Raw genomic sequence first — 53,027 nt, 5'->3', positions numbered from 1 at the left:
GCTAACGCTCCTGAAACTGCACCTACTAAGCATGATTTTGCCAGCTCAACACCATCAATTTCTCCTCCACTAGTAAGCACATAAGAAAATCCACTAACTGCAGCTCCAACAACAGCGCCGACAATACATGGAATTGGAAACTCTCCTGCATAGTCTTCTCTTGCTACTGGATTATTATCGCAGTATGCGTACAGATTTTTGCTTCCCAACTCCTGTGGCTTCGCAAAGATCACACCAGAATCATCCGCCCCCCCAGACTTTATGCTTTCTGACCCTCACCTGTCTTGAAGTCATAAAGTTTTTGCATTACTTCTTCCTCTTCTTTACTTCTGAATTTATAGATAATACATGTACCATTTTTCACCATATCGAATATTACTTGGCGACCTTTTTTTACGGGAAGCAATATTTCATCCTGTATACCTTTCTCTAAATATTCTTCTAATTCTTTTTCTTCATACAATTCATACTCTATGAGTTCTGTTTGATGATAATTATCATCCCAATCCTTGATTTTCGATAGCACGGTAATTCTCCCATAAACATCTGCTTCAAAATATTGTGGAAATAATTTCGCATTACTATTATCCAAAAAATAATAATAATTAAAATAATATACTTTTCCATAAGAAGACCTTTGAAGATATACACCACACCGTATTCCATCGTCGCTATCTTTGTAGTACATCGTTTTTTTCTTTTTAAATCCATATTTTTTAAGCAGTCTATCACAGAGGTCCTTGAAATTTTTAGTATCCATAAACGTCTCCTTCACATCTTTTTTTCATAAGGGGAAAAAGCTTTTTCCCCTATTTTATTTTTTAATACAGTTCTAGTATCATTTCAAATTCATCTCCCAATTCCTCCCGATATCGCATTAATTGTTTTATTCCCTTTTTTACATTTCTTTTATTCATAGGCTTTAATTCATAAATTATTTTTTCTGGTCTTATCCACATAATCCGGGCGTAATTTAGAAATAAGCCTCACTTCCTTTTCTTTTTTTATTGATTTGATAGACGCAAAACCTTTTATAAGTCCTCACAAATGTTTATAAACCAATGTGAAAATGGCTTAAAATCAAGGTTTTCCGCATATCTTCATTTTTCTTGTCATATCTCCGCATAAGGTGTTTTTGTAAGACCGGGCACCATTTTAGCACCACAGAATATAAGGAGGACGACATGAAAAACGAACTTTTGACTAAGGGTATTATACTTCCGTCCGGCGAAATCGGCAAGAATAAGATAAACCTTGTCGCCGGGGCAATCACGCAGCCGTTCGCGGAAATGGTATGGGTAACGACAGGCGGCGACATGGAAACAATCAACCGCCTTACCAACGTACTTGTAACCATGAACAACCCCACCGACCGGGGCAAGCTGTTCAAAATCATCAAACTGCTTTATGGGCTAATGGGCTTGCCTTTTTCAGAGGAAGCCGAGCCTATGGACGCAGACCCCGACGTTTTGGAATACTTCATCTTTTCTTTCATGGCAGACTTTGGAGAAGTCATGCAAGAACTGATAGCAGAAGAAATGAAATAGCGACCCGCACAGCGGCGTTTCTCACTCTCTCACTGGGAGAACAGGAACGCCGCTATTTTTATGCCCTCATGTTACGCAGTAGGGGCAAAAAAAGCCTTGATTTATCGGGCTTACAGAACGCAAAACAGAGGAAGCAAGGAAAAGATACCTTACCCCTCAAAATCCGCGTTCTACTGCGCAACAAATCTAAAGCAAAGGAGTGATGAAGCTATGGCAGTTTTCCGTGTGGAACGCAACACAGGCTACACCGTAATGAGCAACCACCACTTACGCAACAAGGAGCTTTCCTTAAAGGCAAAGGGGCTGTTATCTCAAATGCTGTCCCTGCCGGAGGATTGGGACTATACCCTTGCAGGGCTGTCCTACATCAACCGGGAAAGTATCGACGCTATCCGTACCGCCGTTTGGGAGCTTGAAAAAGCCGGATATATCACAAGGCGGCAGGGACGCGACGAGAAAGGCAAAATGACCGCAATCGAGTACACCATTTACGAACAGCCGCAGCCGCCGGAATTGGATTGCCCGGTATTGGAAAATCCAACAGCGGATAACCCGACAACGGAAAATCCGACGTCGGAAAATCCAATGCAATTAAATAAAGATATATCAAGAACTAACTTACAAAAAAAAGAAAAATCAAATACGGATTTATCAAGTACCCATTCCATTCCTATCCATTCCCTAAATCCCTTGCCTTATGGCGAGGACGAAGCGGCACAGCCGCCGGAACGGAAAGGAACGGAAAGGAACGACGCTTACAGAGTGTATGAGGAAATCATCAAGGACAATATCGAGTATAACATTCTCTTGCAGGATATGAAGTTTGACCATGACCGTCTGAATGAGATTGTTGACATTATCCTTGAAACGGTCTGTACGTCAAGAAAGAAAATCCGTATTGCAGGGGACGATTACCCCGCCGAGCTTGTGAAGTCAAAGTTTATGAAGCTGGACAGCGAACATATCCGCTTTGTCCTTGACTGTATGCAGGAGAACACCACGAAAATCCGCAATATCAAGCAGTACCTAAAGGCGGTTCTTTTCAATGCCCCGTCTACCATTGACAGCTATTATACTTCCCTTGTCGCTCACGACATGGCAAGCGGCGCATTATCCGGCAAGCCTAAATACGGCGACCCGGACTACTACACCTACAACGAGGGCGAAAGCCTGTAAACGAAAAAAGGAGGATTTACCACATGGCACAGAAAACAGGAGCTTTAATTTTTGACGAAACCGCTGACCGCTACGATATTCGCTTTGATATTGCCGACTATTACGGCGGCTTGCATTGCGGCGAGTGCATGGACGTATTCACAGGCGGCAAATGGAAGCCGACCCGGATTGAGTACGGGGACAACTGGTATCTTGTAGGTATCCGCGCCGAGGACTTGAACGGGCTGCGGGTGCGGATTTAACGGGGCGGCGTGAAGAACGGACGCCCTTTTTTCACGCCCAAAAGCGGCGTACCACCTTAACACTATCACTACTACCGGGAAAGGAGGACGGTAAACATTGCAAGATGAAATCAACGAAAAAGTGGTTGCGCTCTCTGTCAAGGGAGCGAAGCTGACCGCTGAAACGCTGCAAAAGGCAATCAAAGCCATGCTTGCACAGGCAAAAAAGCAGCAGGAAAAACAGCCCCACGGGAAGCAGACCCTAAAGCAGCTTGCGAAGCAGAACGCGGGGCTATCCAACATTGAGATAACCGAGGGCAATATCAAAGCCTTTGAGCAGACGGCAAAAAAATACGGTATCGACTTTGCCCTAAAGAAAGACAGCACCGAAACGCCGCCCCGTTATCTCGTCTTTTTCAAGGGGCGGGACGCGGACGCTCTGACCGCAGCCTTTAAGGAGTTTTCCGCAAAGAAGCTGACACAGGAGCAAAAGCCCTCTATCCGAAAGGCACTTGCCACATTCCGGGAAGCAGCAAAGCAGCTTAACGCGAACCGTCAAAAGACAAAATACAAGGACAGGGAGGTATCGCTATGAAGCCGAATATCAAGAAGCTGCTTATCCTAAACGCCCCCTATCTGCTCTTTGTGTATCTCTTTGATAAAGTCGGACAGGCGGTGCGGCTCTCGCCGGGGGCTGACCTCTCCGGCAAGCTGGTTTCCATTGGCAGCGGCTTTTCCGCTGCCTTTTCAAATGCCCTGCCGAGTTTTAACCCTATGGATTTGCTTATCGGCATTGTCGGGGCTGTCGTTATCCGGCTTGCGGTCTATGTGAAAGGCAAGAACGCAAAGAAATACCGTAAGGGCATGGAGTACGGCTCTGCACGTTGGAGTGCATAATTTTAAGTGTAAATGACACATACATGGACGCACAGGAGGTTATGCACATGACTGATTATAGCAAAATTACAGCCCTTTACTCCCGCCTTTCCGTAGGCGACGAGGACAGGGACGGCGGCGAGAGCAACAGCATACAGAACCAAAAAATATTTTTGGAGAACTATGCCAGAGGGCAGCACCTAACCAATATCCGGCACTACATCGACGATGACGAAAGCGGCAGGTTTTTTGACCGTTCCGCCTACTCCCGCATGATGGACGATGTGGAAAACGGGAAAATCGGTGTCTGCATTATGAAAGACCTTACCCGCTGGGGGCGTGACTATCTCCAAGTCGGCAACGCGATGGAGATATTCAGACGGAACAATGTGCGCTTTATCGCGGTCAACAACGGCATTGACAGCGAGAAGCCCGACACATTGGAGTTTGCGCCCTTTATCAACATCATGTCGGAGTGGTACGCAAAGGACATCAGCAAGAAAGTAAAAACAGGCATTAAGACCAAAGGCATGAGTGGAAAGCCGATTGTCACCGAAGCCCCTTACGGCTATGTCAAAGACCCGGACAACAAGGATTTTTGGATAATCGACGAAGAAGCCGCCGAGGTTGTCCGTTTGATTTTCCGTCTGTTTATCGGCGGGAAAAACCGAAACCAAATCGCCGTATATCTGACACAGGAGCAAATCCCAACCCCCACTTTCTACATGAAAGACCGAGGGCGGGGAACCTGTAAAAATAAGACGCTCAACGAGGATAACCGCTGCAAGTGGAACAAAGCCACCTTGACCAATATCCTCACACGGCAGGAGTATTGCGGCGATGTAGTCAACTTCAAGACTACAAAGCATTTCCGGGATAAACATAACCACTATGTAGACCGGAGCCAGTGGCACATCACAGAAAATGTGCATGAGCCGATTATCAGCCGCAGCGATTTTGAAACCGTACAGCGGATTTTGGAAAACGCACCCGTCAAACGCCCCAACGGGGACGGGGAAATCCACCCTCTGTCCGGCTTGCTTTTCTGTAAGGACTGCGGCGCAAAAATGCACATTCGTATAGATTACCGGAACGGCGGCAAGCGGCACGTTGCTTTTTGCAGCGAGTACCACAAGGGAAAAGCCAAGAACCCCAAATGCCATTCTCCGCACATCATGGACGCGGACTTGCTCATGCAGACCATCGCGGAAGTGCTGAAGAAAATCGAGGACTATTCTATCAGCAACCGGGCGGAGTTTGAAGCCTTAGTGAAAAAGAACCTTGCCATGCAGCAGACCGACCAGACCAAAAAGCAGCAGAAGCGTATTCCGCAAATCACGACGCGCCTTGAACAGATTGACAAGGTGCTGAATAAGCTCTATGAGGACAACGCCCTCGGCACGATCCAGCAAGACCGTTATGAGCAAATGTCGCAGAAGTATTCGGAAGAATACTACGCGCTGAAAACGGAGCTTTCCACACTCCAAGAGCAGCTATCCGCTTATGAGAACGCTGGAGGACGGGCGCAGAGGTTTTTGAAGCTGACAGAACGCCATGCCGCCTTTACCGAGCTTACCCCCGCCATTCTCAACGAGTTTATCAGCCGGATTGAAGTGCATGAGCGCGACCAGAAAAGGGCGAGATACGCAATCCAGCACATCAGCATATATTTCAATTATATCGGCAAGTTTGAGAATGAAGTGACACAGCTTGCAGAACCGACCGAGCAGGAAATCCGGCAAATGCGGGAGGAAATCGAAGAAGCCAAAAAGGAAAAGAGCCGCGCCTACCACCGGCAGTATTCAAGGGAGTACCGGGCGAGAAACCTTGAAAAGCAGCGGGAGTATGACCGCATGAAAGCGCGGGAATACCGGGCAAGGCGAAAGGCGCAGGCAGCCGCCGCACAGTCCACACAGTAAAACAGAATAACCGACAACCAAGAGGGATTTTCCGGCTACGGGAAGTCCCTCTTTTGCGCCCGGAGAAAGGAGCCGCCTATGGCAGAACAGACCCCCGACAGTATCATCACGACCCAGAGGAACGGGCAGACCATTGTTGCGGAGTTATTTTTCAATCAAAGCAGCACAGAAACATTCCGCGACAAGCTGCTCAAACTGGCACTTGCCGACAGCTCGCGTTTATCCGCGTCTGACGGTCAAGAGCCGGAAAAAACAGAAATCTTGCGATAACAGCCGCCCTGGCGAACCATTCCCCGTCCGGGCGGTTTCTATTTGAAAATCCTCATTTTCCTCAAGTCAAGAGCCGGGAAAAACACCCGAAAAATGCCCCTATTGCGTAACAGGGGCGCAGAAAGGAGAGCTTATGAGAACAGGGCTTACTAAGCAGGATAAGACTACCGACATTTGGTTTGACGAGAAAGAACCGCTTATCCATATCCGCACTCACAACACCGCCTTGAAAAAGCGTCTGCTTGCATACAGCCGCCGTTATCCGGCGATCTGCCAGCAGACCGACGCAGACGAGGAAACGGGCTGCATGGAGTTTGAAATCCGCAAGGGGCGTTTCTCTTTCCGTCTGACCGCCCCATACAGCGAAGAACGGAGGAACGCCGCCAGCAAAGCGGCAAAGAAACATTCCGGCAACTTGACACACCCTATTCAAAAAGATGTGCTATAATTTTTTTGAAAAAGTTTCGGATTAGATGTAGTATTTGCCGCTGAAACCGTAGTACATAGGTGAAGCCCGAAAGGAGGCGGTGAGATGATAGACGACGAAAAAATCATAGAAATGTTTTTTGGACGTTCAGAACAAGGCATACGAGAGCTGGATATAAAATACGGAAAGGTCTGCCACAATCTTTCCTACCATATCGTAGGCAGCAGACAAGACGCGGAGGAATGTGTAAACGACGCTTATTTAGGCGCATGGAACGCCATTCCCCCGGCACGACCTAACCCGCTGCTATCTTATCTTGTTAAAATCGTTCGGAACATTTCACTCAAAATCTATTGGAGAAAGGAAGCAGCCAAACGGAGCAGCCATTACACGATTGCTTTGGAAGAAATTGAAGCCTGTATAGCAGCCCCGAATACAGTAGAAGCAGAAATCGAAGCCAAAGAGTTAGCCCGTATCATTGAAGCATTTTTAGACACGCTGACTACCGAAAACCGCGTTATTTTCATGCGCCGCTATTGGTTTTCCGACAGCTATAAGGACATAGCCGAGTTTATGGGGCTTTCAGAAAAAAACATTTCTGTCCGGCTGACCCGTATCCGCGAGAAGATGAAGCAATATTTGATTGAAAGAGAGGTATTCGTATGAACGCAAAGAAGTTTTCCGACGCTATGAGCGAGCTTGACACAAAATATGTCGATGAAGCCCTTAACTACAAAAAGAAAGCAAAGAAACCCGGTTGGGTTAAGTGGGGAGCTATGGCGGCTTGCTTTGCAGTAATTGCTGTTTTAGGCGTAGGCGTATTTCAAAATGGATTGTTCGGGAACAAAACTGACATTGCCACTTTGGACAACGGAAATGAAATCATCTTTGTAAAATCGGAAACTGCTGGCTCAAGCATTGACATTGACGGGACTATAACAACAAGGCAACTTACGGAAACGGAAGCTGCATCTCTTTTTCCAAACTTGACCGTTACAGCTCATGCAGTTTTTCGTGTTGATGATACTGTTTCCGACAGCAACAAAGAATTGATTGGTTTTGAGGGAAAAATCGAAAATGCCAAAGTGGTAATATCTACAACGGATATAGCACTACTTGATACGAAGATTGTAGGAAGTGAAGAAAGTAGCGAAGTAAATGGTACAAGCGTGACGGCAGGATATTTTGTAACAGACCGGAACAGCGTGGGAGAACAGAATGTAATTTACTATGCGACTTTTAAGTTGGGAGATAGCACCGTATATGTTGAAAATGCGGGTGCAAAAACTGAAAGCGAAAGTGTGAAAAACGATTTGGCTACCATTATCCAAGAGCTGATAAATAATGGTGCGCTTGACCTAAGTTCTTTCAACGGATAACCCCATGAAAATTTAATACTACCATCAGGACAGCCGAGAAAATCGACTGTCCTTTTTCTATGCCTATGGGCAGAAAGGAGCGACCAACCATGACAAAGCCAAGAGAGAAAAACCGTGAAGAACTGCAAGCCGAGATTGAGGACGGAAAGAAGAAAATCCGGCAGTTTGAAAACCGGGAAAAGATGTTGCGGAAGCTATCCAAAGAGGAACGCAGAACGCGCAGCCACCGCCTTATTGTCCGGGGCGCGGTCTTTGAAAGCATTGTGCCGGAAGCAAAGAACATGACCGACGAGGAAGCCACAGCACTTCTCCGGCTTGCCTTGACGAGTGAACCAGCGCGGGAATATCTGAAAAAACGAGCCGAGGGAACGACAAGCTGAAAATCCCTTAGGAACTAAGGGCGCACTTATACACCCTTGCGGGCGTGTGCGCTCTGCCGAGGGCTTGTCGGCACAGAGAGAAAGCAGCTTGCTTCCCTGTCTGACCGACATTGGCGGCTTTGCCGCAACAAGGGGCTGCACCCCTTGCGCCGCTTCGCGGCTATCCCTGCACACCCGCAAAAACAGTACACCCGCCGTTGGCGTCTGTACCATTTTTGCGGGTTTTATTATCCTATCCGGGAGGTGATACCCATAGCCATTTACCATTGGAACATCGGCATTGTGAGCCGAGGAAAAGGCAAATCAGCCGTTGCCGCAGCCGCCTACCGAAGCGGCGAAAAGCTGACAAACGAATGGGACGGAATGACCCATGACTACACCCGCAAAGGCGGCGTTGCCCATACCGAAATCATGCTGCCGCCCCATGCCCCGCCCTCTTTCTCTGACCGTTCAACCTTGTGGAACAGCGTGGAGCTTTACGAGAAAGCCGGGAACGCCCAGCTTGCCAGAGAGATTGACGCGGCGCTCCCCATAGAATTATCCAGAGAGGAACAGATCCGGCTTGTCCGGGAATACTGTTCCTCTCAATTTGTTTCCAGAGGAATGTGTGTGGATTTTGCCATTCACGACACCAACAGCGGCAACCCCCATTGTCATATTATGCTTACCATGCGCCCCCTTGACGAGCGCGGCGCGTGGGCGGCGAAATCCAAAAAGGAATATGACCTTGACGAAAACGGTGAGCGTATCCGCTTGCCAAGCGGCAGATACAAAACCCACAAAGTTGACCTTACAGGCTGGAACGACAAGGACAACACCCTCTTGTGGCGCAAGGCATGGGCTGACTTTACCAACGACTTTTTGGAGAGGAACGGAAGCCCGGAGCGCATCGACCACCGCAGCAACGCCGAGAGAGGAATTGACGAGATACCCACCGTCCACATGGGCGTGGCTGCTTGCCAGATGGAAAAGAAAGGTATCGCCACCGAGAAAGGCGAACTGAACCGAAATATCCAAAAGGCAAACCGCCTTATCCGGGAAATCCGGGCGCAGATTGGGAAGCTCAAAGAATGGATTGCCGACCTGTTCAAGGCGCGGGAAACCGCCCCGGAACAGCCGCCGCAATCTCCCAACCTTGCAAATCTGCTGATGAAGTATTTGAGCGTTCAGAGGGAAAAGAGCCGGAAGTATTCGCAAAGTTGGCAGCACCAACACGCAGCCGATGAACTGAAAACCATAGCGGCAGCGGTCAACTATCTTTCCGAGCATGGTATCTCTAATCTTGACGAGCTGGACGCTTCTCTTTCCTCTGTCAGTGATAAAGCCTATTCAATCCGGGAGGGAATGAAAACCGCCGAGGAACGCATGAAGAAGCTGCAAAAGCTAATTGAATACGGGAAGAACTATACAGAGTACAAGCCCATTCACGATGAGCTGAAAAAGCTGCAAAACGGCTGGACAAACAAGCGCGACAAGTACGAGGAAGCCCACCGCGCCGAGCTGACCCTATGGAACGCAGCAAGCCGCTATCTCCATGCAAATCTGCCGAAAGGAACAAAGACCTTGCCTATTGCGGAATGGGAACAGGAATATGCTGACCTCAAAACACAGAGGGACAGCGATTATACCAAACTGAAAGAGACCCGCGCCGAGGTTGCCGAGCTTCAAAAAATCCGCAGGTGCGTGGATATTGCACTCCGCGCCGACCAACCGGAGCAGACGCAGAGCCGCACCAAGCGGCATGATATAGACCGCTGAAAGGAGTTGAACTTTTATGTATTACACCCAAGAACAGATAGACCGGGCGAACCAAGCTGACCTTGTTTTGTTCCTGCAATCGCAGGGAGAACCGCTGGAACGCGCCGGACAGGAATACCGATGGAAACGGCACGACAGCTTGACTATCCGGGGAAACAAATGGTACAGGCACAGCCAGAGCAAGGGCGGCGGCCCCGTTGATTTTGTCATGGAGTTTTTCGGCAAGAGCTTTACCGAAGCCGTTGAATTGCTGATAGGAGAAAAAGGCGCAGCACCGGGCAGAAATCGCGGACGGGAAGTATATCCGTGAAGCGATTTACGGCTTGAAAGAGCCGCCGCAGGAAGAAACCGTTGAGATTATCCGCATGAGCGAGGTTGACACACAGACCGTTGAATGGCTATGGGAGCCGTATATTCCCTTTGGGAAAGTAACCATTGTGCAAGGCAATCCCGGCGAGGGCAAGACCACCTTTGCCCTGCGCCTTGCCGCCGCCTGTACCACCGGGGGAACGCTGCCGGGAATGAAGCCCTTGCCGCCATTCCAAGTGATTTACCAGACCGCCGAGGACGGGCTGGGCGATACCGTCAAGCCTCGCTTGATAGAAGCCGCCGCAGACCTTGACCGGGTGCTTGTGATTGATGAAGCCAAGCGGGAGCTTACCCTGTCCGACGAGCGCATAGAGAAAGCAATCACGCAGAACGGGGCGCGACTGATTATCCTTGACCCCATACAAGCGTATATGGGCGACAAAGCCGACATGAACAAGGCTAACGAAGTGCGCCCTATCTTCCGCCGTCTTGCCGAAGTCGCGGAGCGTACCGGGTGCGCCGTTATCCTTATCGGACACCTGAACAAAGCCGCCGGAGGACAGAGCGCGTACCGGGGATTAGGTTCTATCGACTTCCGAGCCGCCGCGCGGAGCGTGCTTTTAATCGGGCGCGTAAAGCGTGAGCCGAATGTGCGCGTTATCGTCCATGACAAATCTTCCCTTGCGCCGGAGGGGAAGCCTATCGCCTTTTGCCTTGACCCGGAAACGGGCTTTTCATGGATAGGCGAATACGACATAACCGCCGACGAGCTGCTATCCGGCGCGGGCGGCAACACCGCCACCAAGACCGAGCAAGCCGAGAAGCTGATACTTGATTTACTGGCAGACGGGAAAGAGCTTGCCAGCGAGGACATTGTAAAAGCCGCAGCCAAAGCCGGAATATCCGAAAGGACAGTACAGAACGCCAAGCGCAACATGAGCGGCATTTTAGGCGCAAGGCGTGTCGGCGGTCAATGGTACAACTTCATCAAGAAGAAGCAGCCACCCGAACCCGCAAGCTGAAAGTGCAAAACGCAGACCCTTTGCACTTTGCACTTTCGCACTTTCACGATAATTTGCGTCAATAACTCAAAAAAGCACTTGACAAAACGCTTCATGGGGCAATGCCGAGGATATAAAGCCATATATCGACCCCATGTTTGAAAATAACGTGCTGCTGACGCAGACCGAAAGGCTGATGATGAGCAGCCGCCCGAAGCACCCGAAGTATGCAAGAAACAAAAACGTGCTTGTCATCGGCGGCTCCGGCAGCGGCAAAACAAGGTTTTTTGTAAAGCCCAACTTAATGCAAATGCACAGCAGCTATGTTGTCACAGACCCGAAAGGAACGGTTTTAATCGAGTGTGGAAAGCTCTTGCAGCGGGGCGGGTACAAAATCAAGGTGCTAAACACCATCAATTTCAAGAAATCCATGCGGTACAATCCCTTCGCCTATCTGCGCAGCGAAAAGGATATTTTGAAACTGGTAAATACCATTATCGCCAACACCAAAGGCGACGGGGAAAAATCCGGCGAGGATTTTTGGGTGAAATCGGAACGGCTTTTTTACTGCGCCCTTATCGGCTACATCTGGTACGAAGCCCCGGAGAATGAGAAAAACTTTACGACGCTGCTTGAAATGATAAATGCGTCGGAAGCCCGCGAGGACGACCCGGAATTTCAATCCCCCGTTGACCTCATGTTTGAACGCTTGGAGGAAAAAGACCCGGAACATTTTGCGGTGCGCCAGTACAAGAAGTTTTTGCTGTCTGCCGGAAAAACAAGAAGCTCTATCCTCATTTCCTGCGGTGCGCGTCTTGCCCCCTTTGACATTCGGGAACTGCGCGAGCTGATGGAAACCGACGAAATGGAGCTTGACACCTTAGGCGACCGAAAGACCGCGCTTTTTGTTATTATCTCCGACACCGACGACACCTTTAACTTTGTTGTATCAATCCTTTACACACAGCTTTTCAATCTGCTTTGTGACAAGGCAGATGATGTGTACGGCGGGCGGCTACCTGTTCATGTGCGCTGTCTGCTTGACGAGTTTGCAAATATCGGGCAGATACCGAAGTTTGAAAAACTCATTGCCACGATAAGGAGCCGCGAAATCTCCGCGTCCATCATCTTGCAGAGCCAGTCGCAGCTAAAGGCTATCTACAAGGACAACGCCGATACCATTGTCGGCAACTGCGATACGACCCTGTTCTTGGGCGGCAAGGAGAAAACGACCCTTAAAGAAATGTCGGAAATCTTGGGGAAAGAAACCATTGACAGCTTCAACACTTCCGAAACAAGAGGACGGGAGCTTTCCCACGGGCTGAACTATCAGAAGTTAGGCAAGCAGCTTATGAGCGAAGATGAAATTGCGGTCATGGACGGCGGGAAATGTATCTTGCAACTACGCGGGGTGCGTCCGTTCTTCTCCGAAAAATACGATATTACCAAACACCCGAAGTACAAGTACCTTTCCGACTTTGACAAGAAAAATGCCTTTGACATGGAAAAGCACTTGCGCCGCCGTCCTGCAATCGTAAAGCCGGACGAGGTATTTGACTATTACGAAGTTGACGAAGCAGATTTGCAGAAGGACACAGAAAATGAATAAGCGTATCAGAAAGAAAAAGGCAAAACAGCAGCTAATCCGGGCTATCAGCGGGCTTGTGGAAGCTGCCGAGGAAATGCAGCGGGAACAGGAACGCAGGACAAGACAGGCAGGTATTTCCTATATCAAGTATATCGAAGCTGTCCGGGAACGGCAGTACGGCATTATGCCTGTCTACACACCACTTTTTGAAAAGGAGGGAGCTTAAAGTAAAAATAATAAACACGGGCTACATGGTACGCGCCCCTACTCCTTGCGCGTATCGCGGCAGGAAGCCGCACCCTTACAACTGAATACCGCCGCGCCGCAGCAACAAACGCAGCGCGGGGACTTATGACCGCGGCAGTTATCGAAAACTGACCGCCGTTTTTTATGCCCTTTTTCGGGCAGCCGCACAGCGGCAGAAAGGAGTTATATTATGGCATTTTTCAACAGCGCAGTAGGCGTTTTACAGACACTCGTTATCGCTCTCGGAGCAGGTCTTGGCATTTGGGGCGTTATCAACCTCTTGGAGGGCTACGGAAATGACAACCCAGGTGCAAAAAGCCAGGGCATGAAGCAGTTTATGGCTAATTAAAGGGAACAAAAAGAAAGGAAAAGCACAATCCAGACGGTATCAGCGGCAGGCTACAAGAATAAATTGTGATTTCACAAGATTGGTGCTATAATAAGAGAAAAGTTCCTGCCGGGGCAGCCGCCCCGGTGGTATGGATAGAAAGGCAGGAAAGCAATATGCACATCAGCTATAAACCACTCTGGCATACACTGTTAGAGCGTGATATGAGAAAAGAAGATTTAAGGCTTGCCGCCGGTATGACAACGAATATGATTGCCAACATGAGCAAAGAGGGAAAGCACATCAGCATGGACACATTAGCCCGTATCTGCGAAACGCTGAATTGTGAGATTACCGATGTGATTGAGTTAGTACCAGACGAGCCTGCTTCCACAGGAGGTAAGGAACATGAGCGAATTGAAACCAAGAATAACAGAAAACGGAATTGATTATATCCTTGTCGGAGATTACTACATCCCGGATTTGAAGCTGCCGGAAGAACACCGCCCCATAGGAAAGTATGGACGGTTGCACCGGGAATATTTGAGAGAAGTCCACCCAGCCAGATTGAATACATTGACACTGACCGGAGAATTATGGACATATCTTGCAGATCTGAACGAACAGGCACAGAAGCGATTAGGTACAATCATAGAGCAGATGAAAGCTGCTGAGGGGGTCACAGAAGAATTAAAGAGTATCTGTCAGATGGAATGGGTGCAGCGTTGCAATAACATTCACAATCGGGCAGAAGAAATTGTTTTGCATGAGATGATTTATTCATAACGGTATGGTAGAATGATTATGATAAATCGGAGTTTGACGAGGTAAAAGAATATGAATGGAAAACATCTATTTCTTACATCTGCAGGGTTGACCGATAAGATGAAAGAGAAATTCTTTGATATTATTGGAAAGTGTCCGAAGGATGTGAAAGTGCTTTATATTCCAACAGCTGGCATTGAAACAGATGGTGCAAGAGAGTCGCTTGCAATATGTTTTCATGAACTCTTTCTAATGGGAATTCAGTACGAAAATATATTAGTGTACAATCTGGAATTAATTCTTTCAAAAGACTATCAAAGAACCTATTCTTCGTATGTTACAACCCCGTTTATGCTTACAAGGCTATTAACTTTTGAAGAATTAAACCAATTTGATGCTGTTTTTGTCAGTGGTGGTGATGTATCTGTGCTTTGTCGTGAAATGTCTAGAACTGGTTTTGATAGAATACTTAATAATGCAATTAAAAACGGACTTATATATGTCGGAATCAGTGCAGGAAGTATGTATGCGGCGGGAAATTTAACAGATGGATTACATATTATTGACAATCCTATTATCCCCCATTGGAATGGTTCTGAAACAACAGTATTACCGAACGGCAAAGATGAGATTAAGCTTGCTGATGGAAAAGCTGTTTATGTAGAGGATAATTACATGAGTGTAATATGATGCACATGTAGGATTAGTCAAATTCAAGTTTGCCGAAATATCTTTCTAACTTTCCCTATTTTACAGGCTTTTCAGCCCATTCATGAGTGAAATGATATGTATTTTCCCTTATTTTTGCCCTTATGAGATAATCGTAAGGGAAATAAGGGAAAGTTTTATTTAGTCGTTGCCTGCCACTTTATCAAGTAACTTTGCGGATTCCCGCTTGGCTTTTCTTGTGGAATGGGCGTAGACATTCATTGTGGTACTGACATCTGAGTGTCCTAACAGTTCCTGTACATCTTTCGGAGCTGCTCCATTTGCCAGAAGGTTGCTTGTGTAGGTGTGTCGCAACTGGTGAAAATGAAATCCTTCAAATCCATCCAGTTTCTGAGCAATCTTCCTGCAAACAATTCCTAACGTGCTTGGCAGTTCCAAACTTCCATCCGGTCTTAAGCAGACAAAGGATATTTCCTTATAATCTTCTGGAACATTCTCTGTTCCGTCCAGATGATAGAACTCATAGTAAACTCTGTTTTTGTCTTTTACTTCTCTGTAGTAGTTTTTGTGGTAAAGTTCTCCGTACTGCATTCGGTTTTTAAGTTGTTCCTTTCGGGCATTGCGAAGAATCTCTGCCAGTGTATCTCCAAAATCAACAATCCTTACCTTTTTTCGTTTGGTTGGTCCGATGATATTCTTGTGCCTTGAACCATCATATCGGATACTGCGTCTGATCGTAAGGCACTGTTCTTCAAGATTTACATCCTGCCATGCCAGACCACAGGCTTCACCGATACGAAGTCCTGCATAATAAGCTATCTGGATTGGAAGTATTGCCGGTGGATTGTAATCCTGTAGAAATTCAATCAGTCTTTCATAATCCTCTCGTGGAATTGGCTGTATATCGCCATCCATGTCATCATCAGAAAACAGGTCAACCTCATCCGTCTGGTATTTCAGCTTAATATACTGCATCGGATTGAAAGTGATATATTGCTTTGGTGATACTGCAAACCGGAATGACTGCTGTAATACTGCCGAGAAAGAACGAATGTAATCTTTGCTGTAACCTTTTCTTTCTGAACCATCTGGATAAGTGCCACCAAAGGAAAGCAGATCGAAGAAGGCTTGTAAATGCTCAGATGTTACATTTTTCAACTTTCTCTCTGAAATTGGATGCTTCTTGATGTTGGTAATAGCACCAAGGTAATTCTGGACTGTCCCATTACTGAGAGTACCGGTCTTTAATTCTTCCTCTGCCCATATATCAAGTAATTCTCCAACTGTAATATTTTCCGACTTTGCAATGAATTTCTTGCTTTCGTAATCGTCCATTGCCTGACGGAGCAGTTTTTCCGTTTCACTTTTGCTTTCTGTTCCAGCGTATTCTTTCTGAACCAGATTGCCGCTTGCATCTTCTACATAGAAGCGGTAGTACCATTTCTTTCCTTTTTTTCTTACAGATCCTTTTGCCATAATCGTGTGTCTCCTTTCGATATCAGACAATCGGAACTGATGAAATGCTTCTTGCGTGTAGGCATCTTATGGACAAGTCCATAAGCCAATTCGCCGCTCGTCAAATCTGTAAACAGCCTGACTTGCTCGTGCTCATTGTATCATAACTCCGCTTGTCGTTCTATACCGAATCGGAATCCTCATACAAAACTTCTGATAAAAGATTTTCAAGCCTTTGTTCTGCCATTTCCGGTTTCTTGGAATAGAGCCTTACAATATCTGCCATATCATTAAAGGCATTAACGGTATGGGTGATCTCCCGGAGAAACATAATCTCGTTATATTCATCATTCGATTCAAATCCCATTGCCTTTGCAATATCCGCTTCATTCGTGTTGTCCTTGTAATTCTTGCAGGCAAACTGGAATGATTCCAGAAACAGGTTATATTGCTTTAACATCAACAGCAGTAAATCTTTGGAAAAAGCATCTTCCTTTTTACTAAGGTCGAGAGGTAACTGTTTGAGAATATCGCCCATTGCATCACGAATCTGTAATTCTTTCTTATCCGTAATATCGGTTTCGTATTCATCGGTTTCCCCCTTGAGCCATTCAATAGATACATGAAGTGCTTCCGAAAGACCTTCCAGCACCATCTTTTTGGTATTGTCAATCGAACCATTCTCATAACGCAGGATTGTGGAAGCGGTAACTCCCATCTTCTCTGCAACATAAGGCTGTGTCAGATTTAATTCCAGGCGACGCTGTTTTGCCCTGCTACCTATCAGCTTGCGTAGTTCTTTATCTTTCATGCTGATTGCCTCCTTTTTCGGTATGTATGAATTATAGCATGTACCTCACATAATTGCAATATGCAATTTAATGATTATTTTTAAAATTTCATAACGCTTGACAACGCAATATAAAACCGCTATACTAACAGCACAACAAAAATTGCATAATGCAATTTAACAGGAGGTGACAAGATGACGGAAAGAAAGATTGCATTATCCATCGAGGAAGCAGCCGACTATACAGGAATTGGCAGAAACACTTTGAGAAAGCTGGTTGAATGGAAGAAGCTTCCGGTATTAAAAGTCGGAAGAAAAGTCCTTATTAAAACTGACATTCTGGAAAAGTTCATGGAAGCCAACGAGGGGCGAGATCTGAGGGATAAAGGAAATGTAAAAGCTGTCACAAGAAATGTGGCAACTTAAAAAGGCGGCTTCCTACGAAACCGCCAAAGGTTCTATCAGACCGAAGCCATGATATACCTACACGCAAGAGGATTATACCATGTGCTTCTCCTGATATGCAACCGGGAACTGTTGTTTATCGGAAAAAGAAAGGATGAAGACGATATGGCGAAATCAACAAAGACTTATGAAGAAAGAATACGTGCATTAGAGAAAAAGGAACAGGAAAGCATTGAAGCTACAAAAAAGCTCATAGCACAGCGGAAGGAACTGGAAAAGAGAAAGAAAGCGGAAGAAAGTAAAAAACGAACCCACAGGCTCTGTCAGATTGGAGGAGCGGTGGAATCGGTTCTTGGCTGTCCGATTGAGGAGGAAGATTTACCAAAGTTGATAGGCTTCTTAAAAAGGCAGGAAACAAACGGGAAGTTTTTCTCAAAAGCGATGCAGAAAGAATTAGTTACAGACATGGAGGAAGTGTAATGGCGGAGGGAGTGGGTTTTCCATTCCCTTCATTGCCTTTGAATGAAGGGCGCACTTATGGACAACCAGAGGTCGTCCTTATAAGTTTGCCACAAGTGGCAACCGGTCTGCGCTTACGCTTGCCGGGCTCGTTCCGTCGGCGGGGCTTTCAGCCAGACCTGCTCATGCCGCAGGTGGCACTCTTGTGCAGAGGGCGTTCCGACAGCTTCACTCCTGCAAAACCAGAAGAAGATGCTGTCGGAAATCAATGCCGGATACGGCAGAAAGGGGGAATCGTATCATGGCGATATTTCACTTTACAGTAAAGATTGTCGGGCGCAGTAAAGGAAAATCTGTCATATCCGCATCGGCATATCTTAATGGAGATGTGATGAAGAATGAGGAAACAGGCAGAACCAGTTACTATACTTCCAAAAAGGAAGTCGTCTACACCAGTCTGATGATGTGCGAAAATGCACCTCCTGAATGGCTGCATGTACCGGAAGAAAATATAAAAAGGTTTCAACAGTCTATCCGTTATAAAAGAGCGGATGATAAAGATGCCGCACTGGAAAAGTTTAAAATCACATTTCAGAAACAGCGTCTATGGAATGAGGTATTGAAGATAGAAAAAAATGCAGATGCACAGCTTGGACGCTCATTTGAATTTTCCCTGCCGAAAGAATGGAGCAGACAGGAACAGATTGATTATACAACCGAATATATTCAAAAGACTTTCGTGGATAAGGGAATGTGTGTCGACTGGAGCATACACGATAAGGGCGATGGAAACCCACATGTGCATTTACTTGTAACCATGCGACCATTCAATCTGGATCATTCATGGGGCAGCAAAGAAGTCAAGGACTGGGATTTTGTCAGAGATACTGACGGAAATATCGTGGTTGATGAATCCCACCCGGACTGGTGGCAGGATAAGAAAAATCCTGACCGGCATGGAATCCGTATTCCGGTACTTGATGAAAACGGAGTACAGAAAGTCGGGGCAAGAAACAGAAAACAATGGAAACGTGTTCTGACCGATGCTACCGGCTGGAGTAATCCAAAGAATTGTGAGTTATGGCGAAGCGAATGGGCTAAGACGTGTAACCGACATTTATCCATAGACAATCATATTGACCACCGCTCTTATGAAAGACAGGGTAAATTAAAAGTTCCTACTATCCATGAGGGTGCAGATGCAAGAAAGATTGAGGAAAAATATCTCACCGGACAGATAAGGAAAGGTTCATGGAAGGTTGAGGAAAACCAGATGATTAAAAAACAAAATGCACTATTGCAAAAGGTAATTGAAACCTTTGGTAAGGTATCCGGTGCATTGTCGATGTGGAGGGAGTGGTTGAATGACATTAGAAGAAAGCAAAGAAGTAATTCCCATGATGGAAGCAATGATTACACAGATAGAGGAACAGCAGAATATCATGGCAGAGATGCTTCAGGAGATACAGGAAAAGGACGAGAAGCTGATGTGTTTTCAGGAGCAGGAAGAACGATTGCAGCAATTAGAGAGCGAATTATCAGAGCTGCTACAAATCTTACCGAATACAGAAGAACTGTTGATGCTTCTGGAAGAAAAGACAGACCAGATACAGAAACTCACAGACGAAAATCAGCAATGGCAGGAATTGGCACAGAAATTAAACAGCGAGAACCGGCTATTGCAGAAACAGAACAGCGAATTGTTGAACTTGAACAGCAATTAGAGAAAGGAAGGTCGATTGATGAACGAATTAAGAAACTCAAAGAGCGACGATCAACTGGAAGAGTTGCTTCTGCTGACAGAGCAGATGCAGGAAGAACTCGACCAGAAAGACAGGACTATCCGGGAACTGAAAATGCAGCTCGACGAATCGCTGACCTTGAACGAGAGGTTAAACAGCGAGAACAGAGCAGGGAACATTCAAGCCTTAAAGAACGACTTGAGGAAAACAAAAGAATTGTTGCAGAGCGAGAAAGAGAAAACGCACGCTGCCGAAATCATGACAGAGGAATGTCAAGATAAGCTAAGGCAGGCAGAACAGGAACGGGACTATGCACTCTCTCATCAGAAAAAAGTAGAGATACCGGTTGAAAAGCCGGTACTCTATCAAAAGTGTGGGAACTGTAACCTGACAGCTTATCTGAAAGCCAAGGAAAAGTATGATACGCAGAGAGAAAAACTGGCAGGCAGATATAAAACAAAAACAGCCATGTATGAAGCATTGATGTTTCTGCTGATATGGTATTCCGTATCAACTACTCTTTTTCAGATGATACGGTCAAAAATATTTATTTCTGATTGCGTGGTATTCTTTGATACAATCGCCACTTTTATACAGACCATTGCAGGGTGGATTATACTGACAGGAAAGAACATGGCACAGATTAGTAATGGAATATCCAATCCTGTCGTTGCCGGAATTGTATATTGGCTGATAAGAATACTGATCTGCGGTGGATGTTTGGTGGGTGCTGGAATACTTGTAGCATTTATAGAGATAAAGATTGCAGAGTTATATAAGAAGTGCTGTTGGGATATGATTACCATAATGGTAATACTTATAAGCATGGCAACAGCTATCTACTTTGGGAAGTGGATAAAGACAACATTGCCAATCAATCTGCTATTTCTCTTATTATTCGTGCAACTGGTATATGTTGGAATCAGGTGGTATGTAAAGGGATGGCGAGAAACAAGGGGATATCATTAAAACAAAAATACCGATATTTTATTGGTACTATATGTCTTTACTTTCGTGCTAATATATATTATCATATTAGCACGAAAGGAGAAAGCATATGACTCAGTTTGAAAAATTAGATTTGTTGTTGCGTGAATGTGGAGGGACAATTCAGACATTTCAAGTTCTAAATAATGGAATTAGTAAGTCTGTGTTTTATGCATATGTGAAGGAACGAGGATTAGAACAAGCTGCTCATGGTGTGTATGTATCGCCGGATACGTGGACAGATGCAATGTACCTTTTGCATTTACGTTGTGGTCAAGCTGTATTTTCTCATGAAACTGCATTGTTTTTTCATGATTTAACGGACAGAGAGCCTTTGAAATACACCATAACAGTAAGAACTGGATATAATCCAAGTCGTTTGCAGGAAGACGGTTTTCAAGTGTACACAGTAAAAAAGGATTTACATGAAATAGGAATCATAGCTATGCAGACATCATTCGGACATTCCGTTCCCGTTTATGACATGGAGAGAACAATTTGTGATCTGCTTCGTAGCAGAAAAAATGTTGAAATGCAGGTCTTTCAAGACGCATTGAAACAATATGCAAAACGTAAGGATAAAAACTTACGGATGCCGATTTTGTGCGCTTCTTCCGGTGTGGTTTCTCCCACCGCAAAGGATTGTATCAAGTGCCGCCCTAAATGTGTGCCGCGATCTCCGGCAGCTTCCCGCGTCCATGCAAACTCAATATCGGCGGTTTCCAGCCCGCAGCCGAAAGAGGACGCAAGCAGCTTCCCGTCTGTCTTTTCGGGATTTAAGATATAGTCTATCGCAGCCTTTAAGGTTGATTTAATAGGGTGCGTCTTTGTAACCGCCATATCTCGTCCACCGCCTTTTTAATGTCCTCTATATCCTGCCTGTAAACCGTCCCCGTCGCATTGGCGCGTTTTGCAATTTGGTTGATGTTCCGGCTCACCGCTTGCAGTTCCCGGATATATGCTTTTGTGTCGCTTCGGTCAACGACAAGAATATACCCGTCTATCGCCATTTTACGGAAGTATGCCCCATACTGCTTTATGGGAAGCTGCTTCATCTTCTCGTCGATCAGCCGCTTTTCTTCTTCCGTAACGTAAAACTTCATCTGTATATTTCTCTTTCGGTTTTCCATTTCCGCACCGCCTTTCGGTATAAGGGTTTGGGATTATCCCAACAAGCATTTTCCGCAAACGGGTACTCGTTTGCTGTGCTTGCTATCTACTCCATACCCCCACCGAAAGGCGGTATTTGTTGCGCGTTCCTTTGATTTTGGACGCAAAAAAAGATTGCAGCCGCCATGCGCTGCAATCTCCCGATTTCTCATATTGTGAGGTTAATCCTCTGCTTTTTCGACTTCCGTTATCTCCCTTGCTGTTGCGGTTACAATCCGTATGCCTTTATCGCTCATACCGTCCAGCAGCGCGTCAAGCTGCCGCCGCCCGGTGGATTTCTCCGCATTGCTGTTCGGGAAGAAAAATTGATCTACCGAAATATGATACCGGGTTACAAGGTCATAGAATACCTGTAAACTCGGCTGTTGTCCCTTGTTCTCGATATTCGCAAGGTAGCGCGGGGAAATATATAACTCGTCGCTTACCTTTTTGCGGCTCTCGCCGTATTCATTTCTCGCGGCTTTTATAGCTGCCCCGAAAGCCTTAAAGTCGTACAATGGTACGGGTCTTTTTGCCATTTTCATTCACCCTGTTACATTTTACAGTTCACCTTTCTTTTTGGATATGTCCACACAATTCATATCATTAGGTTAAATACTTCCTGTTGTGTATTGACAGTAGACTGATTTTCTGATAAAATAAAATTCATGTAAAAGGAGGCGGCGTTTATGTTGCATAGCATGCGTATTAGATAAGCATTGAAAAAAAGGATTTTCCCATTTTCAACATGGGCTTTTTTGTCATGCTTATTTTGCGGATGCTATACAAAAAACTAACGACGTATAGATATAGTATAGACATAGTGCAAGCTATGCCTTAGTTTTGTTGTACTGCTCTGTGCATTATAAATGCAGGTCAATGCTCATGTTGAGGATTGACCTGCATTTTTTTGTGTAAAAAGGACGAGTGAAATATAATGCTTAAAAAATATTGGATAAAATGTCCGATTTGTAACGGAAAGACGAGAGTTCAAGTATTTCATAATACTGTATTAAAAGATTTTCCTCTTTTCTGCCCTAAATGCAAATTGACGCATATCATTGATGTAGAAAAATTAGAGATTGTAATCAAAAATACAGAAAAACAAACTTTTATTATTTAGAAGAAAGGATATAAAAATGAAACGTTTACCTAAATATACGCCTGCGGAAGTACGGAATGATCCATACGGATTTACTTACAAAGAAATGTCGGAAGTTATTGGCGAGAATGAAGCAAAAGCCTTATATGAAGAATTATATAAGCAATTACCACGCAAAAAAAATCTATCAATGTTGGTAAAAAATATTTGCAAAAGCAGTGATACTGAAAAGTATGTTTACGAACTGAAAGACAACAAATACATTGAAACGGTTTTTATCAAGCGGCGAGATGGTGGAACTGTTTGCGTGAGCACACAAGTCGGTTGTCCTGTTGGTTGTATTTTTTGTGAGTCCGGGCGAAATGGCTTTGTTCGTAATCTAACATCGTCAGAAATCGTACAACAGATTATATTGTTGCGTCGAAAAGTAAACCGTATCGTTTTTATGGGTATGGGAGAGCCTTTATTCAATTATGACAACTTGATAAAAGCAATCCATATTCTCCGAGATAGATATGGGCTCAACTTTCCAACCGACGGCATTACCATATCAACAGTTGGTCCGGTCGATCAATTAAAAAAATTGCGCGAGGAACATCTTAAAATTCAGTTGACAATATCTTTACACGCAGCAACACAATCTGCAAGAAATCGTATTATTCCTCACATGCGCATATATGCTATTGAAGATGTTGTTAAGCAAGCCTTATCCTATTCTGAAAGGCATAATCGCAAAATTGTCTTTGCGTATTTGCTTTTACCGGGTATAAATGACCGGCCCTCAGATGTAAGACAACTTGCAAAATGGTTTCGGGGCAAAAAAGTTATGATTAACGTGTTACAATACAACCCAACAAGCAATTCAAGAATTAAAGCACCACAGAAACGGGAAATAGTTGCATTCAAACATCAATTAGAGCAAGCAGGACTTGAAGTTACTATGAGAGTTTCTCATGGCAGAGAGATTAACGCGGCTTGTGGACAGTTAGCTAACACATATAATAAATTCAAAAAAAAATGATTAAAAGTGCCAGACGCATAGACGCAGAGCCGATAACGCATTAGGTCAAAAAACCTATGTGTTATCGGCTTTTTTATTTAATATTGCGCAAAAGCCGCTGTTCCCTATTATAGAATGGATTGCGGGTAGTGTATTAAAGTCGCCCTTTTTTAAGGATACGGCGGTATCGGGGAGGTATCGCCGTGTCCATTTTTATTTACTGTAACCCGCCTAATGCTTTGCGGTCAAAAAAAGCTATGCTCCGCAAGCGGGATATTCCGGCTATGAATGTGAACTGTCAATACATTTAGCTACTGCTTACATTTCCTTTGCGCCCGTCCGCGTCTTGCGGACGGGCGCATTTTGCTTTTTTCAACTTTTTTCTGAAAAGCGCACTCAAGAGCCATCTCCCGAACGGGTACGGAGCGAAAGGGGCAGAGAGGACAAGCCCTTAACTCCCGTCCTCTACTCCACGCGGGAAGGAGGTGAACTCTATGGAGCTATCTTCTTCCGACAAGGAAAGAATACAACATCAGTACGACGCATTAGCAAAGAAAACTTTGGTCGGCGAAGCGAAAAGCCACCGCCGCACTCTTGCGAAACGCGCAGCACGCGAAGTTACTTTTTCGGATTTGAGCGAAAGCGAACTCGCGCAGCTTTTCACAACGGACGAATACGAAAGCGATTATTTCCGTTTTCAAGTGTCCGGCTTTGATGTACTCGTCAAAAATGAACTGCTTGCCGAAGCCCTTAACGCTTTGCCCGAAAGGAAACGCGACATTATCCTTTTGTCCTACTTCTTGGATATGAGCGACGCGGAAATTGGCGAACTGCTGAATGTTGTACGCACGACGGTTTTCCGGCACAGGAAATCCGCGCTTGCGAAAATCAAACAGTATTTGGAGGGAAAAGCAGATGATGAATACCGTTAGGAAGTCTGAAAATCTGTTGCCGTTCCCTGTCATTTCCGCAGCGGCAAACGGCGACACAACCGCCATGTGCGCGATCTTGAAGCACTACGAGGGTTACATAGCGAAACTTTGTACCCGCACGCTGAAAGACGACGCGGGCAATACCTATTCCTATGTGGACGAGGAAATGCGTAACAGGCTGCAAGTGCGCCTTATTACCCGCACCCTTGCTTTTCATGTAGGATAATCTTTTAGCCCATGCGGGGAGCGTGTCCCCTTTCCACGCTTCCCGTTATGGGCTATTTGTCGTTCCGCAAAAGCATATCCGCTGTTGATGTGCTTTTGCAGGCCGACAAAGCCTATTGTTCTTTGACAAAGAAAGCGGCCTTTGGTGCGCAGCATAACAGGCAAACGGGTACATTCCGTCTGTACCGAGCCAGTCGGCGGGTACGCCATGACAGCTTTTCCCCATAGGGGAAAAGCCGAGCGAGAACTACCGCGCCGTAAAACAGGTTTAGCAGCTTGTGGGCGACGACATACAAGGCGGCACAATGATACTCCCGCGTTGAACACCCTCAAAGTATTGCGCGGCGCACCCATAAGCATGGGCCGGGGTGAAACTCCCGTGAGGTTGCAGCTAACAACCGCCCGTTTTTGCCTTTTGACGAATATAGTTTATCCATACAGGAAAAGGAGGTTTTTCTAATGGATAAAAAACAGACAATTACAACCGAACGCAAAATAGGGAAAATCACCTATCTTGTTCAAGCGTTGCCGAGTGAAAAGGCAACCGATACAATCCATAAAAAGATTGAGAAACTCATTGTAAAGGATTTGCAGAAAAAGCCCGGAAATCCGGGATTTTTAGCGTCCGAGTAGTGCATTAGGCGGCGGGATATGGTATAATGATAGCAACACATTATACCTGTTTATTCGGCTGTCGGAAAGGAGGACTAATGTTACAGTCGAATAAAATCACCGCCCTTTACTGCCGTTTAAGTCAAGAGGATATGCAAGCCGGAGAAAGCGGAAGCATACAGCACCAAGATGTAATATGTAGAGGGTGGTTTCTACCGCCTAATACTATTACATGACTGGCGGCTCATTTGTGGTGAATTGGTCTGGCAGTTGTGGGAAAGGAAAAAAATCCGCATAACTGCTGACATTTTAGCACGAAGGGAGCATGAAAATGAAGTCTATTTTTGAAGAAATGGGCGGCACATATACGAAGGTTGGCGATTACTATATCCCCGACCTTGCGCTGCCGGAGACCGAGGAATATCAGATCGGTAAGTATGGCCGTATGCGCCGCCGCTACTTGAAAGAGCATCGTCCCGTCCTTTATGCACACTACCTAACAAGCTGCACCCTGCATGAACATCTTGCAGAGATAGACAAATCCTGCAATCAGCGTATGGAGATCATGTGCGAAGCTATGGCACGACTGGAAGGTGTGACCGAGGCACTTAAAGCTACCGATCAAATGGAATGGGTACGGCGCATGAACAACATTCATAACCGTGCAGAGGAAATTGTTCTGACGGAGCTTGTATATTGCTAAACACATGTTAGCCCCGCATCAGCATGAATGAACGCTGGTGTGGGGCTAATTCTGTATCACTTAGCTCTTTATATTCCAGTAGCCTTTTCGGTCAGACCCGATGCGCTCGATGATTCCTTTTTCCTTCAGCTCCTTCAGACGCTGAGAAACTGTTTTTCTGCTGATAGATAGCTTATCTGCTATGGTGGTAGATGTGTATGCAGGATCTTCGGAAATCAGGGCCAGAATTTGCATGGATTTTTCATCCAAGGTTTCTGTTACCTTTTCTGTTACCTTTTCTGTTACCTTTTCTGTCACCTTGTAGGTGGCAGATCGAATAACCCGATCCTCTGACGCTGTAAACTGAATCATAATATCGCCGGGATGCACGGTGTACGCAGGAAGCGGGCTTCCATCTTCCTTGCAAGCCTGACAGATTTTCTCAATACCACGTCCCCAGCTCTCGATGAAGCCGGCCAAATAATACACATTCGCAATCGCCGTGTTGTAAGGGCGGGATGCGTGTTTGGACATCAGGCTGTCTGCCGTCCAGTTGTCTGGAAGCCTACCACAGTTAGCGATATACAGCTTATCCTCATACACGCTGATCTGAATCGGAACGCCGCTTTCATATTGCTTGTGGCATAGAGCGTTAAGAAGGGCTTCACGCAGGGCAGCGTCGGGAACAAAATAACGCTCAATGCGCTGCATCCCTTCGTAAGTGATTTTCGCTTTCATATATTTCAGATGGATGACTTCAATGATCTTGTCAATCTGTTCCAACAAGGAGCCGTGAATTTCATCCTGATAACGGAGATCGGCATCATTCTCGAAAAAGCCGATTTTTGTGTATGCGCCCAGCTGCCAGCGGTCAGGGTCTTTGCAGAACAGCAGCATCGCTGCGTTGGTATAATACCCGGCATTGGTCAGACGCAGCTTTTCCATTAAATCCGCTTTGTCCTCGTCTAAAACGCTTTGGTCGATCCGGCCCTTCTTGGCGGCAAGGGTCTTGAATCTCTTGACCAACTCATCATCAATATCATCCAACGTAAATCCCGGCAAGGGCATATTATCCCACGAAGCACCACGTTTGCGTAGAATGAAGCTCTCCAGTTCTGGGCCAGAAAGGGTCTGCATGGTGCTGCCGCTTCTATAATAATAGACACCTTTGCAGTTTATGGCAACGGGATATGGTGGAACAACGATTTCCAGATATTCTTTCCCGTCACGCTCCAGCTGATTGACATCCACCACGATGCTCATGGCATTTCGGATTTTGTTTGGAACATCCTCCAGCAGCTTGCGGATATTGGGCAGGCCGATAACTTTTCCATCATCGTCACAGCCAATATAAATCTTGCCGCCCTGTGCATTGGCGAAGCCGCAAATCCATTCCAGATAGTCATCCTTCCACTTAGCTTTCCATTCTATGTTCTGATTTTCAGGCATTATTATCACCATCCTCTGATTTATTCTTTCCCCGGCTCTTATAAACATTATACTGATTTTTACACCTTGCACTGCAAAAAGCGGAGTTAGCCCGGTTACTCAGGAACACTTTCTGACACTGCTTGCACATCCGCAACGGCTTTGTGCTGTCCACCAGCATGAAGCTGAACATCATCTGAATCCCCAACAGCAGGGAATGGAAATCCCAATAGATCGTTGGCCTATCCAACAGCTCTATATGATAGGTGGGTGCAATGCCGCCAAATGCAGCCATAGACTTACGCAGCATATTCCGGCTTTCTTCCTCCATGGAATCATAGTCATTATAATAGAAGAAAGAGGTCAGCATATTAAATGCCCAATCCTTGAGTTGCTGTGCCACCCAATCGTAAGGCTCTGCATACGCCCGCTGGAAGCTCATGGTCTTTGCCATCGGCTCGTCCATAAAGGTCATGGTCAGTGCAATCATTGCCCGGTCGCTGGACACATTCCAACTGGATTCCACACCGTTCTTGACCACATCCAGCTTATCAAAGGGGTAAAACAGGGACAGATACTTCTCCGTCTCCATCGTTTCTTCCTTGATAAAATGGTTCTTTGGCAGATATACCGCCTCATAATCCATAAAGGACGGCGTGGTGGGCAGGGCCGTCATCAGGCCCAGCAGCCCATAGTGGGTAATAAATTCCAAGATTGCCTTTTCTACCTCTGGCTCAGAGCTTTTCTTGCCGTTCATCATCAGCATCCCCACATTCAGAGCATCCAGCACAATGTCCGGGGCTTCCTTGAGTGGGTTATAGACATCCGGCCTGGCATCCTTTGCCGGGGTGATGTATTTCTTCCCGTCCTTGCCTGTTTTGATTTCATAGCGTTCATACCGCACCCAATGGGAACGGGATTGCTCAAAAAATGTATTCATAACGCAAATCCTTCCTTTCGGTCATCTGCTTATCAAATTCAATCAGATCATTCGCTGTCCTTGCTGCTGCCAAGGGCAGCTTTCTTTTTCCTCGGCTTTGATTTGTTCTCCCGGAGGATAACGGCGTCCTTGCCATAGGCTTTCAGCAAAAGCCCATATTCCTCTAAGAACTGCCGTTCCCGCAGCGTTAGGCTTCCACAGTCGTTCTGTTTTTCCAAAAGGTAATCATAAACCGCTCTTTGCAGCTTCTTGTGGATATTCTTTCGGAGCTTTCTAATGTTTCGGTCTGTCTGTCCCCGTATCATACCCACCTGTATGGTGCTGTACTGCCGGATGGACAGGTAATACAGCACTTCCTTCTGATCAATGGTAAGGCTGCGTATCAGCTCAGAAATAAATGAGCTTGCAACCAACTCATGCAGTTCATAGGGGCAAGAAAAAATGATATCCAGAAAATTGCCGCTGGCAAGCTGGCGGTATCGTGGCAGATTCAAATACAGCGGAATCATCTTCGGATTGGGAACTGCCATGTATTCTAACGGAACATCTCCCCGGAGATTTTCATGGTCACGCTCCCGTCGTTCCCGATTCCGATCCAACCTGTCCCATTCGCTGACAACGTATCGAAAGTCGTCCTCTGTTCTTGCAGCATCCTCCAGCCGTGCCAACGCCTCTGCCCGTATCTGGCGCTTTAAGCGTTTTTCGCTGACAGGAGCAGCTTCTTCCTCTTCGTCCTCCAGTTCTACGGTGTAGTCCCTTGGGTTTTCGTCCTGCTCCAGCTCTCTTTCCAGCTCTAAGGCTCGTTCTTCGGAGAGGATTTCCTCTAACTGCTCGTTTTGTATCGTCAGATCGGAGGCTTCATCCCATTCGGTTAGGTCATCACCGTCATCCGGGAACAGGAGAAATGTTCTATTTTCATCTGTCATGACCTCACCTCCGAAAATTTTTTGAATTTCTTTCAAAAACAGTTCCGATTTACACCCCGGATTTCTCCTATTAGTGAGAGGGTAATCTGATAAGCGGTTATTTAGGTTACTTTTTCAACCCGTATCAAGAGAAAGGAGGACGCAAGTTGCGGTAGCTTTATGAAACATGACACAAGATGCCACCGACTTACATCAGTCGGAACCACCATTAGTATATCAAACGAACATGAATTTTTCAAGGAGGAACGCTATGGATAAAAACAAACAGGCACAGTATATGATAAGACGTATTGGCGGCACCACCTACAAGGTGAGAGTCGCTTTCAGTGAAAGTGGGAAAGAGACAATGGAGGATAAAATTTTACGAATGATACGCAACGAAGTAGTTACAAACGACGGAACTTGTGATATAATTGGTGTACCACAAATGAGCCGTCAGTCTGAAAGGAGCGCATCATGAGCATCATTCAGACTGAGGACAAGATCACCGCCTTATACGAACGACTTTCCCGTGACGATGACCAGATTGGGGATAGCAACTCCATTGTGAATCAAAAGAAATACTTGGAGGGCTATTGCGCACAGCAGGGGTACACAAACTTTGCCCATTACACGGACGACGGATTCTCAGGCGGCACATTTGAAAGACCGGCATGGAAAAAGCTGGTGGCAGACATTGAAGCTGGCAAGGTGGCTCGTGTGATCGTAAAGGATATGTCCCGAATCGGACGTGACTACTTGCAGACCGGCTTTTACACGGAGGTTATGTTCCGTCAGCATGGCATTCATTTTATTGCCATCGCCAACAGCGTGGACAGCAACGACCAGAACAGCAATGAATTTGCTCCGTTCCTCAACATCATGAACGAGTGGTACTTGCGTGATCTGAGCCGCAAGCAGAAAACCGCTATCCGTGTGAAGGGGGAATCAGGCAAGCCTACCACCAACAGTGCCATCTACGGCTATAAGAAAGACCCGAACGACAAGCACCATTGGTTGATTGACGAGGAGGCCGCCGCCGTTGTGCGGCGCATCTTCCGTCTGACCATCGAGGGAAAAGGCCCCTATGACATTGCCAGAATCCTTTTTGAAGATAAGGTAGAAGCTCCGGCGGTCTATTTTGCAAGGAAAGGCATTGGCGTTTGGAAAAGTAAGACCGAGTTCGCATATCCTTATAACTGGAGCGGCTATATTGTGGGGCAGATATTGTCTAAGCCTGAGTATATGGGGCATACGGTCAATTTCCGTTCCCACAAGCTGTCATATAAGGACAAGACCTCTATTCCTAATCCCAAGGAGGACTGGCTGATCTTCGAGAACACCCATGAGGCCATTATCGAGCCGGAAACATGGGAGCTTGCTCAGCAACTGCGGAAAACGCCACGGCGTATTGATACCATAGGCGAAGCCAATCCCCTGACCGGGCTTTTATACTGTGCGGACTGCGGCGCAAAGATGTATAATCATCGTTCCAGAGGCGGTACAGAAGGCACTCCGTATCCGTCGGATTTCTTTGACTGCTCCTCTTATACACTGGCACATCAGAAGCATGGAAAGGACTGCTGCGGGCACTATATTACCACTAAGTCGCTGCGTATCCTTATTTTAGAGACAATCCGCACTGTCAGCCAGCTTGCCATAGCAGATCGGGAAAAATTCACCGAGAAGATACGAGCCGCTTCACAGGTCAGGCAGGTGGAGGCGGCCAAAGATGCCAAACGAAAGCTGAACAAAGACCGTAAGCGCCACAGTGAGCTGGATACGATCATTAAAAAGCTCTATGAATCCTTTGCCGTAGGCCGAATTTCTGAGGAACGCTTTGACAGCCTGCTTGCTGAGTACGAAGTCGAACAGAAAAACCTTTCCGCACAGATTGCAGAAACGGAGGAAAGCCTGACGAGCTATGAGGAAGATACTGCCCGTGTAGAGCAGTTCCTTGCTTTGGCAGAAAAGTACACCGATTTCTCCGAGCTGACTACACCGATGATCAATGAATTTATTGATAAAATCATCGTTCATGCCCCGGAGCGCATCGACGGGGACAGAACGCAGGAGGTAGAAATCTTCCTGAAATTCATCGGAAAGTTTGAACTTCCTGCCCCGGAGCTGACAGCAGAGGAAATCAAGCGGCAGGAGCAGCTACGCCAGCATCGCATCAAAAGCCGGGAGCGCTATCAGTTGATTAAGGCCGGGAAGCACACCGTTGGGCAGCCTTTTCAGCTAACCTGTAAGTGCTGCGGTCAGGGATTTGAATCCAAAAGCTCGGCTGCTATGTTCTGCGGACCGAATTGCCGGGCGAAGTTCTACCGGCAGGAAGCGGCAGAAAACAGGCGGCGTGACTGCACTTGTGAAAACTGCGGTAAGACCTTTTCCACCACAAGAAGCAATGTCAAGTATTGCAGTGATGAGTGCCGATATGAGGGGCATATCAAAGGCCAGCGGGTTCGCAATGCAGCGAACAGGAAGGAAAAACTGGCAGCGGAGACAGTTACCTCTCCGGCTTAATATTTCCAATAAAACAATAAATTTTGAGGAAGCGGTTTGCCTTATATCAGGGCAAGCCGCTTTTTCTACGCAAAGGAGGACACATGAATTTATTCGAAACCGTAAAAAACAACGTCAGCCTGCGGGAAGCGGCACAGGCGTATGGCCTTGAGGTCAACCGGCACGGCAAGGCGCTCTGCCCCTTTCACAATGACAGACACCCCAGCTTGTATGTGGCAAACGACCATTATTATTGCTTTACCTGCGGAGAGCATGGAGATGTCATTGACTTCACTGCAAGGTTGTTTGATCTCAAGCCCTACGACGCAGCCATGAAGCTGGTGATAGACTTTCATCTTGACCCGGACAAGCCGCCCAGCGCAGCGGCACTCAATGCAAAGCGTATCCGAACAGAAGCACAGAAGCTCAAAGAAAACGAGCGTCTGTGCTTTTCTGTTTTATCGGACTATTACCGTTGCTTGGAGGAATGGAAAGCATACTATGCGCCGCAAACGCCGGATGAGCCAGTCCATGATTTATTCGTGGAAGCCTGCCACAAGCTCAGTCAGATTGAATATGAACTGAACATTCTCACCTTTGGTGACAGCTATGAGCGTCGGGAAATTGTACAGGACTGGATGACGGATGGTGAAATCATAGCACTAAAGGAGCGTCTGGAACAACTGCGAAAGGAGGAAACCTATGGACGAATTGAATACCCCAATGGTTATGCCGCCTGAAGAAAGCATTCCCGATTGGTATGATGGAAAACGCATCAACGAAGTGCTGTTTTGTCAGCAGTTCTTAAAAAAGCATCCCATGAAATGTGTCAGAGGAAGGCTGTTCACAGTGGATGGACTGATTGAGGACGAGGCGCAAATCGGCAATCTCATTCTGGAGGAGATCTCCGGCTGTCTGACCTCCGGGCTTTCCAAGGTGGTGGCAAATCTGCTGGCCAGTATCAAGCTGCAAGCCTATTCGCCGCCCCTGCCCATCGAGACTGACCGTATCCATGTGGCAAACGGGACACTCTTTCTGGATGGGCGTTTCACCGAGGACAAAAGCTATTGCAACAACCGTCTGAGTGTGGCCTATCTCCCCGATGCACCGCCGCCTGTGCGCTGGCTGCAATTTTTATCCGAGCTGCTTGTCCCGGAGGACATTCCCACCTTGCAGGAGTATATGGGCTACTGCCTATTGCCTACCACAAAGGGGCAGAAAATGCTCCTGATGATTGGTAAGGGCGGCGAAGGAAAGAGTCGAATCGGACTTGTAATGCGCTCCATGCTGGGAGATAACATGAATACCACCAGCATCCAGAAGGTAGAGAACAACCGTTTCAGCCGTGCAGACCTGGAAAACAAGCTGCTGATGGTGGATGACGATATGGATATGAGTGCCCTGCCCAAGACCAACTATATCAAATCCATCGTGACCTCAGAGTGCAAGATGGATATGGAACGCAAGGGTGTTCAAAGCTATCAGAGCCAGCTTTATGTCCGCTTTCTTTGCTTCGGCAACGGCGCTTTAACCGCTTTGCACGACAAGTCAGACGGCTTCTTCCGCAGGCAGATCGTGTTGACCACCAAGGACAGGCCAGCAGGACGAGCCGATGATCCATTTCTGGTGGATAAGCTGACACAGGAGCGTGAGGGCATCTTTTTGTGGTGTCTGGAGGGTCTGCGGCGGTTGATTGGGAACGAGTATCAGTTCACCATCAGCGATAGAGCCAAAGAAAATATGGAGACAGTAAAGCGCAGCAGCAACAATGTGATCGAGTTTTTGCAATCCGAGGGCTATATCCGCTTTAAGGCCGACAGCGAAGCCAGCTCCAAGGCTATCTATGAAGCCTATCTCCGCTGGTGCGAGGACAACGCACAAAAGCCTATGTCAGCAAATCGTATCAGCTCAGAGCTGGCCCAGAATGAACGGCTTTATAATGTGGAGGCTACCAACAATGTGTACGCAGCCGGAAAGCGGGTGCGTGGATTTATCGGAGTGGAGGCGATGAACTTGCTTCCTTATTAAATATGAGAACTGGACTTCAAAACTGCCGTACATGCCGTACACGATGTACGGCAGTTCTCAACTCCGTTTTCAAAAAGCTATTTTACCGCAAAATCAGCGTTCTTTATGTGCAATGTGCTGCGATTACCGCATTTTCTTGCGGTATAAACAGCGATTTGACAAAGCAAACGCAAAATCCAAAGACCAATCGGTGTACAGCGGCGTACAGCACTGGCGTTTACCGTACAGAGCCGTACACAAACAATCTATTTTCAAGGCCGCACAGCGGCAGAAAGGACAAACTATGAACTATATGAACAATAACCCTATAATCATCGGCATCGACCACGGCTATGGGAATATCAAGACTGCACATTGCTGCTTTCCTACGGGCGTGATCATCTCTGACAAGGAGCCGACCTTCAAAAGCAATCTGCTTGTCTACAACGGCAGCTATTACACCGTGGGCGAAGGTCACAAGGAGTTTATCTCTGACAAAATGACAGACGGTGACTACTATATTCTGACCCTTGCTGCCATTGCAAGAGAGCTGAATATCCGCAAGCAGACCTCTGCCCGTGTGCATTTGGCGGCGGGGCTCCCTCTTACTTGGGTCAGCGAACAGAAGGATAGCTTCAAGGCGTACCTGTTGCAGAATGAAATGGCGGATTTCATTTTCCGTGGTGTCAGCTATCATGTGGAGTTTGCCGGAGCGGACATCTTCCCGCAGGGCTTCTCCGCTGTGGCGGACAGACTGCGGGGATTCAAGGGCATCAATATGCTTTGCGACATTGGCAACGGAACGATGAATGTCATGTATATCAACGAGCGCCGTCCGCTATCTCAGAAGTGCTTCACGGAGAAGTACGGGACAAACCAGTGCATGATTGCTGTCCGGGAAAATCTCATGCGGCAGTTTGGCGCATCGGTAGATGATACGATTCTGGAGCGTGTGATTCGCTTTGGGACGGCAGACATCAGCGAACGCTACCTAACTGCTATCCAGAACACAGCGAGGGATTACACCGCAGGCATCTTCCGCAGACTGCGTGAGCATGAGTATGACCCGGAACTGATGAGGCTCTATGTTGTCGGCGGTGGAAGCTGCATGGTGAAGAATTTCGGAGAATATGATGCCAGCCGGGTGATGATCAATGATGACATCTGCGCCACAGCCAAGGGCTATGAGCTGCTGTCTGCACAGAAAATGCAAAAGAAAGGCGATCTTGTATGAAGCAAATCTACACAACAACACTTCGGCTGAATCTGGAGAACGAAGCAGACCGCAGGGCGTGGGAGCATTTGCAGAGCCTTGACAGGCGAGAATATCGTTCAGTCAGCAAGGCAGTCGTTTCGGCGGTCAACGCTTACTTTGACCGTAGCAAGCAGCTTGCCGATGATCCCTATCTGGAAACACGGGAGAAGGAGGACGCTTTCCTCAGCCGGATCGAGGATACCATCTCACGCAGCTTGCAGAGCTGTACGCCGGTAAGCCTTGGCGGTATCCTACAGCTTATGCAGAGCGCACAGCCTGCCGCTGCTCTTGTTTCGGAGGAAACCGAGGAGGACATTTCAGCTGCGCTGGATTTTGCAGACGGCTTTTGAAATTACTTTTCTTGATTTTACTACTATGTTGGTGGCAATACAATCCGTCTTTGCTACCAAATTGGCAATTCTCAGAATGAGGAAAACAATTTACCATCAGTTCTGCAGGGAGTTGGTATCTGTGTGATACCAGTTCCCTGCTTTTTACTATCACGAAGCCGCCCAGCGGCAGAAAGGAGCCAGATATGGCAAATAAAAAGATCATGACCAAGGAAGAATTGCAGGCCAAGCACCGATTGGAGGAGGCACAAATGCGGGATCGGGCGAAAGAGCGAAAGGCCCGTACCAGACGCTTGATTCAGGAGGGCGCTGTTTTGGAGAAAGTATTTCCAGAGGCTCAGCAAATGGAGCTTGAAAAATTAGAGGACTTGTTATATGAGAAGCTACACTAATCTGCGAGGGGCGTTCCGGGCAACCGGGGCGTCCCTTCCTTTTTTATCCCGAAGGGCGCACTTACTCACCACCTGCGAAGCAGGCGGTGGTATCCCTTCCGTTGGTCGGGCTCGTGCGCTCTTCACGAACTGTCCATCGGACACTTCTCCAGAGAGGGCAGGAAATGCCGCAAGTCAGCATTCCCTGTGCAGTCGGCGCTTCTGCTGATGCAGAGATTGCTGCTTGTCGCACCAATCCGGCAGATACTCTGCCCGCCTCCTGCCTGCGAAAACCTGCCACCGGCAGCTTTATCGCAGATATGGGCAGCAATGCAGCCCATTTTCTCTTTGCAAAGAGAAACAGAAACCAAGGGGTGGCGTTTTACCACCCCCTCACAAAATACGAATCGAGGTGAACGCAAATGGCAATTTACCACTTGGAGGCAAAGGTGGTCAGCCGGGGAGCCGGACGCTCCGCCTGTGCAGCCTCCGCTTATCTCAGCTGCTCCCACATCCTCAATGACTATGACGGAGTACAGCACGATTACACCCGAAAGCAGGGGCTTGTGTGGCAGGAGGTATTCCTGCCGGACATGGCCCCACCCGCATGGCAAGACCGAGAGGTTCTCTGGAACGCCGTGGAGGAAAACGAGAAAACCAAGGACAGCCGCTTAGCCCGTGAGTTTGTGGTAGCCCTGCCCATAGAGTTGTCCCTAGAGCAATGGCAGACGCTGTTGACGGACTTCGTACAAAACCAATTTGTCGCAGACGGGATGTGCGCCGATCTGGCAATCCACGATCCTGATCCACCGGGTCATAATCCACATGCCCACATTCTCTTGACGGTGCGCCCGCTTGATGAAAGCGGCAAATGGCAATACAAAACGGAGAAGGAATATCTCTGCAGCCGTGACGGTGAGGAACGGGGCTTTACCGCTGCCGAGTTTAAGGCTGCACAGGCTGACGGATGGGAGAAACAGTACCAGTACAAGGTAGGCAGGAAGAAAGTGTATATGACACCATCCGCAGCTGAGGAACATGGATATGAGCGTGCCAGCAAGTATCCCAAAAGCACCAAATACGGGAGACAGAATCCCATTTCTGAACGCTGGAACAGCGAGGAACAGCTCCTTATCTGGCGCAAAGCATGGGCAGATGTGACAAACAAATATTTGGAGCGATACGGTCATGAGGAGCGCATCGACCACCGCAGCTTTGTCGAGCGAGGCATTGACGAGCAGCCCACCATCCACGAGGGCGTGATTGCCCGTGCTTTGGAACAGAAAGGTATCGTGTCCGACAGGTGCGAACTCAACCGTCAGATCAAGGCGGACAACAGGCTCCTGCGGGAACTGAAGGCGCAGTTCAAGAAAATTACGGAGGCGGTGAAGAACACGCTGCCCGCTATTGCAGAAGCGTTGGAAAAGCTGCGGGAAAATATGCTGATCTTCTGCTATCAGTTAGGGCATATCCGCAGCAGCAAGAAACAGATGACCGGTGCCTTGAATATTCTGAAGCCAAATCTGGCACAGTACCGCTCCCTTGTGCAGCAGATAAAGGAAACAACCAAAGAACGGAAGTCCCTACTGGCTGAAAAGAAATCCCTTCCTGCGATCCACTTTGTCAGGCACCGTGAGCTTGCCTCCAAAATAGCCGAGTTGACGGAAAAGTTAGAGGAGCTAAAAAGCGAAAAGGCTATGCTGCTTCATTCTCTGGAATACCCAGAGGACGCCACAAGCGATATCTTCCAGCGCCAGATTGACCGCTATGAAGATAATCTCAAACGGCTTGAGGCGCAGGAGAATAAGTATGCCGGAGAGCTGGAGGCTGCATTGTCTGAGTATGCCGAGCTGAAAGAGCAAGCTTCCGGCTTTGATTCCTTGCAGCTTTATCTGGAGCGGAAGGCACTTCGACCTGACAGAGAGAAAGCAGCAGCCCAACGCATTGAAGCGGCTTATGGCGACAAGTTCAGTTGGTGGTTGATGGAGAGTGGCCTACGGGATGTGTCTGGCTATCTTGACGAATATGCACAGGAAAAGACAATGGATCGAGAACTGCGGCAAAGGCGGCGATCGGAGCGGCTTGAGCGTAAGATGAAAAACAGAGATATGGAACGTTAAAAGTGCTGGAGGTTGAAACTTCAGGTGAAGTCTGTGACATAGGGGGATGGAGATAATCCCTATACGTCAAGCGTAAAATAAGCACCGGTATGGGTTTTCCATACCGGTGCTTGCAATATTTAATCGAATTCTATCACTTAAAATCAAAAGAGTTTTCCAACAACTTATCAAGTGCTGCCATCAGTTCCGCTCGAACAGCCTCTCTTTCACTTTCTCCGCCTGCATTTTCGATATAGATGGAATAGTTATCAAATGTGATATAGGCGTAATAGATCACAGTCTTAATTCCTTCGCTGTTTGCATTTGTAACGAAGTAGCCAGCTTTAACTGGCGTATCTCCAACCATAGATACATTTCCCTTGCCAATTACGGTAGTATCCATAAGATTGTTCCCAGACAGCGAAACAACAAATTTCATATCGCTGTAATGACCATCAAAGCCAACAAATGCTACATCGTCCAAGGTAAAGAGGGCATCTCCGGAAATCGGAAGATCACCGAAAATAGTCTGAACCTCATCTTTGGTCAATGCTCGTGCTTGCAAGTTCAAACTCAGAGCAGAGGCTACCGTATCTGCTTTAGTGAAAGATATGGTAGTTCCATCACCTAATGTAGCTGTTTCTGTACTTTTGCCGAATAATCCCATACTAAACACTCCCACCACGATTAGACAGAGACACGCAGCAATTGCCCCAAATTTCAGCCAAATGCTTTTTTGTTTCTTTGCCTGATAACTCGCCGTTTCTTCGATATGACGGCTACCAATGCCACCAACGGCGTCAGAGATGTTCTTTCGTGTCATAAATCATACCCCGCTTTCTGTAAATGATTTTTAAGTTTGCTTCTGATTCGGGAAAGGCGAACAGACACATTGTTATTTGTTGTACGAAGCCTCTTTGCAATTTCTGTAATGCTATCTGAGTACCAATACCTTGCTACAAACATAACCCTGCTTTCCTGATCCAAGCTGTCAAGGAAACGATCAATTTCCTGTGACAGCTCCTTTGCATCCACTTCCTGTTCAATAGTAGATGCAGAAGTTAGGCACTCTTCCAACTCATCAAGTGCAACATCATAGTAACTGTTTCGCTTTAGTGCAGTATTTGCGTGGTATTTTGCGGTAGCGATATTGCGGGTAATACGAAAAATATAGGTTCTGAGTGGGTCAGGTCTTTCTGGAGGAATTGCATTCCACGCAGCAAGGTATGTATCATTTACACATTCTTCTGCGTCGGGTTCGCATTTCAAAATGTTGTTTGCAATTCTTTTGCAAGTTGAACCGTATTTTGCAGCAAGTTCAGCTATTGCCTGCTCAGTACGAGCAAAGAACAGTTCAATGATCTTCACATCCTCTAACAAGGTATCCACCTCCTCACCTATGTACTATGGATCTGGCGGACAATCTTACAGAAGCGAGGGAAAATTTCACACCTTTATTATAGTACATTGCAATTCTATTTTCTATCGCCTCAGCAAAATCGTTTGGCACCAGTCGAGGTCGCTCGGCAGTCTGAAAATATGGTCCTTCGGTTTTGGTAGAGTTGCTCGCAGCAGAGGAGGCGTAACAAAAAATTAAAGGTAGCTGCCCGGACAGAATGGGTTGGGTGGAAAAATAAATAATATCCGAAACAGGATGACGGAAATTGTTAGCGCCGAGTTAATTCGTACACAGTTAGTGTTTAAGTGTTTACAAACAGCCCATTGATATTGTTCGTTTGTGCGTATATAATATATATAACTATTTGATGCGGAGGTAAACTATGTTTGAATACATGACAGTACAGGATGCGGCTAAACTTTGGGGAATATCGGTGCGTCGTGTTCAAAAGCTGTGTGAGGAGAATCGCATTGATGGAATTGTTCGGCTACCTCGTGCATGGCTAATTCCCCAAGATGCCCAAAAGCCGGCTGATGGAAGATATAAACAAAATAAAAATGAATTTATAGCTGACAACAAGGAGAACACACGATGAGTAAATTGTTATTAGTGGAGGATGACCAAAGTATCGTATCCTCATTATCAGACTATTTAGGAAATGAAGGGTTCAAAATCGAAAATGCTCCCGGTCAAAAAGAAGCAATAGAAAAATTGGATAGCGACCAATACGATATAGCCTTGGTGGACATTCAATTATCAAACGGAAATGGTTTTTCTGTTTGTTCTGCAATTAAAGAAAGAGGAACTATGCCAGTTATTTTCTTAACGGCTTCTGATGATGAATATAGTGTTGTGGCTGGGTTAGATATGGGGGCTGACGATTATATCAGCAAACCGTTCAGACCAAGAGAACTGCTTTCAAGGATCAACAGCGTATTAAGGAGAACTAAGAACACACAAAACATTATCAGTTACCTCGACTTAGTTGTGGACACAAATCAAGCAACCGTATCAAAGAATGGGAAAGAGATTTTGTTGTCTGCTATGGAATATAAGTTGCTGTTAGTCTTTTTGCGTAACAAAGGTATTGTCCTTTCTCGCAGAAGATTGTTGGAGCTTTTATGGGACACTACTGGGGAGTTTATCAATGATAATACATTGACTGTCTATATGAAAAGGCTACGTGACAAAATTGAAACCAATCCGCAGGAGCCGGAAATCATAATTACCGTTCGTGGGCTTGGCTATAAGGTGGGTTGATATGGACTTTATCAGAAATAAAGAAGTTAAAAGGCAAATTGTTGTCAGCAGTATTCTTATTCTATTTTGGGGCGGCATTGGCATTATCGTTGATAGCAAAGCTGTGTGGATTGTTCTGTCGGCTATCATTTCATCCAGTGCAGTTTCCCTCTTTTTCACATATCAGAGATACAAGAAAATTGCTGATTTTAGTTTGCATATTGATAGGCTGTTACATGGAGATGAAAAAATTTCTTTTGGGCAGTTTCAAGAAGGTGAGTTATCTGTTTTACATGATGAAATATCCAAGATGACAAGACGGCTTATTGAACAGGCAGAAGCTCTGAAAATGGAGAAAGGTAATTTGGCAAATGCTTTAGCCGATATTTCACATCAATTAAAAACACCTTTGACATCGCTGAATATCTTAAATGCTTCTCTGTGTAATGAGGAACTGACTGACGAAGAAAGGTATGAGCTGATCCGCGAACAGACTATGCTCTTATCAAGAATGGAGTGGCTGATAGCCACACTTCTGAAAATATCCAAGCTGGATGCAGGAACGATTACTCTAAAGCCACAGGCGGTATACTTAAAAGATGTGGTAGAAAAAGCAATTCGTCCTCTGGAGATTGCGGCAGAATTAAAAATGCAGACAATCACGCAAGTGATTCCGGCAGAATTAAAACTATCTCTTGATACTGATTGGACTGCTGAAGCCTTGGGGAATGTAATCAAAAACTGTATCGAACATTCACCAGAGGGCAGCACTATCGAAATCAAGGCAATAGAAAGACCTCTTTTGACACAGATCATTATAGAGGATAGCGGAACAGGTTTTCAGGAAAAAGACATCCCCCATTTATTTGACCGATTTTATCAAGGAAGTGGCTCTACAATCGGTAATGCCGGTTTGGGGTTGGCTCTGGCAAAGACGATCATTGTCAATCAGGGTGGTGTCATCCAAGCGAAAAATCGGGAGTCAGGCGGTGCAAAATTTGAAATCTGCTTTTATCGGGGGACTGCTTAATGCAGCCCCTTTTTAAGTGACATTTTTGTAATGAAAAAGTAATGAAGCAGTCACTTGGCTTTGCTATACTGAATTGCAAAAATATATGGAGGAACTTTTTATGGAGATATTAAGAGTAGAGAATATCTGCAAAACCTATGAAATGGACAATGCTCCTGTCCATGCTTTGTCAGATGTTTCTTTTTCCGTCGATAAAGGAGAGTTTGTTGCAATCATTGGAGCATCTGGGTCTGGCAAGTCTACCCTGTTGCACATTTTAGGTGGTGTTGACAGACCGACTTCGGGAAAAGTATTTGTGGATGGACAGGATGTTTATGAGCAAAATGAAGATGAATTGGCTGTATTCAGAAGAAGGCAGGTTGGGCTTGTCTATCAGTTTTATAATCTGATCCCGGTTTTGACTGTCGAGGAAAATATCACGCTGCCGATTCGATTGGATGGGCGTAAAATCAATCAGGAGCGTTTGAAAGAACTGCTATCCACACTCAAACTGGTAAAGCGTAGAAAGCACCTGCCAAGTCAGTTATCCGGCGGTCAACAACAAAGAGTGGCAATCGGACGAGCGTTGATTAACGCACCTGCGATTATCCTTGCGGATGAGCCAACGGGAAATCTGGACACGGAGAACACAAGGGATATTATGAAACTTCTGCGTGAATCCAATGAAGTCTATCGCCAGACAATGATCCTGATTACCCATGACCGTGAAATCGCAATGCAGGCAGACCGTATTCTGGAAATTCAGGATGGCAGACTTGTGAGGGATGAGGTGATACGCTGATGAATATGATTTTCATGCTTACACTCAGGAATCTGTTGTCGAATAAAAAGCGTACCCTACTCACACTTTTAACCATTCTTTTGTCAATCAGTATGATAACCGCTATTCTCTGTGGGGGATGGTCGTTGGTTGATTTTTTGAAAGAGAAAGAAAAAGTGTATGGTGGCGATTATGACTACTACATGGAGGATTTGACTTGGGAGCAGGTTCAAGAGCTATATAGTCAAAACAATGTAGGCGAAGTTTCGCTTCTCCGCTTTGCCGGAAACAGTTTTTACGGGGAGAAATCCAACAGTACAATGCTCTCCGTTGGCGAGATTGACGAGAACTTTACCCAAAGATTTTCGTTAAATCAGTATTTGCTTGCAGGGCGTTTCCCGCAAGATGAAAATGAGATTGTTATTTCAGAATCTTTTTTGAAGAAAAACAACATGAATACAGAGATTGGAGATACGATTTCTTTAACTCTTGGTTCAAGAATTTGGGATGAATATAATGCCCAGCTTTCCGGGCTGACAAATTATAGGGGCGAAGAAGAAAGCTTCGTTCCAACAAAAGAGAAAGCGTATGTAGTTGTTGGTATTCTGTCAGATGTGAATGACTCAAAAATCGCAGCAAACTATAATGCCTTTGCAGGTGTTGACAAAACGGCATCCGATTTTGCTGCGTATGTCAAGGCAAAGAATTTATCCAATTCGATCTATACAGAAGCCGAAGAAGTGGCTGCGGCAGTAGACAGTCATGTAGCAAAGTTTCATTCGGAATTGTTAGTCTATCATGGAATTACCGGGGGTAAAGGAGCTGCAAAACTGATTGCTTTGGTGGTCATGGTCGTTTGTCTTTTGATGGCTGCATCTGCTTCAATGATCAGCAACGCCCTCTCCATTTCCTTACAGGAACGAATTAAGCAGATGGGAATGCTATCCAGTATTGGAGCCACAAAAGGGCAAAAACGCCTTAGCGTATATTTAGAAGCCTTCCTTTTGGGAGTGGTGAGCATACCCTTTGGATTGGTTGTTGGTATCCTGCTATCTGCTCTGTTATTAAGTGTGGTCAGGGCAGCTTTTGGAGAAACATTCACTTTTGGCATCGTAGAACTGTCCTTGAAGGTAAACGGATTGATCCTGCTCGTCAGCGGATTATCCGGCATTGCTTCTTTGTACTTCGGAAGTAGAAAGCCTGTGAAGCAAGCAGCTAAAATTACAGTTATTGAAGCGATCCGCCAGTCTAACAATGCGGTATCAAGAAAGAAATTCCGTGACGGAAAAATCGTTTCTTTGGTTTTTGGCATTTATGGTTCGTTAGCAGCAAAAAATATTAAGCGTAATCCAAAACGCTTCCGAGCGATTACCGGCTCTATTTTCTTGTCGGTGGTAATTGCCCTTTCCTTATATAGTTTCTCTGATTTTATGCTTTATCAGACATCCTTGGATATGAAGGAGGACGGTTCCTGTTATACTGATGTGATTTCGATGATTCAATACAAAGATATTCCTGTCGCAATCGGGGCATTATCGGATGAAAATATCACTGCGGATGTTTCCTATTCTTTTCAGCGATATATGACCGCTGAATTTTCGCAGGAACAAATCAATCCTGATATGCAAGGATATTTTATCAATGGTACGAAAGCAGAGGTATATGTCGTAGGATTGGACGAAGAACATTTTGTCTCTTTTTGCGATGAAAATGGATTCAGTCTGGATGTGACAAATTTCAATCATGGAATTTTGCTCAATCAGACTATGGGATACTATAATTCGGCACAAAATCGGGTAATTGCAGGCTCACCGTTTCTTATTGAACCGGGAACAGAAATCATTCCGCTGGGGGCATCCGAGGATGCCTTGCCGATTATCGTGGAAGAAATCGTTTCAGAAGAAAATGCAAATATCCAATCCATGTTTGTGAGAGATCGAGCTGTCCTCATCGTGCCTTTAAGTTATTTTAACTTGCTGATAGATGATAACGCCTATGTGGAAATGAGAATACAGACAGCACAGCATAAAGAAGCAATGGAATGTCTGGCTGACAGAGGATTTCCGCAAACTGTGGACATTGCAGCCGCAACGAATAATTCCAGACAGGTATATACGATTGCAAAACTGGTAATCTGCCTGTTCTCGATCCTGATGACGGTTATTATCAGCTTGAATGTTTGTAACACTATCTCGAATACGATTCATTTGAGAAGAAGCGAATTTGCTGTTCTGCGTTCTGTTGGTATGACTGCCAAAGGATTAAAATGTACGCTATTGCTCGAAGCTGTTTTGTACGGCGTAAAAGCATTGGTTCTTGCGTTGCCTGTGAGCTTTTTGATTCATTGTGCTATCTACTACTTCATATCGTCGGGTATGACACCATTTGCTTTTTATATGAACGGCGGTATTTATGCTCTTGCAGTTATGGCTGTCGGCGCTATGGTATGTATCGCTATGCTGTTTGCTGTTAGAAGCGTATCAAAGGTGGAAATTGTAGAGGAACTGAAATTGAGCAATATGTAATCATTCAATCTAACAAAGCAACTGAAACAGAGGTAATAGAAATTGCGTAAAAAGAAACTGGTAAAGAGAGTTGCAGGCATTGCTTTGACTGTTGGTGCAGTTATACTTGCCATTGTATGTGTTGGTAAAGTAAATCGCATTCAGAACGAAAAAGATATTATTGGCACATGGAAGGATGCAAATGCTGAGGAGATATTTACCTTTCAAGAAAACGGGGAACTTGCTGTGAGTAAAGATATGCCCGATTCGGGTCTATCCTGCGGTGACGCATATTATAGTTTTTCTTACTCGGATATAATCTGTGTTACACAGGGAAATAGTAGTGTAGAATTTGAGATAGAAGTAGATCAAAACGAATTGAAAATCTTCTTCATGGGACAAGAATATCTGGAATTGGAAAAGTAATGATTACAAATAAAAGAAAACCATTGAGCCGATAATTCGCATCCTCTGCGGACTAACGGCTCTGCATATATTTTGAACGCTATTTTCAGAAACATTGTGTTTTGCAGAAAAGCCCCTTGACAAATTCCATCTCAAAAAATGATACTTCAACGCTATGCGGACGAACACCATTTTTTGAACACAAAGTTTTTTGTGGACGACGGATTTTCCGGCGTGAGTTTTGAGCGCGAGGGGCTGCAAGCGATGTTGCAGGAAGTGGAAGCCGGACGAGTGGCGACGGTCATTACCAAAGACCTTTCCCGTCTTGGCAGAAACTATCTGAAAACGGGCGAACTCATAGAGATTGTATTTCCCGAAAACGGAGTACGCTATATCGCGATCAACGACGGAGTTGACACAGCGCGGGAGGATAACGAGTTTACCCCCTTGCGGAACTGGTTTAACGAGTTTTACGCCCGCGACACAAGCAAGAAAATCCGCGCAGTTAAACAGGCACAGGCGCAAAAAGGCGAGCGCGTCAACGGGGAATATCCATACGGCTATATCCCAGACCCGAACAACCGCCACCACCTTATACCCGACCCGGAAACCGCGCCGATTGTCAAACAGGTTTTCGCTATGTTTGTTAGCGGCGTGCGTATGTGCGAAATCCAAAAATGGCTTGCGGAAAACAAAGTCTTGACGATTGGAGCGTTGCGCTATCAGCGTACAGGACAGGCGCGGTATCAGCGGGCAATGATCGCCCCCTATACTTGGCCGGACAAAACGCTCTATGACATATTAGCAAGGCAGGAATATTTAGGGCATACCATAACCGCGAAAACTCACAAGGTATCCTACAAGTCGAAAAAGACCCGGAAGAACGAAGAAGAACAACGCTATTTCTTCCCAAACACCCATGAGCCGCTTGTTGACGAGGAAACCTTTGAACTTGCGCAAAAGCGGATTGCTACCCGCCACCGCCCGACAAAAGCAGCGGAGATTGATATTTTTTCCGGCTTGCTGTTTTGCGCTGGTTGCAGACATAAGATGTATTACCAACAGGGCGTAAATATCGAGCCGCGCAAGTTTTCCTATTCTTGCGGCGCATGGCGCAACAGGGCAAGGACAGGCAGCGAGTGTACCTCTCATTATATCCGCAAAAACGTACTTCTTGATTTAGTGCTGGAAGATATGCGGCGGGTTTTGCGGTATGTTAAGGAACACGAACAGGACTTTATCTGTAAAGCTACCGAGTACGGCGACATGGAAGCGAGAAAGGCATTAGCGCAGCAGCAAAAGGAACTTTTCAAAGCACAGGCGCGTATGACCGAACTTGACACGCTTTTCCGCAAGCTGTATGAGGACAACGCATTAGGCAGACTGACAGATGAACGGTTTGTGTTTCTAACTTCCGGCTATGAGGACGAAAAGAAATCCCTTGCCGCAAGGATAGACGAGTTACAACAGCAGATCGCAACCGTTACCGAGCGAAAAAGGGATATATCAAGGTTTATTCAGATTGTCGGGAAATACAGCGACATACAGGAATTGACCTATGAAAACGTCCATGAGTTTATCGACCGTATTTTGATACATGAATTAGACCGGGAAACCAACACCCGGAAAATCGAAATCCATTATAGCTTTGTCGGACAGGTTGATACCGAGCAGGAGCCGACGCAAGTTGTCAACCATGACCGCCGCAACATGGTAGATGTAAAAAGTATCGCTATCTAACCCCAGCAAATATACGTCCAGGGCATTTCATCATAAACTGGAACAAGCTGGAATGACTCAAAGTATGTCACGTGTTGCTCATTGTACAGACAATGGTCCAATGGAAGGGTTCTGGGGAATTTTAAAACGAGAAATGTATTACAAGAAGAAATTTCATAGTAGAGAAGAATTAGTCTCCGCGATTGTTGAATATATAGATTATTACAGAAATGACAGACCTCAACGAGGTCTCGGTATTCTAACGCCAATGGAATACCATGACATGCTTATGGCAGCATAAAAATGCTACCCAGCATGATCTGGGTAGCAAAAAACCTATATTTTTTTAATTGTCTACTTGACGGGGCGCACACCACACATTTTCACGCGCCTATGAAACGGCGGCTTTGATTTTCAGAGCCGCCGTTTCTTTGCATTTGCACAAACCTATGATGAATTTTCCGGAAATATTGTGGTTAATAGCGATTTAAACTGTTGTATTTGTTTAAAAATTAAAAAATATCTAATGAGTCTTCCGCATCTACCCACATCTGCAAATTTCCATCAAGATATAATTTGGCATATTCAAGAGGTTCATCAATGGCGAGTGCGTTTAATGCACAGTCTGATCCTGGTGTGGTTTTTAAGTTCTTTTCAGCTTCCCAACAGTCAATGCGGAGCATATAGCCAACAGAGGTGTAAACATCAATACTGTTGCGCTTGGGATTGTATTCTGCAAATATTGTTCTCATCGTATCAAATCTCCTTATCGTTAAATCAATCATTTGTTGCAAAAATCAGAAGCATTTCAATCAGTTCACAATGTCACTTTTATTTTGTGTTATACTGTTTTATATAATTTTCTTGCCCTTGTTTTTGCCCTTATCAGAGTTCGTAAACACTGGTGGGACGATATAACGCAAGGGAAACAATAAGGGAAAGCTCACCTGCGATAAACTTTGTGTTTTCAAGGGATTGAGAGATATTTGATAATAAAATATAACAGTTATTAAATCCCTTGGAATATATGAAATCTCAATTCCAATTTGCGAGGATGAACACTTATGAAAGAAAAAAGCAAAAGTGAAGTTTCAATAATAGGTGGTGCAGATGGCCCAACAAGTATTTTTATAGCTGGCAGAACACGGAAAAAGCCTCTAAAAGTAAGGATACGAAATATTATCTACAGATATAGACGTAAGATAGTAGAGAAGAAAGTGGTTGCAGATTCACATACTCTTGATGAATTGGTACAATATGCAATGAATACCTACAATCTAATTGAAACTAATTCAACTGAGAGAAAATATATTGAACAACAAAAAAACCTAAAGGAGAGTTTGATTTTACAGCATAAACCAGAAGTTTTAGGTGAAATGAAGGATATTCCAAAGCCGGATGTTTCTAATGAAGAATCTGTCAGAGAATATTTTTGTAAAATAAAGACTCGAAGCGAAATGATTGCCGAAATGCCAGATAATGTAATTCCTATGAACTTTCATCTATATGAAATAAGAATCGGTGATGATTCTCTTGAGATGGAGATAGATTATATTTGGAATATATTCGGTATATCTTATTCTGGAAACAAGAAAGTAATGAAACAGTTTGAGAAAATTTCAAAAGATTTGTATATCTATTATGGTGTTAGTGAAGATGATATTAAGAAAAAGACAGAAAGATATTTATCATTGGTAACGGCATTAAGTTCATAAATTCCAGCCTGTCTTTCTGAAATTTCAACTGAATAACCACAGCATAAACCGCTGCTACATGGAAGCTAACACAACCATGCAACAGCGGTTTTTTGTTACCGTTTTTTCCTCTGGCTGATAGGCGTTCCCATTTTCTTTGATTTTTTGAGAATCCGAATGAGCCAGCGGAATTCTTCTTCCGACAGATTTTTATAGTTGATACCGAGTTGCTTGCAATAAAGGATGACCAGCTTTTCATCCCGACTACCCTTGAATTTTTCGACCGCTTCCAGATTTTCTTTCAGTTCATCGGCAACGGTGGTCTGTGGGGCACTTTCACTATCCTTTTTGTGGGCTTCCCGTCACATTGGGGTCAGGTACCATAAATTTTTCATAATTAAACTTTTATAAAATTTTAATTATCTTTATTTTTTGTTGCCGGTTCCTGACCCTGCATTTGTATCGAACCAGTAGTGACACATTTTGAGCCACCGTCCCTGTCATCATGGCTTATTCCAATTCTAAAGATTCCCATTCTTCTAAGGTATATTGAATCTTGAAAATCCAATATTTTACCTATCCTTAAAGCACAAACTTACTTATTTTGTACCAATTCCTATCTCTCAAGTTTCAAAAAAGATTCATCCCTCGAGTCCATTTTCTTTGATCTCGGATTTCTTTGTTCCAATACTGGTAAAATTCCTCCTCGCGTTCCTTAGAATAACCTATCAGCAGAACTCGTTTCCTATGATTAACATAAAAGTATGCACTTCTCGTTTTTGGTTTTTTCTCTTTTTCACTGCACCCTTTTTTACAGATAAAAAAGATCTCATTTTCATCAAATGGATATTTTGCTCCAGTATCTATAGTTCTTCGCTCAATCCGATCAATTCCATCCCATCTTATTTCTCTACAAATATGCATACAATATTCAAGTTGAATTCCCCTTTCGTTTAAATAATAAACTCCAGAAGAAGTTATACCGTTATATACTTGTGCGTAAATAATATATTCAAAAAAAATCAAAACAGGTAATAAAACTATAAATTTAAATCCTTCAAGAATCATTGTATTTTGAAATGTCATTTGATCTTTTATCATATCCTGCCAACCTTGCCAAGCAAATACCCCTAATACTGCAATTGGCCCTACAACTCCAATGACGATAAATATTCCAATTACTAACATTTCTAAATACTTAAACCATCTATCCTCTTCATCTAAATATTCTATTTTTCTTTTTCTATACCAATTCCAAATACACCGTTTCTTCATAATTCTCCCTTCGCGCCGCTCAGGCAGGAGTAATCTCCTGCCTGAACATTGTCTTTTTATTTTAGTTTATGCCATACATACTCGCTGAAACTTTGTATTTCGTCTTGTTGGCTTCTTCACTTTATGGATAACCTTTTTTCTTCCGGATACTGTTGTTATCACTCTGGTATTTGACCGTTTAGTGGTTCTCGCATTAGACGTTGCAGAATTTGTTTTCTTTAACGCATTCACACCTGATTTTACTGCTGCCGAAGCTCCTATTGCCGCAAGCTCCGCTGTTTGACCAACCGTATAGCCAACTGCTGCATTTCCAATTATCTTTGCAGATACCGTTTCCAAAACTACTTTTCCTCCTGTCCAATTATTAGCTGTAACACCTGAAATATATGTAGCCCCAGCTTCAAATGCTCCACAAATAAGACGAGTTCCAATGTCTCCTTCCGTATTAATTGCAGTATTAATTCCATTAATTACTGCTGCACACGCTACTATTGGTTTTATCTTTTTTATTGGTGACATTGGATCCAGTGGCGCTAATGCTCCTGAAATTGCACCTACTAAGCATGATTTTGCCAGCTCAACACCATCAATTTCTCCTCCACTAGTAAGCACATAAGAAAATCCACTAACTGCAGCTCCAACAACAGCGCCGACAATACATGGAATTGGAAACTCTCCTGCATAATCTTCTCTTGCTACTGGATTATTATCGCAGTATGCGTACAGATTTTTGCTTCCTAATTCCTGTGGCTTTGCAAAGATCACATCCGTGTCATCCGCATTCACAAACCTTCCAACTTCTGGATCGTAATAGCGGCTTCCCAGACAATACAGTCCTGTCTCTGGATCGTAGACATACTTGCGGTAGCAGAACGGATTCAGCGTTGCAAGAGAAACTCCACTGGTATCTTCTGATGAAGTAACCTTACCCCAGCTGTTATACTGGTATCTTACCACTACCTGATTGCTGCTGTCAACCAGACCGGTAATATCTCCGAGGCCATTATACAGATAGAAGTAATCAGTCTTTCCATTTAATCGCAGCATAAATGGCTTTCCCTGCGTATCATATACAAACTGTACCGTAGTACCCGTTCCTGTAGTTCCTGCATCCTTGGCTGCTTTTCTCACCAGACCACTCAGCACATTTCCATTGTAATAATACGTTGTGGTATTCTCTCCGCTTGTCTTTCTTACACGCTTTCCATCGCTGTCATAAGCAAAGGTAACCTCTCCTGCTGTTGCAGCAATTCTTTTTAAACGGTGTCCTTCTCCCCAGGTCAGTGCCATTCCTCGCAGCACAGTCGGATTACCGCCTGCATCATAGGCATAGCTCTTTCCATTCCAGGACAGTAACTGATCCTTCCAGCCATCGGTGCGATAGGTAAAAAGATCCTGTGTCTGTACCGTTGAAACCGCTCCCTCTGTATAGGCATATGTCTTTCGGGAAGTCATGTTGCCGCCTGCATCGTAGGCATAAAGCACCGTAATTCCAAGTACACCATTGTTTTCACGAATCAGCTGATTGAGTTCATCATACTGATAGGTGATGACCTTCGTACCGGATGTAATCTTTGTGATGTTTCCCACATTGTCATACTCATAGCTCCAGCTCTCGGTTCCATTTGACATCGCAGAAAGAAGACTGTCAGTATCGGTCAGATGACGAAGGGTTCCATAAGTAAAGCAGTTTTCTCGCTTCTGTCCACCCGGAAGTGTCACAGTTTCCTTTGTGCATCGTGCCATCGCATCATAAGCTAAACTTTGTCTCTGTGTTCCATCGACAGTAAGTCCATAGGATAATCCCGGTCGCTGTGTCTTTGATGCATCACCATACACCAAACCGGTCTTTATCTTTGATCCCTCCAGACTCTGCACCAGTCGATTTACGCGATTATAACTGTCATAACCAATCTCAAGTGACTGCACTGTATGAGTGTTTGCCACGGTCGGCTCACCTGCTGCCCCGGTATTCTTCTCCAATGTAGTACTCTGTACGAGTCTTCCGGTCATGTCATACTGATCTTTGTCAATTCGTCCATTTACCAGATCGGTTTCCTTTTCCAGACTGCCATAGGCATCATATTCATAGCGCACGGTGTCGGTACTCTGACCATTCCAACGTCTGGACTTGATACGCGCCTCTTTGTCATACAGAATTTCTTGCGTATCGCCATTTCCATAGGTAACTGTCTTGAGTGGACCATTGTTTGGTGCATAGCGGTAACTTTCAAGAGTCTTGTCGCCCGCCTTTACCATTGTCTGGTTTCCAAATCCATCATACTCAAATGCGTAAGTGGTTCCACCATGCTTGATACTCTTAATTCGGTCTCCCTCATCATGACCACATTGAGGACAGGTACGATGGTTTGATTAGTGTCCCTGGTGGCTCAAGTTTGCAAACTTTTGTTCTTTTCCCTACTCGACTACATTCTAGTAAACACAAAAAAGCCTGAAAGCTCTTTTCTTGAACTTTCAGACTTTTTATTAGGGACACATATCGAACCAGTATTGACACATTTTGAACCACCGTCCCTGTCACCATGGCTCACAGATTTTTGCTTCCTAATTCCTGTGGCTTCGCAAAGATCACACCAGGATCATCCGCACCCCCTACCCAGTTAAAAAGTCATTTTTAACTACCACTCTAGCTTATTTGACTAGCACATTAATCTTCTTCTCTATTTTCTGTACCAATATAATATTTTCCTTCTTTTATAATTTTTAGTATTTCTTTCATATC

At 45.3% G+C, this 53,027-nt stretch carries 58 protein-coding genes and 9 pseudogenes; 50 read left to right on the top strand and 17 right to left on the bottom strand.

Annotated features, from left to right (window positions below; genetic code table 11):
- From LKD48_RS11410 to LKD48_RS16645, 3 genes and pseudogenes are all read right to left on the bottom strand, one after another.
- Positions 1-233, bottom strand: a pseudogene (locus LKD48_RS11410) (hypothetical protein); the annotation flags it as partial.
- Between the two features lie 26 nt (positions 234-259).
- Complete coding sequence (locus LKD48_RS11405; RefSeq protein ID WP_308732058.1) at positions 260-760, bottom strand: DUF4304 domain-containing protein; 501 nt, start codon at positions 758-760, stop codon at positions 260-262.
- A gap of 61 nt (positions 761-821) precedes the next feature.
- Entirely contained in the window at positions 822-959 is a 138-nt protein-coding gene (locus LKD48_RS16645) for a hypothetical protein (RefSeq protein ID WP_408628577.1), read from the bottom strand.
- A gap of 225 nt (positions 960-1,184) precedes the next feature.
- On the opposite strand from LKD48_RS16645, the gene LKD48_RS11400 reads away from it, so the two are divergent.
- The 19 genes and pseudogenes from LKD48_RS11400 (at position 1,185) to LKD48_RS11310 (ending at position 14,880) form a co-directional block, all read left to right on the top strand.
- Positions 1,185-1,547: a hypothetical protein gene (locus tag LKD48_RS11400; protein ID WP_005928529.1), complete on the top strand. Its 363-nt coding sequence runs from the start codon at positions 1,185-1,187 to the stop codon at positions 1,545-1,547.
- A 210-nt stretch (positions 1,548-1,757) separates the two neighbouring features.
- A complete protein-coding gene (locus tag LKD48_RS11395) occupies positions 1,758-2,723 on the top strand; it encodes a DUF6017 domain-containing protein (RefSeq protein WP_005928536.1) in 966 nt (321 codons plus the stop codon).
- Between the two features lie 23 nt (positions 2,724-2,746).
- Positions 2,747-2,965, top strand: coding sequence for a DUF5348 domain-containing protein (locus LKD48_RS11390; protein ID WP_005422968.1), 219 nt, complete (start codon positions 2,747-2,749; stop codon positions 2,963-2,965).
- A gap of 97 nt (positions 2,966-3,062) precedes the next feature.
- Complete coding sequence (locus LKD48_RS11385; RefSeq protein WP_005928540.1) at positions 3,063-3,539, top strand: PcfB family protein; 477 nt, start codon at positions 3,063-3,065, stop codon at positions 3,537-3,539.
- Positions 3,536-3,832: pseudogene (locus tag LKD48_RS11380) on the top strand (VirD4-like conjugal transfer protein, CD1115 family); the annotation flags it as partial. The gene LKD48_RS11385 and the pseudogene LKD48_RS11380, both read left to right, overlap by 4 nt.
- A 56-nt stretch (positions 3,833-3,888) precedes the next feature.
- Positions 3,889-5,739, top strand: a complete 1,851-nt coding sequence (locus LKD48_RS11375) for a DUF4368 domain-containing protein (RefSeq protein ID WP_331466847.1) — start codon at positions 3,889-3,891, stop codon at positions 5,737-5,739.
- A 78-nt stretch (positions 5,740-5,817) separates the two neighbouring features.
- Positions 5,818-6,009 (top strand): transposon-encoded TnpW family protein, encoded by a 192-nt coding sequence (locus LKD48_RS11370; protein WP_129872992.1) that lies wholly within the window; start codon positions 5,818-5,820, stop codon positions 6,007-6,009.
- A 133-nt stretch (positions 6,010-6,142) separates the two neighbouring features.
- Positions 6,143-6,457, top strand: a complete 315-nt coding sequence (locus tag LKD48_RS11365) for a hypothetical protein (protein ID WP_308732056.1) — start codon at positions 6,143-6,145, stop codon at positions 6,455-6,457.
- Between the two features lie 84 nt (positions 6,458-6,541).
- Complete coding sequence (locus tag LKD48_RS11360; RefSeq protein ID WP_005922902.1) at positions 6,542-7,102, top strand: RNA polymerase sigma factor; 561 nt, start codon at positions 6,542-6,544, stop codon at positions 7,100-7,102.
- On the top strand, positions 7,099-7,815 hold the full coding sequence (locus LKD48_RS11355) for a hypothetical protein (protein ID WP_055185912.1): 717 nt from the start codon (positions 7,099-7,101) through the stop codon (positions 7,813-7,815). The genes LKD48_RS11360 and LKD48_RS11355 overlap by 4 nt, the downstream gene beginning before the upstream one ends.
- Positions 7,816-7,904: 89 nt before the next feature.
- On the top strand, positions 7,905-8,195 hold the full coding sequence (locus LKD48_RS11350; RefSeq protein ID WP_308732055.1) for a DUF3847 domain-containing protein: 291 nt from the start codon (positions 7,905-7,907) through the stop codon (positions 8,193-8,195).
- Positions 8,196-8,339: 144 nt separating this feature from the next.
- The gene (gene mobQ, locus LKD48_RS11345) at positions 8,340-9,953 is read left to right on the top strand and encodes a MobQ family relaxase (protein WP_331466846.1); all 1,614 of its coding nucleotides are present in this window, start codon (positions 8,340-8,342) and stop codon (positions 9,951-9,953) included.
- A gap of 16 nt (positions 9,954-9,969) precedes the next feature.
- Positions 9,970-11,284, top strand: a pseudogene (locus tag LKD48_RS11340) (AAA family ATPase).
- Between the two features lie 85 nt (positions 11,285-11,369).
- A pseudogene (locus tag LKD48_RS11335) lies at positions 11,370-12,872 on the top strand (VirD4-like conjugal transfer protein, CD1115 family); the annotation flags it as partial.
- Positions 12,865-13,077 (top strand): hypothetical protein, encoded by a 213-nt coding sequence (locus tag LKD48_RS11330; protein ID WP_005928546.1) that lies wholly within the window; start codon positions 12,865-12,867, stop codon positions 13,075-13,077. The pseudogene LKD48_RS11335 and the gene LKD48_RS11330, both read left to right, overlap by 8 nt.
- A 210-nt stretch (positions 13,078-13,287) precedes the next feature.
- The gene (locus LKD48_RS11325) at positions 13,288-13,446 is read left to right on the top strand and encodes a Maff2 family mobile element protein (protein ID WP_116705496.1); all 159 of its coding nucleotides are present in this window, start codon (positions 13,288-13,290) and stop codon (positions 13,444-13,446) included.
- A gap of 155 nt (positions 13,447-13,601) precedes the next feature.
- On the top strand, positions 13,602-13,874 hold the full coding sequence (locus LKD48_RS11320) for a helix-turn-helix domain-containing protein (protein ID WP_002592127.1): 273 nt from the start codon (positions 13,602-13,604) through the stop codon (positions 13,872-13,874).
- Positions 13,834-14,211 (top strand): TnpV protein, encoded by a 378-nt coding sequence (locus LKD48_RS11315; protein ID WP_117687769.1) that lies wholly within the window; start codon positions 13,834-13,836, stop codon positions 14,209-14,211. Before LKD48_RS11320 ends, LKD48_RS11315 begins: the two co-directional genes overlap by 41 nt.
- 51 nt (positions 14,212-14,262) lie before the next feature.
- Positions 14,263-14,880, top strand: a complete 618-nt coding sequence (locus LKD48_RS11310) for a Type 1 glutamine amidotransferase-like domain-containing protein (RefSeq protein ID WP_005930833.1) — start codon at positions 14,263-14,265, stop codon at positions 14,878-14,880.
- Positions 14,881-15,039: 159 nt separating this feature from the next.
- Here the strand turns inward: LKD48_RS11310 and LKD48_RS11305 are convergent, their stop codons facing one another.
- Positions 15,040-16,335 carry a tyrosine-type recombinase/integrase gene (locus LKD48_RS11305; RefSeq protein ID WP_015530038.1) on the bottom strand — a complete coding sequence of 432 codons (1,296 nt, stop codon included), beginning with the start codon at positions 16,333-16,335 and terminating at the stop codon, positions 15,040-15,042.
- 160 nt (positions 16,336-16,495) lie between these two features.
- Entirely contained in the window at positions 16,496-17,125 is a 630-nt protein-coding gene (locus tag LKD48_RS11300) for a helix-turn-helix domain-containing protein (protein WP_308732054.1), read from the bottom strand.
- A 174-nt stretch (positions 17,126-17,299) separates the two neighbouring features.
- Between LKD48_RS11300 and LKD48_RS11295 the strand changes: the two genes are divergently transcribed.
- The 6 genes and pseudogenes from LKD48_RS11295 to LKD48_RS11270 all read left to right on the top strand — a co-directional run.
- The gene (locus tag LKD48_RS11295) at positions 17,300-17,530 is read left to right on the top strand and encodes a helix-turn-helix domain-containing protein (protein WP_003505382.1); all 231 of its coding nucleotides are present in this window, start codon (positions 17,300-17,302) and stop codon (positions 17,528-17,530) included.
- Between the two features lie 144 nt (positions 17,531-17,674).
- Positions 17,675-17,989: a hypothetical protein gene (locus tag LKD48_RS11290; protein WP_041254741.1), complete on the top strand. Its 315-nt coding sequence runs from the start codon at positions 17,675-17,677 to the stop codon at positions 17,987-17,989.
- Positions 17,989-18,294: a hypothetical protein gene (locus tag LKD48_RS11285; protein WP_215691972.1), complete on the top strand. Its 306-nt coding sequence runs from the start codon at positions 17,989-17,991 to the stop codon at positions 18,292-18,294. Before LKD48_RS11290 ends, LKD48_RS11285 begins: the two co-directional genes overlap by 1 nt.
- Positions 18,270-19,991, top strand: a complete 1,722-nt coding sequence (locus tag LKD48_RS11280) for a MobA/MobL family protein (RefSeq protein WP_215691971.1) — start codon at positions 18,270-18,272, stop codon at positions 19,989-19,991. Before LKD48_RS11285 ends, LKD48_RS11280 begins: the two co-directional genes overlap by 25 nt.
- Positions 19,969-20,679 carry a DUF6040 family protein gene (locus LKD48_RS11275; RefSeq protein ID WP_003505369.1) on the top strand — a complete coding sequence of 237 codons (711 nt, stop codon included), beginning with the start codon at positions 19,969-19,971 and terminating at the stop codon, positions 20,677-20,679. Before LKD48_RS11280 ends, LKD48_RS11275 begins: the two co-directional genes overlap by 23 nt.
- An 88-nt stretch (positions 20,680-20,767) precedes the next feature.
- Positions 20,768-21,292 (top strand): annotated as a pseudogene (locus tag LKD48_RS11270) (type IV toxin-antitoxin system AbiEi family antitoxin domain-containing protein); the annotation flags it as partial.
- On the opposite strand, the pseudogene LKD48_RS11265 reads toward LKD48_RS11270, so the two are convergent.
- The 3 genes and pseudogenes from LKD48_RS11265 to LKD48_RS11255 form a co-directional block, all read right to left on the bottom strand.
- Positions 21,289-21,537 (bottom strand): annotated as a pseudogene (locus LKD48_RS11265) (relaxase/mobilization nuclease domain-containing protein); the annotation flags it as partial. The pseudogenes LKD48_RS11270 and LKD48_RS11265 overlap by 4 nt on opposite strands.
- Positions 21,498-21,827, bottom strand: a complete 330-nt coding sequence (locus LKD48_RS11260) for a plasmid mobilization protein (RefSeq protein ID WP_002584958.1) — start codon at positions 21,825-21,827, stop codon at positions 21,498-21,500. The gene LKD48_RS11260 and the pseudogene LKD48_RS11265, both read right to left, overlap by 40 nt.
- 201 nt (positions 21,828-22,028) lie before the next feature.
- Complete coding sequence (locus LKD48_RS11255) at positions 22,029-22,385, bottom strand: helix-turn-helix transcriptional regulator (RefSeq protein ID WP_002584957.1); 357 nt, start codon at positions 22,383-22,385, stop codon at positions 22,029-22,031.
- Positions 22,386-22,783: 398 nt separating this feature from the next.
- Here LKD48_RS11255 and LKD48_RS11250 point away from each other — a divergent pair, with 398 nt between their 5' ends.
- The 7 genes and pseudogenes from LKD48_RS11250 (at position 22,784) to LKD48_RS11225 (ending at position 26,420) form a co-directional block, all read left to right on the top strand.
- Entirely contained in the window at positions 22,784-22,969 is a 186-nt protein-coding gene (locus tag LKD48_RS11250) for a cysteine-rich KTR domain-containing protein (protein ID WP_003431289.1), read from the top strand.
- 16 nt (positions 22,970-22,985) lie between these two features.
- The gene (gene rlmN, locus LKD48_RS11245; protein ID WP_002584956.1) at positions 22,986-23,969 is read left to right on the top strand and encodes a 23S rRNA (adenine(2503)-C(2))-methyltransferase RlmN; all 984 of its coding nucleotides are present in this window, start codon (positions 22,986-22,988) and stop codon (positions 23,967-23,969) included.
- Between the two features lie 473 nt (positions 23,970-24,442).
- Positions 24,443-24,880 (top strand): sigma-70 family RNA polymerase sigma factor, encoded by a 438-nt coding sequence (locus LKD48_RS11240; protein WP_002604474.1) that lies wholly within the window; start codon positions 24,443-24,445, stop codon positions 24,878-24,880.
- Positions 24,864-25,106 (top strand): helix-turn-helix domain-containing protein, encoded by a 243-nt coding sequence (locus LKD48_RS11235; RefSeq protein ID WP_002604473.1) that lies wholly within the window; start codon positions 24,864-24,866, stop codon positions 25,104-25,106. The genes LKD48_RS11240 and LKD48_RS11235 overlap by 17 nt, the downstream gene beginning before the upstream one ends.
- A gap of 458 nt (positions 25,107-25,564) precedes the next feature.
- Entirely contained in the window at positions 25,565-25,738 is a 174-nt protein-coding gene (locus LKD48_RS11230) for a transposon-encoded TnpW family protein (protein WP_002604472.1), read from the top strand.
- A 77-nt stretch (positions 25,739-25,815) separates the two neighbouring features.
- Positions 25,816-25,914: pseudogene (locus LKD48_RS16640) on the top strand (recombinase family protein); the annotation flags it as partial.
- Between the two features lie 134 nt (positions 25,915-26,048).
- The gene (locus tag LKD48_RS11225) at positions 26,049-26,420 is read left to right on the top strand and encodes a TnpV protein (protein WP_055145291.1); all 372 of its coding nucleotides are present in this window, start codon (positions 26,049-26,051) and stop codon (positions 26,418-26,420) included.
- A 60-nt stretch (positions 26,421-26,480) separates the two neighbouring features.
- Here the strand turns inward: LKD48_RS11225 and LKD48_RS11220 are convergent, their stop codons facing one another.
- Genes LKD48_RS11220 through LKD48_RS11210 form a run of 3 tightly spaced genes read right to left on the bottom strand, consistent with a single transcriptional unit; the run spans position 26,481 to position 29,693 of the window.
- Positions 26,481-27,848, bottom strand: coding sequence for an ATP-binding protein (locus tag LKD48_RS11220; protein ID WP_055145294.1), 1,368 nt, complete (start codon positions 27,846-27,848; stop codon positions 26,481-26,483).
- Positions 27,841-28,767, bottom strand: coding sequence for a hypothetical protein (locus LKD48_RS11215; protein ID WP_055145297.1), 927 nt, complete (start codon positions 28,765-28,767; stop codon positions 27,841-27,843). Before LKD48_RS11215 ends, LKD48_RS11220 begins: the two co-directional genes overlap by 8 nt.
- Positions 28,768-28,814: 47 nt before the next feature.
- On the bottom strand, positions 28,815-29,693 hold the full coding sequence (locus LKD48_RS11210; RefSeq protein WP_055145300.1) for a hypothetical protein: 879 nt from the start codon (positions 29,691-29,693) through the stop codon (positions 28,815-28,817).
- A gap of 250 nt (positions 29,694-29,943) precedes the next feature.
- Here LKD48_RS11210 and LKD48_RS11205 point away from each other — a divergent pair, with 250 nt between their 5' ends.
- The 9 genes from LKD48_RS11205 to mobQ (LKD48_RS11165) all read left to right on the top strand — a co-directional run bounded on the left by LKD48_RS11205 (position 29,944) and on the right by mobQ (LKD48_RS11165) (position 38,280).
- The gene (locus LKD48_RS11205) at positions 29,944-30,153 is read left to right on the top strand and encodes a transposon-encoded TnpW family protein (RefSeq protein WP_055145303.1); all 210 of its coding nucleotides are present in this window, start codon (positions 29,944-29,946) and stop codon (positions 30,151-30,153) included.
- Positions 30,150-32,198 (top strand): recombinase family protein, encoded by a 2,049-nt coding sequence (locus LKD48_RS11200; RefSeq protein ID WP_055145306.1) that lies wholly within the window; start codon positions 30,150-30,152, stop codon positions 32,196-32,198. The genes LKD48_RS11205 and LKD48_RS11200 overlap by 4 nt, the downstream gene beginning before the upstream one ends.
- Before the next feature lie 83 nt (positions 32,199-32,281).
- Positions 32,282-32,917, top strand: coding sequence for a CHC2 zinc finger domain-containing protein (locus LKD48_RS11195; protein WP_055145308.1), 636 nt, complete (start codon positions 32,282-32,284; stop codon positions 32,915-32,917).
- Positions 32,880-34,205 (top strand): DNA primase family protein, encoded by a 1,326-nt coding sequence (locus tag LKD48_RS11190; protein WP_330375650.1) that lies wholly within the window; start codon positions 32,880-32,882, stop codon positions 34,203-34,205. The genes LKD48_RS11195 and LKD48_RS11190 overlap by 38 nt, the downstream gene beginning before the upstream one ends.
- Before the next feature lie 283 nt (positions 34,206-34,488).
- On the top strand, positions 34,489-35,418 hold the full coding sequence (locus LKD48_RS11185) for a ParM/StbA family protein (protein WP_055145311.1): 930 nt from the start codon (positions 34,489-34,491) through the stop codon (positions 35,416-35,418).
- On the top strand, positions 35,415-35,789 hold the full coding sequence (locus LKD48_RS11180) for a hypothetical protein (protein ID WP_055145314.1): 375 nt from the start codon (positions 35,415-35,417) through the stop codon (positions 35,787-35,789). Before LKD48_RS11185 ends, LKD48_RS11180 begins: the two co-directional genes overlap by 4 nt.
- Before the next feature lie 185 nt (positions 35,790-35,974).
- Positions 35,975-36,181: a DUF3847 domain-containing protein gene (locus LKD48_RS11175; RefSeq protein ID WP_330375652.1), complete on the top strand. Its 207-nt coding sequence runs from the start codon at positions 35,975-35,977 to the stop codon at positions 36,179-36,181.
- Positions 36,182-36,345: 164 nt separating this feature from the next.
- On the top strand, positions 36,346-36,576 hold the full coding sequence (locus LKD48_RS11170; protein WP_055145317.1) for a hypothetical protein: 231 nt from the start codon (positions 36,346-36,348) through the stop codon (positions 36,574-36,576).
- 6 nt (positions 36,577-36,582) lie between these two features.
- On the top strand, positions 36,583-38,280 hold the full coding sequence (mobQ, locus tag LKD48_RS11165) for a MobQ family relaxase (RefSeq protein ID WP_055145320.1): 1,698 nt from the start codon (positions 36,583-36,585) through the stop codon (positions 38,278-38,280).
- Positions 38,281-38,413: 133 nt separating this feature from the next.
- Here mobQ (LKD48_RS11165) and LKD48_RS11160 read toward each other — a convergent pair whose 3' ends face one another.
- Together LKD48_RS11160 and LKD48_RS11155 are read right to left on the bottom strand one after the other, a co-directional pair.
- Complete coding sequence (locus LKD48_RS11160; protein ID WP_055145323.1) at positions 38,414-39,082, bottom strand: hypothetical protein; 669 nt, start codon at positions 39,080-39,082, stop codon at positions 38,414-38,416.
- Positions 39,079-39,648 carry an RNA polymerase sigma factor gene (locus LKD48_RS11155; RefSeq protein ID WP_227338914.1) on the bottom strand — a complete coding sequence of 190 codons (570 nt, stop codon included), beginning with the start codon at positions 39,646-39,648 and terminating at the stop codon, positions 39,079-39,081. The genes LKD48_RS11160 and LKD48_RS11155 overlap by 4 nt, the downstream gene beginning before the upstream one ends.
- Before the next feature lie 392 nt (positions 39,649-40,040).
- Between LKD48_RS11155 and LKD48_RS11150 the strand changes: the two genes are divergently transcribed.
- The 8 genes and pseudogenes from LKD48_RS11150 to LKD48_RS16550 all read left to right on the top strand — a co-directional run bounded on the left by LKD48_RS11150 (position 40,041) and on the right by LKD48_RS16550 (position 47,616).
- A complete protein-coding gene (locus tag LKD48_RS11150; RefSeq protein WP_055145329.1) occupies positions 40,041-40,253 on the top strand; it encodes a helix-turn-helix domain-containing protein in 213 nt (70 codons plus the stop codon).
- Entirely contained in the window at positions 40,250-40,918 is a 669-nt protein-coding gene (locus LKD48_RS11145) for a response regulator transcription factor (protein WP_055145332.1), read from the top strand. Before LKD48_RS11150 ends, LKD48_RS11145 begins: the two co-directional genes overlap by 4 nt.
- Before the next feature lies 1 nt (position 40,919).
- Complete coding sequence (locus tag LKD48_RS11140; RefSeq protein WP_055145335.1) at positions 40,920-41,927, top strand: sensor histidine kinase; 1,008 nt, start codon at positions 40,920-40,922, stop codon at positions 41,925-41,927.
- 100 nt (positions 41,928-42,027) lie between these two features.
- Positions 42,028-42,708: an ABC transporter ATP-binding protein gene (locus tag LKD48_RS11135; RefSeq protein WP_055145338.1), complete on the top strand. Its 681-nt coding sequence runs from the start codon at positions 42,028-42,030 to the stop codon at positions 42,706-42,708.
- A complete protein-coding gene (locus LKD48_RS11130) occupies positions 42,708-45,212 on the top strand; it encodes an ABC transporter permease (RefSeq protein WP_055145341.1) in 2,505 nt (834 codons plus the stop codon). The genes LKD48_RS11135 and LKD48_RS11130 overlap by 1 nt, the downstream gene beginning before the upstream one ends.
- Positions 45,213-45,254: 42 nt before the next feature.
- Positions 45,255-45,617 carry a hypothetical protein gene (locus LKD48_RS11125; protein WP_055145343.1) on the top strand — a complete coding sequence of 121 codons (363 nt, stop codon included), beginning with the start codon at positions 45,255-45,257 and terminating at the stop codon, positions 45,615-45,617.
- Between the two features lie 123 nt (positions 45,618-45,740).
- A pseudogene (locus tag LKD48_RS11120) lies at positions 45,741-47,336 on the top strand (recombinase family protein); the annotation flags it as partial.
- 52 nt (positions 47,337-47,388) lie between these two features.
- Entirely contained in the window at positions 47,389-47,616 is a 228-nt protein-coding gene (locus LKD48_RS16550) for an IS3 family transposase (RefSeq protein WP_055167138.1), read from the top strand.
- A gap of 211 nt (positions 47,617-47,827) precedes the next feature.
- On the opposite strand, the gene LKD48_RS11110 is transcribed toward LKD48_RS16550, so the two are convergent.
- Complete coding sequence (locus LKD48_RS11110; RefSeq protein ID WP_003505342.1) at positions 47,828-48,067, bottom strand: DUF6061 family protein; 240 nt, start codon at positions 48,065-48,067, stop codon at positions 47,828-47,830.
- Positions 48,068-48,379: 312 nt separating this feature from the next.
- On the opposite strand from LKD48_RS11110, the gene LKD48_RS11105 reads away from it, so the two are divergent.
- A complete protein-coding gene (locus LKD48_RS11105; protein ID WP_025579830.1) occupies positions 48,380-49,030 on the top strand; it encodes a hypothetical protein in 651 nt (216 codons plus the stop codon).
- Positions 49,031-49,125: 95 nt separating this feature from the next.
- Here the strand turns inward: LKD48_RS11105 and LKD48_RS11100 are convergent.
- From LKD48_RS11100 to LKD48_RS11090, 3 genes and pseudogenes are all read right to left on the bottom strand, one after another.
- Positions 49,126-49,371 (bottom strand): annotated as a pseudogene (locus tag LKD48_RS11100) (hypothetical protein); the annotation flags it as partial.
- Positions 49,372-49,639: 268 nt separating this feature from the next.
- Positions 49,640-50,284 carry a hypothetical protein gene (locus tag LKD48_RS11095; protein WP_308732053.1) on the bottom strand — a complete coding sequence of 215 codons (645 nt, stop codon included), beginning with the start codon at positions 50,282-50,284 and terminating at the stop codon, positions 49,640-49,642.
- 66 nt (positions 50,285-50,350) lie between these two features.
- The gene (locus tag LKD48_RS11090) at positions 50,351-52,543 is read right to left on the bottom strand and encodes an RHS repeat domain-containing protein (RefSeq protein ID WP_308732052.1); all 2,193 of its coding nucleotides are present in this window, start codon (positions 52,541-52,543) and stop codon (positions 50,351-50,353) included.
- Between the last annotated feature and the right edge of the window lie 484 nt (positions 52,544-53,027).

It is taken from the genome of Anthropogastromicrobium aceti, assembly GCF_020687335.1.
Classification (GTDB): domain Bacteria; phylum Bacillota; class Clostridia; order Lachnospirales; family Lachnospiraceae; genus Anthropogastromicrobium; species Anthropogastromicrobium aceti.
The sequence above is the reverse complement of the archived record's forward strand: the minus strand, read 5'-3'. Positions and strand labels throughout refer to the sequence as shown.

What these genes read in the sequence shown, in the direction of transcription:
- LKD48_RS11405 (WP_308732058.1), bottom strand. Translation starts at nt 760, where the DNA reads ATGGATACTAAAAATTTCAAGGACCTCTGTGATAGACTGCTTAAAAAA.
- LKD48_RS16645 (WP_408628577.1), bottom strand. Translation starts at nt 959, where the DNA reads ATGTGGATAAGACCAGAAAAAATAATTTATGAATTAAAGCCTATGAAT.
- LKD48_RS11400 (WP_005928529.1), top strand. Translation starts at nt 1,185, where the DNA reads ATGAAAAACGAACTTTTGACTAAGGGTATTATACTTCCGTCCGGCGAA.
- LKD48_RS11395 (WP_005928536.1), top strand. Translation starts at nt 1,758, where the DNA reads ATGGCAGTTTTCCGTGTGGAACGCAACACAGGCTACACCGTAATGAGC.
- LKD48_RS11390 (WP_005422968.1), top strand. Translation starts at nt 2,747, where the DNA reads ATGGCACAGAAAACAGGAGCTTTAATTTTTGACGAAACCGCTGACCGC.
- LKD48_RS11375 (WP_331466847.1), top strand. Translation starts at nt 3,889, where the DNA reads ATGACTGATTATAGCAAAATTACAGCCCTTTACTCCCGCCTTTCCGTA.
- LKD48_RS11370 (WP_129872992.1), top strand. Translation starts at nt 5,818, where the DNA reads ATGGCAGAACAGACCCCCGACAGTATCATCACGACCCAGAGGAACGGG.
- LKD48_RS11365 (WP_308732056.1), top strand. Translation starts at nt 6,143, where the DNA reads ATGAGAACAGGGCTTACTAAGCAGGATAAGACTACCGACATTTGGTTT.
- LKD48_RS11360 (WP_005922902.1), top strand. Translation starts at nt 6,542, where the DNA reads ATGATAGACGACGAAAAAATCATAGAAATGTTTTTTGGACGTTCAGAA.
- LKD48_RS11355 (WP_055185912.1), top strand. Translation starts at nt 7,099, where the DNA reads ATGAACGCAAAGAAGTTTTCCGACGCTATGAGCGAGCTTGACACAAAA.
- LKD48_RS11350 (WP_308732055.1), top strand. Translation starts at nt 7,905, where the DNA reads ATGACAAAGCCAAGAGAGAAAAACCGTGAAGAACTGCAAGCCGAGATT.
- LKD48_RS11330 (WP_005928546.1), top strand. Translation starts at nt 12,865, where the DNA reads ATGAATAAGCGTATCAGAAAGAAAAAGGCAAAACAGCAGCTAATCCGG.
- LKD48_RS11325 (WP_116705496.1), top strand. Translation starts at nt 13,288, where the DNA reads ATGGCATTTTTCAACAGCGCAGTAGGCGTTTTACAGACACTCGTTATC.
- LKD48_RS11320 (WP_002592127.1), top strand. Translation starts at nt 13,602, where the DNA reads ATGCACATCAGCTATAAACCACTCTGGCATACACTGTTAGAGCGTGAT.
- LKD48_RS11315 (WP_117687769.1), top strand. Translation starts at nt 13,834, where the DNA reads ATGAGCGAATTGAAACCAAGAATAACAGAAAACGGAATTGATTATATC.
- LKD48_RS11310 (WP_005930833.1), top strand. Translation starts at nt 14,263, where the DNA reads ATGAATGGAAAACATCTATTTCTTACATCTGCAGGGTTGACCGATAAG.
- LKD48_RS11305 (WP_015530038.1), bottom strand. Translation starts at nt 16,335, where the DNA reads ATGGCAAAAGGATCTGTAAGAAAAAAAGGAAAGAAATGGTACTACCGC.
- LKD48_RS11300 (WP_308732054.1), bottom strand. Translation starts at nt 17,125, where the DNA reads ATGAAAGATAAAGAACTACGCAAGCTGATAGGTAGCAGGGCAAAACAG.
- LKD48_RS11295 (WP_003505382.1), top strand. Translation starts at nt 17,300, where the DNA reads ATGACGGAAAGAAAGATTGCATTATCCATCGAGGAAGCAGCCGACTAT.
- LKD48_RS11290 (WP_041254741.1), top strand. Translation starts at nt 17,675, where the DNA reads ATGGCGAAATCAACAAAGACTTATGAAGAAAGAATACGTGCATTAGAG.
- LKD48_RS11285 (WP_215691972.1), top strand. Translation starts at nt 17,989, where the DNA reads ATGGCGGAGGGAGTGGGTTTTCCATTCCCTTCATTGCCTTTGAATGAA.
- LKD48_RS11280 (WP_215691971.1), top strand. Translation starts at nt 18,270, where the DNA reads ATGGCGATATTTCACTTTACAGTAAAGATTGTCGGGCGCAGTAAAGGA.
- LKD48_RS11275 (WP_003505369.1), top strand. Translation starts at nt 19,969, where the DNA reads ATGACAGAGGAATGTCAAGATAAGCTAAGGCAGGCAGAACAGGAACGG.
- LKD48_RS11260 (WP_002584958.1), bottom strand. Translation starts at nt 21,827, where the DNA reads ATGGAAAACCGAAAGAGAAATATACAGATGAAGTTTTACGTTACGGAA.
- LKD48_RS11255 (WP_002584957.1), bottom strand. Translation starts at nt 22,385, where the DNA reads ATGGCAAAAAGACCCGTACCATTGTACGACTTTAAGGCTTTCGGGGCA.
- LKD48_RS11250 (WP_003431289.1), top strand. Translation starts at nt 22,784, where the DNA reads ATGCTTAAAAAATATTGGATAAAATGTCCGATTTGTAACGGAAAGACG.
- rlmN (WP_002584956.1), top strand. Translation starts at nt 22,986, where the DNA reads ATGAAACGTTTACCTAAATATACGCCTGCGGAAGTACGGAATGATCCA.
- LKD48_RS11240 (WP_002604474.1), top strand. Translation starts at nt 24,443, where the DNA reads ATGGAGCTATCTTCTTCCGACAAGGAAAGAATACAACATCAGTACGAC.
- LKD48_RS11235 (WP_002604473.1), top strand. Translation starts at nt 24,864, where the DNA reads ATGATGAATACCGTTAGGAAGTCTGAAAATCTGTTGCCGTTCCCTGTC.
- LKD48_RS11230 (WP_002604472.1), top strand. Translation starts at nt 25,565, where the DNA reads ATGGATAAAAAACAGACAATTACAACCGAACGCAAAATAGGGAAAATC.
- LKD48_RS11225 (WP_055145291.1), top strand. Translation starts at nt 26,049, where the DNA reads ATGAAGTCTATTTTTGAAGAAATGGGCGGCACATATACGAAGGTTGGC.
- LKD48_RS11220 (WP_055145294.1), bottom strand. Translation starts at nt 27,848, where the DNA reads ATGCCTGAAAATCAGAACATAGAATGGAAAGCTAAGTGGAAGGATGAC.
- LKD48_RS11215 (WP_055145297.1), bottom strand. Translation starts at nt 28,767, where the DNA reads ATGAATACATTTTTTGAGCAATCCCGTTCCCATTGGGTGCGGTATGAA.
- LKD48_RS11210 (WP_055145300.1), bottom strand. Translation starts at nt 29,693, where the DNA reads ATGACAGATGAAAATAGAACATTTCTCCTGTTCCCGGATGACGGTGAT.
- LKD48_RS11205 (WP_055145303.1), top strand. Translation starts at nt 29,944, where the DNA reads ATGGATAAAAACAAACAGGCACAGTATATGATAAGACGTATTGGCGGC.
- LKD48_RS11200 (WP_055145306.1), top strand. Translation starts at nt 30,150, where the DNA reads ATGAGCATCATTCAGACTGAGGACAAGATCACCGCCTTATACGAACGA.
- LKD48_RS11195 (WP_055145308.1), top strand. Translation starts at nt 32,282, where the DNA reads ATGAATTTATTCGAAACCGTAAAAAACAACGTCAGCCTGCGGGAAGCG.
- LKD48_RS11190 (WP_330375650.1), top strand. Translation starts at nt 32,880, where the DNA reads ATGGACGAATTGAATACCCCAATGGTTATGCCGCCTGAAGAAAGCATT.
- LKD48_RS11185 (WP_055145311.1), top strand. Translation starts at nt 34,489, where the DNA reads ATGAACTATATGAACAATAACCCTATAATCATCGGCATCGACCACGGC.
- LKD48_RS11180 (WP_055145314.1), top strand. Translation starts at nt 35,415, where the DNA reads ATGAAGCAAATCTACACAACAACACTTCGGCTGAATCTGGAGAACGAA.
- LKD48_RS11175 (WP_330375652.1), top strand. Translation starts at nt 35,975, where the DNA reads ATGGCAAATAAAAAGATCATGACCAAGGAAGAATTGCAGGCCAAGCAC.
- LKD48_RS11170 (WP_055145317.1), top strand. Translation starts at nt 36,346, where the DNA reads ATGCCGCAAGTCAGCATTCCCTGTGCAGTCGGCGCTTCTGCTGATGCA.
- mobQ (WP_055145320.1), top strand. Translation starts at nt 36,583, where the DNA reads ATGGCAATTTACCACTTGGAGGCAAAGGTGGTCAGCCGGGGAGCCGGA.
- LKD48_RS11160 (WP_055145323.1), bottom strand. Translation starts at nt 39,082, where the DNA reads ATGACACGAAAGAACATCTCTGACGCCGTTGGTGGCATTGGTAGCCGT.
- LKD48_RS11150 (WP_055145329.1), top strand. Translation starts at nt 40,041, where the DNA reads ATGTTTGAATACATGACAGTACAGGATGCGGCTAAACTTTGGGGAATA.
- LKD48_RS11145 (WP_055145332.1), top strand. Translation starts at nt 40,250, where the DNA reads ATGAGTAAATTGTTATTAGTGGAGGATGACCAAAGTATCGTATCCTCA.
- LKD48_RS11140 (WP_055145335.1), top strand. Translation starts at nt 40,920, where the DNA reads ATGGACTTTATCAGAAATAAAGAAGTTAAAAGGCAAATTGTTGTCAGC.
- LKD48_RS11135 (WP_055145338.1), top strand. Translation starts at nt 42,028, where the DNA reads ATGGAGATATTAAGAGTAGAGAATATCTGCAAAACCTATGAAATGGAC.
- LKD48_RS11130 (WP_055145341.1), top strand. Translation starts at nt 42,708, where the DNA reads ATGAATATGATTTTCATGCTTACACTCAGGAATCTGTTGTCGAATAAA.
- LKD48_RS16550 (WP_055167138.1), top strand. Translation starts at nt 47,389, where the DNA reads ATGACTCAAAGTATGTCACGTGTTGCTCATTGTACAGACAATGGTCCA.
- LKD48_RS11110 (WP_003505342.1), bottom strand. Translation starts at nt 48,067, where the DNA reads ATGAGAACAATATTTGCAGAATACAATCCCAAGCGCAACAGTATTGAT.
- LKD48_RS11105 (WP_025579830.1), top strand. Translation starts at nt 48,380, where the DNA reads ATGAAAGAAAAAAGCAAAAGTGAAGTTTCAATAATAGGTGGTGCAGAT.
- LKD48_RS11095 (WP_308732053.1), bottom strand. Translation starts at nt 50,284, where the DNA reads ATGAAGAAACGGTGTATTTGGAATTGGTATAGAAAAAGAAAAATAGAA.
- LKD48_RS11090 (WP_308732052.1), bottom strand. Translation starts at nt 52,543, where the DNA reads ATGGTAAAGGCGGGCGACAAGACTCTTGAAAGTTACCGCTATGCACCA.